At 69.3% G+C, this 57,147-nt stretch carries 52 protein-coding genes and 5 pseudogenes (1 of these 57 only partly in view); 17 read left to right on the forward strand and 40 right to left on the reverse strand.

Annotated elements, in window-relative coordinates; genetic code table 11:
- Positions 1 to 64: 64 nt before the first annotated feature.
- The 5 genes from ADL15_RS33455 to ADL15_RS33475 all read right to left on the reverse strand — a co-directional run bounded on the left by ADL15_RS33455 (position 65) and on the right by ADL15_RS33475 (position 4,881).
- On the reverse strand, positions 65 to 496 hold the full coding sequence (locus tag ADL15_RS33455) for an integrase (RefSeq protein WP_067699518.1): 432 nt from the start codon (positions 494 to 496) through the stop codon (positions 65 to 67).
- Complete coding sequence (locus ADL15_RS33460; protein ID WP_157441757.1) at positions 493 to 984, reverse strand: hypothetical protein; 492 nt, start codon at positions 982 to 984, stop codon at positions 493 to 495. The genes ADL15_RS33455 and ADL15_RS33460 overlap by 4 nt, the downstream gene beginning before the upstream one ends.
- A gap of 114 nt (positions 985 to 1,098) precedes the next feature.
- On the reverse strand, positions 1,099 to 2,733 hold the full coding sequence (locus ADL15_RS33465) for a recombinase family protein (RefSeq protein ID WP_157441781.1): 1,635 nt from the start codon (positions 2,731 to 2,733) through the stop codon (positions 1,099 to 1,101).
- Positions 2,734 to 3,101: 368 nt separating this feature from the next.
- Complete coding sequence (locus tag ADL15_RS33470) at positions 3,102 to 3,704, reverse strand: hypothetical protein (protein ID WP_198171120.1); 603 nt, start codon at positions 3,702 to 3,704, stop codon at positions 3,102 to 3,104.
- A gap of 772 nt (positions 3,705 to 4,476) precedes the next feature.
- Positions 4,477 to 4,881, reverse strand: coding sequence for a hypothetical protein (locus ADL15_RS33475; protein ID WP_157441759.1), 405 nt, complete (start codon positions 4,879 to 4,881; stop codon positions 4,477 to 4,479).
- Positions 4,882 to 5,138: 257 nt separating this feature from the next.
- Between ADL15_RS33475 and ADL15_RS33480 the strand changes: the two genes are divergently transcribed.
- Positions 5,139 to 5,921 (forward strand): transposase family protein, encoded by a 783-nt coding sequence (locus ADL15_RS33480; RefSeq protein WP_067699523.1) that lies wholly within the window; start codon positions 5,139 to 5,141, stop codon positions 5,919 to 5,921.
- 261 nt (positions 5,922 to 6,182) lie between these two features.
- Positions 6,183 to 6,386 carry a hypothetical protein gene (locus tag ADL15_RS54580; protein WP_198171121.1) on the forward strand — a complete coding sequence of 68 codons (204 nt, stop codon included), beginning with the start codon at positions 6,183 to 6,185 and terminating at the stop codon, positions 6,384 to 6,386.
- Positions 6,387 to 6,409: 23 nt separating this feature from the next.
- Here the strand turns inward: ADL15_RS54580 and ADL15_RS33490 are convergent, their stop codons facing one another.
- On the reverse strand, positions 6,410 to 6,727 hold the full coding sequence (locus ADL15_RS33490) for a hypothetical protein (RefSeq protein ID WP_067699528.1): 318 nt from the start codon (positions 6,725 to 6,727) through the stop codon (positions 6,410 to 6,412).
- A gap of 211 nt (positions 6,728 to 6,938) precedes the next feature.
- Here ADL15_RS33490 and ADL15_RS33495 point away from each other — a divergent pair, with 211 nt between their 5' ends.
- Positions 6,939 to 8,378, forward strand: a complete 1,440-nt coding sequence (locus ADL15_RS33495; protein WP_198171122.1) for an ATP-binding protein — start codon at positions 6,939 to 6,941, stop codon at positions 8,376 to 8,378.
- Positions 8,379 to 9,007: 629 nt separating this feature from the next.
- Entirely contained in the window at positions 9,008 to 9,529 is a 522-nt protein-coding gene (locus ADL15_RS33500; RefSeq protein WP_067699530.1) for a TetR/AcrR family transcriptional regulator, read from the forward strand.
- A 100-nt stretch (positions 9,530 to 9,629) separates the two neighbouring features.
- Here ADL15_RS33500 and ADL15_RS33505 read toward each other — a convergent pair whose 3' ends face one another.
- From ADL15_RS33505 to ADL15_RS53395, 5 genes are all read right to left on the reverse strand, one after another.
- Positions 9,630 to 11,366, reverse strand: a complete 1,737-nt coding sequence (locus ADL15_RS33505) for an ABC transporter ATP-binding protein (RefSeq protein ID WP_232344719.1) — start codon at positions 11,364 to 11,366, stop codon at positions 9,630 to 9,632.
- Positions 11,356 to 12,114 (reverse strand): sulfotransferase-like domain-containing protein, encoded by a 759-nt coding sequence (locus ADL15_RS33510; RefSeq protein ID WP_157441763.1) that lies wholly within the window; start codon positions 12,112 to 12,114, stop codon positions 11,356 to 11,358. The genes ADL15_RS33505 and ADL15_RS33510 overlap by 11 nt, the downstream gene beginning before the upstream one ends.
- Positions 12,072 to 12,278 carry an MbtH family protein gene (locus ADL15_RS33515; RefSeq protein ID WP_067699533.1) on the reverse strand — a complete coding sequence of 69 codons (207 nt, stop codon included), beginning with the start codon at positions 12,276 to 12,278 and terminating at the stop codon, positions 12,072 to 12,074. Before ADL15_RS33515 ends, ADL15_RS33510 begins: the two co-directional genes overlap by 43 nt.
- Positions 12,275 to 18,208, reverse strand: a complete 5,934-nt coding sequence (locus ADL15_RS33520; RefSeq protein ID WP_067699535.1) for a non-ribosomal peptide synthetase — start codon at positions 18,206 to 18,208, stop codon at positions 12,275 to 12,277. Before ADL15_RS33520 ends, ADL15_RS33515 begins: the two co-directional genes overlap by 4 nt.
- 258 nt (positions 18,209 to 18,466) lie before the next feature.
- On the reverse strand, positions 18,467 to 18,781 hold the full coding sequence (locus ADL15_RS53395; RefSeq protein ID WP_157441764.1) for a hypothetical protein: 315 nt from the start codon (positions 18,779 to 18,781) through the stop codon (positions 18,467 to 18,469).
- Positions 18,782 to 19,205: 424 nt separating this feature from the next.
- Between ADL15_RS53395 and ADL15_RS33525 the strand changes: the two are divergent.
- Positions 19,206 to 19,636: pseudogene (locus ADL15_RS33525) on the forward strand (transposase family protein); the annotation flags it as partial.
- A gap of 320 nt (positions 19,637 to 19,956) precedes the next feature.
- On the opposite strand, the gene ADL15_RS33530 reads toward ADL15_RS33525, so the two are convergent.
- The gene (locus tag ADL15_RS33530) at positions 19,957 to 21,117 is read right to left on the reverse strand and encodes an amidohydrolase family protein (protein ID WP_067699537.1); all 1,161 of its coding nucleotides are present in this window, start codon (positions 21,115 to 21,117) and stop codon (positions 19,957 to 19,959) included.
- Positions 21,118 to 22,036: 919 nt separating this feature from the next.
- Here ADL15_RS33530 and ADL15_RS33540 point away from each other — a divergent pair.
- Complete coding sequence (locus tag ADL15_RS33540; protein ID WP_067699543.1) at positions 22,037 to 24,190, forward strand: MMPL family transporter; 2,154 nt, start codon at positions 22,037 to 22,039, stop codon at positions 24,188 to 24,190.
- A 2-nt stretch (positions 24,191 to 24,192) separates the two neighbouring features.
- Here ADL15_RS33540 and ADL15_RS57405 read toward each other — a convergent pair.
- Positions 24,193 to 24,322, reverse strand: a pseudogene (locus ADL15_RS57405) (IS701 family transposase); the annotation flags it as partial.
- Between the two features lie 77 nt (positions 24,323 to 24,399).
- Positions 24,400 to 24,641 (reverse strand): annotated as a pseudogene (locus tag ADL15_RS57410) (transposase); the annotation flags it as partial.
- Positions 24,642 to 24,806: 165 nt separating this feature from the next.
- Between ADL15_RS57410 and ADL15_RS33545 the strand changes: the two are divergent.
- Positions 24,807 to 25,490 carry a response regulator transcription factor gene (locus tag ADL15_RS33545; RefSeq protein ID WP_203824810.1) on the forward strand — a complete coding sequence of 228 codons (684 nt, stop codon included), beginning with the start codon at positions 24,807 to 24,809 and terminating at the stop codon, positions 25,488 to 25,490.
- Positions 25,491 to 25,558: 68 nt separating this feature from the next.
- Positions 25,559 to 26,935: a HAMP domain-containing sensor histidine kinase gene (locus ADL15_RS33550; protein ID WP_232344720.1), complete on the forward strand. Its 1,377-nt coding sequence runs from the start codon at positions 25,559 to 25,561 to the stop codon at positions 26,933 to 26,935.
- A 70-nt stretch (positions 26,936 to 27,005) separates the two neighbouring features.
- Here the strand turns inward: ADL15_RS33550 and ADL15_RS56890 are convergent.
- The 7 genes and pseudogenes from ADL15_RS56890 to ADL15_RS33575 all read right to left on the reverse strand — a co-directional run.
- Positions 27,006 to 27,155 (reverse strand): annotated as a pseudogene (locus ADL15_RS56890) (IS5 family transposase); the annotation flags it as partial.
- A 47-nt stretch (positions 27,156 to 27,202) separates the two neighbouring features.
- Entirely contained in the window at positions 27,203 to 27,517 is a 315-nt protein-coding gene (locus ADL15_RS51985) for a sigma factor-like helix-turn-helix DNA-binding protein (RefSeq protein ID WP_083972096.1), read from the reverse strand.
- Positions 27,518 to 27,542: 25 nt separating this feature from the next.
- Positions 27,543 to 27,848: pseudogene (locus tag ADL15_RS57180) on the reverse strand (RNA polymerase sigma factor); the annotation flags it as partial.
- A 184-nt stretch (positions 27,849 to 28,032) separates the two neighbouring features.
- Positions 28,033 to 28,596, reverse strand: coding sequence for a hypothetical protein (locus tag ADL15_RS33560; protein ID WP_067699549.1), 564 nt, complete (start codon positions 28,594 to 28,596; stop codon positions 28,033 to 28,035).
- Positions 28,597 to 28,609: 13 nt separating this feature from the next.
- The gene (locus tag ADL15_RS33565; protein ID WP_067699551.1) at positions 28,610 to 29,788 is read right to left on the reverse strand and encodes an ABC transporter permease; all 1,179 of its coding nucleotides are present in this window, start codon (positions 29,786 to 29,788) and stop codon (positions 28,610 to 28,612) included.
- Positions 29,785 to 30,480, reverse strand: coding sequence for an ABC transporter ATP-binding protein (locus ADL15_RS33570; RefSeq protein WP_067699553.1), 696 nt, complete (start codon positions 30,478 to 30,480; stop codon positions 29,785 to 29,787). Before ADL15_RS33570 ends, ADL15_RS33565 begins: the two co-directional genes overlap by 4 nt.
- Complete coding sequence (locus ADL15_RS33575) at positions 30,477 to 31,568, reverse strand: efflux RND transporter periplasmic adaptor subunit (RefSeq protein WP_198171123.1); 1,092 nt, start codon at positions 31,566 to 31,568, stop codon at positions 30,477 to 30,479. Before ADL15_RS33575 ends, ADL15_RS33570 begins: the two co-directional genes overlap by 4 nt.
- Before the next feature lie 126 nt (positions 31,569 to 31,694).
- On the opposite strand from ADL15_RS33575, the gene ADL15_RS33580 reads away from it, so the two are divergent.
- From ADL15_RS33580 to ADL15_RS33595, 4 genes are all read left to right on the forward strand, one after another.
- Entirely contained in the window at positions 31,695 to 32,387 is a 693-nt protein-coding gene (locus ADL15_RS33580; protein WP_067699838.1) for a response regulator transcription factor, read from the forward strand.
- Positions 32,384 to 34,135 (forward strand): sensor histidine kinase, encoded by a 1,752-nt coding sequence (locus ADL15_RS33585; protein ID WP_067699555.1) that lies wholly within the window; start codon positions 32,384 to 32,386, stop codon positions 34,133 to 34,135. The genes ADL15_RS33580 and ADL15_RS33585 overlap by 4 nt, the downstream gene beginning before the upstream one ends.
- An 805-nt stretch (positions 34,136 to 34,940) precedes the next feature.
- Positions 34,941 to 35,525, forward strand: coding sequence for a hypothetical protein (locus ADL15_RS33590; protein WP_157441766.1), 585 nt, complete (start codon positions 34,941 to 34,943; stop codon positions 35,523 to 35,525).
- Between the two features lie 263 nt (positions 35,526 to 35,788).
- The gene (locus ADL15_RS33595; protein ID WP_198171125.1) at positions 35,789 to 36,364 is read left to right on the forward strand and encodes a single stranded DNA-binding domain-containing protein; all 576 of its coding nucleotides are present in this window, start codon (positions 35,789 to 35,791) and stop codon (positions 36,362 to 36,364) included.
- Positions 36,365 to 36,545: 181 nt separating this feature from the next.
- Here ADL15_RS33595 and ADL15_RS33600 read toward each other — a convergent pair whose 3' ends face one another.
- Both ADL15_RS33600 and ADL15_RS33605 read right to left on the reverse strand, forming a co-directional pair.
- The gene (locus ADL15_RS33600) at positions 36,546 to 37,139 is read right to left on the reverse strand and encodes a carboxypeptidase-like regulatory domain-containing protein (protein ID WP_067699561.1); all 594 of its coding nucleotides are present in this window, start codon (positions 37,137 to 37,139) and stop codon (positions 36,546 to 36,548) included.
- Between the two features lie 84 nt (positions 37,140 to 37,223).
- Positions 37,224 to 39,122, reverse strand: coding sequence for a hypothetical protein (locus ADL15_RS33605; RefSeq protein WP_067699563.1), 1,899 nt, complete (start codon positions 39,120 to 39,122; stop codon positions 37,224 to 37,226).
- A 535-nt stretch (positions 39,123 to 39,657) separates the two neighbouring features.
- On the opposite strand from ADL15_RS33605, the gene fucP reads away from it, so the two are divergent.
- Positions 39,658 to 40,917: an L-fucose:H+ symporter permease gene (fucP, locus tag ADL15_RS33610; protein ID WP_198171126.1), complete on the forward strand. Its 1,260-nt coding sequence runs from the start codon at positions 39,658 to 39,660 to the stop codon at positions 40,915 to 40,917.
- Complete coding sequence (locus ADL15_RS33615; protein ID WP_067699567.1) at positions 40,914 to 42,200, forward strand: ABC transporter substrate-binding protein; 1,287 nt, start codon at positions 40,914 to 40,916, stop codon at positions 42,198 to 42,200. Before fucP ends, ADL15_RS33615 begins: the two co-directional genes overlap by 4 nt.
- Positions 42,201 to 42,246: 46 nt before the next feature.
- Here ADL15_RS33615 and ADL15_RS33620 read toward each other — a convergent pair whose 3' ends face one another.
- From ADL15_RS33620 to ADL15_RS33650, 7 genes are all read right to left on the reverse strand, one after another.
- On the reverse strand, positions 42,247 to 42,783 hold the full coding sequence (locus ADL15_RS33620; protein WP_157441767.1) for a hypothetical protein: 537 nt from the start codon (positions 42,781 to 42,783) through the stop codon (positions 42,247 to 42,249).
- Positions 42,784 to 42,796: 13 nt separating this feature from the next.
- The gene (locus ADL15_RS33625) at positions 42,797 to 43,171 is read right to left on the reverse strand and encodes a hypothetical protein (RefSeq protein WP_067699571.1); all 375 of its coding nucleotides are present in this window, start codon (positions 43,169 to 43,171) and stop codon (positions 42,797 to 42,799) included.
- Positions 43,168 to 43,548 (reverse strand): hypothetical protein, encoded by a 381-nt coding sequence (locus ADL15_RS53400; RefSeq protein ID WP_157441768.1) that lies wholly within the window; start codon positions 43,546 to 43,548, stop codon positions 43,168 to 43,170. Before ADL15_RS53400 ends, ADL15_RS33625 begins: the two co-directional genes overlap by 4 nt.
- Positions 43,549 to 43,613: 65 nt before the next feature.
- A complete protein-coding gene (locus ADL15_RS33635; protein WP_067699578.1) occupies positions 43,614 to 44,405 on the reverse strand; it encodes a hypothetical protein in 792 nt (263 codons plus the stop codon).
- A gap of 15 nt (positions 44,406 to 44,420) precedes the next feature.
- Complete coding sequence (locus ADL15_RS33640) at positions 44,421 to 44,735, reverse strand: type VII secretion target (protein ID WP_067699580.1); 315 nt, start codon at positions 44,733 to 44,735, stop codon at positions 44,421 to 44,423.
- Entirely contained in the window at positions 44,732 to 45,451 is a 720-nt protein-coding gene (locus ADL15_RS33645; RefSeq protein ID WP_067699582.1) for a YbaB/EbfC family nucleoid-associated protein, read from the reverse strand. The genes ADL15_RS33640 and ADL15_RS33645 overlap by 4 nt, the downstream gene beginning before the upstream one ends.
- Positions 45,452 to 45,455: 4 nt before the next feature.
- Complete coding sequence (locus ADL15_RS33650) at positions 45,456 to 45,887, reverse strand: hypothetical protein (protein ID WP_157441769.1); 432 nt, start codon at positions 45,885 to 45,887, stop codon at positions 45,456 to 45,458.
- 232 nt (positions 45,888 to 46,119) lie between these two features.
- Between ADL15_RS33650 and ADL15_RS33655 the strand changes: the two genes are divergently transcribed.
- The gene (locus ADL15_RS33655) at positions 46,120 to 46,497 is read left to right on the forward strand and encodes a hypothetical protein (RefSeq protein WP_067699586.1); all 378 of its coding nucleotides are present in this window, start codon (positions 46,120 to 46,122) and stop codon (positions 46,495 to 46,497) included.
- Positions 46,498 to 46,533: 36 nt separating this feature from the next.
- Here the strand turns inward: ADL15_RS33655 and ADL15_RS33660 are convergent, their stop codons facing one another.
- Complete coding sequence (locus tag ADL15_RS33660) at positions 46,534 to 47,310, reverse strand: hypothetical protein (RefSeq protein WP_067699588.1); 777 nt, start codon at positions 47,308 to 47,310, stop codon at positions 46,534 to 46,536.
- A gap of 84 nt (positions 47,311 to 47,394) precedes the next feature.
- Complete coding sequence (locus ADL15_RS33665) at positions 47,395 to 47,625, reverse strand: hypothetical protein (protein WP_067699589.1); 231 nt, start codon at positions 47,623 to 47,625, stop codon at positions 47,395 to 47,397.
- A 194-nt stretch (positions 47,626 to 47,819) separates the two neighbouring features.
- Here ADL15_RS33665 and ADL15_RS33670 point away from each other — a divergent pair, with 194 nt between their 5' ends.
- Positions 47,820 to 48,377 carry a hypothetical protein gene (locus tag ADL15_RS33670; protein ID WP_067699590.1) on the forward strand — a complete coding sequence of 186 codons (558 nt, stop codon included), beginning with the start codon at positions 47,820 to 47,822 and terminating at the stop codon, positions 48,375 to 48,377.
- Between the two features lie 69 nt (positions 48,378 to 48,446).
- Here the strand turns inward: ADL15_RS33670 and ADL15_RS33675 are convergent, their stop codons facing one another.
- Together ADL15_RS33675 and ADL15_RS33680 are read right to left on the reverse strand one after the other, a co-directional pair.
- Complete coding sequence (locus ADL15_RS33675; RefSeq protein ID WP_067699591.1) at positions 48,447 to 49,055, reverse strand: response regulator transcription factor; 609 nt, start codon at positions 49,053 to 49,055, stop codon at positions 48,447 to 48,449.
- A gap of 75 nt (positions 49,056 to 49,130) precedes the next feature.
- Positions 49,131 to 50,303, reverse strand: a complete 1,173-nt coding sequence (locus ADL15_RS33680; RefSeq protein WP_157441770.1) for a hypothetical protein — start codon at positions 50,301 to 50,303, stop codon at positions 49,131 to 49,133.
- A 120-nt stretch (positions 50,304 to 50,423) separates the two neighbouring features.
- On the opposite strand from ADL15_RS33680, the gene ADL15_RS33685 reads away from it, so the two are divergent.
- Entirely contained in the window at positions 50,424 to 51,638 is a 1,215-nt protein-coding gene (locus tag ADL15_RS33685) for a WD40 repeat domain-containing protein (RefSeq protein WP_067699593.1), read from the forward strand.
- 93 nt (positions 51,639 to 51,731) lie between these two features.
- Here the strand turns inward: ADL15_RS33685 and ADL15_RS33690 are convergent, their stop codons facing one another.
- The 6 genes in view from ADL15_RS33690 to ADL15_RS33715 are tightly spaced (at most 59 nt apart) and all read right to left on the reverse strand, a layout consistent with a single transcriptional unit that may run on beyond the window.
- The gene (locus ADL15_RS33690; RefSeq protein WP_067699594.1) at positions 51,732 to 52,688 is read right to left on the reverse strand and encodes a hypothetical protein; all 957 of its coding nucleotides are present in this window, start codon (positions 52,686 to 52,688) and stop codon (positions 51,732 to 51,734) included.
- A gap of 59 nt (positions 52,689 to 52,747) precedes the next feature.
- On the reverse strand, positions 52,748 to 53,458 hold the full coding sequence (locus tag ADL15_RS33695) for a hypothetical protein (protein WP_067699595.1): 711 nt from the start codon (positions 53,456 to 53,458) through the stop codon (positions 52,748 to 52,750).
- Entirely contained in the window at positions 53,455 to 54,423 is a 969-nt protein-coding gene (locus tag ADL15_RS33700; RefSeq protein WP_067699596.1) for an NAD-dependent epimerase/dehydratase family protein, read from the reverse strand. The genes ADL15_RS33695 and ADL15_RS33700 overlap by 4 nt, the downstream gene beginning before the upstream one ends.
- Positions 54,420 to 55,733: a nucleotide sugar dehydrogenase gene (locus ADL15_RS33705; RefSeq protein WP_232344721.1), complete on the reverse strand. Its 1,314-nt coding sequence runs from the start codon at positions 55,731 to 55,733 to the stop codon at positions 54,420 to 54,422. The genes ADL15_RS33700 and ADL15_RS33705 overlap by 4 nt, the downstream gene beginning before the upstream one ends.
- Positions 55,734 to 55,771: 38 nt before the next feature.
- Positions 55,772 to 56,767, reverse strand: a complete 996-nt coding sequence (locus ADL15_RS33710) for an endo alpha-1,4 polygalactosaminidase (protein WP_232344722.1) — start codon at positions 56,765 to 56,767, stop codon at positions 55,772 to 55,774.
- On the reverse strand, positions 56,764 to 57,147 hold the end of the coding sequence (locus ADL15_RS33715) for an NAD-dependent epimerase/dehydratase family protein (protein ID WP_067699599.1). Its footprint extends 516 nt past the window's final position; 384 of the gene's 900 nt are visible here — the last part of the coding sequence; its start codon lies beyond the right edge, outside the window — the gene reads right to left on this strand; its stop codon occupies positions 56,764 to 56,766. The genes ADL15_RS33710 and ADL15_RS33715 overlap by 4 nt, the downstream gene beginning before the upstream one ends.

Consider the following 57,147-nt stretch of genomic DNA (forward strand, 5'->3'; position numbering starts at 1 on the left):
ACCGACGTGATCTCACCCGCCACCTTCGCCTCCACAGAGGCCACTCAAGCCACGAAACCCCAGTTCAGAGCCTTACCGTCGGACTACGCAATGGCCCTGGGTTACTGCCCTCCGCGATGTGCCCGTCAGCGACCGCCCGCTTGTAGAAGCAGCGCATCGCGGAAATGAAATGCTCCGCCGCGCTGCGCCCGCCCCGATTGTTCCGACGGCGTAAAGCGTTCGCCTGGATCTCGCGCATCGCGACCTCGATCTCGGACGGGATCACCGAATCGATCCGCCGATCCGCCCACCGCTCGACAGCCTTGGCCCAATACGTGCTGTACATGCGCTGGGAGCCGGGCGAGACCGCCGCGGCGACGATCGGCACGTACTCGGCGAACGTCGGCACCGGAACACCGGATACGGTCGTATTCAACAGATCCTCGGCCGTGATCCCCATCTGCTGCAACAACATCATGGCCGCCTTCATCACCTCGGGCTTGCCCACCGCAGTCATGCGCCACCACCCAGCACGGCCGCGTGCAGGTCCGCGGTGAGATGGCCGAGCAAAGCAGCCGGGTGCACGAGCAGCAACTGCAGGCCCGGCAGCCCGGCGAGGAGCACCCGCTCCGGGCCGTCGATACGGCACGCCTGCCGCACCCGCGCCGGAACGTTCACCTGACACAGTTGATCCAGCGTGCGCATGCGCTGCCCGGCGCCCGGGGCGATCACGATCACGCCTGCACGGATAGCGAAGCCGACCTGCAGTCCAGGCTTCCAACCGAGGCTGGCCATGACGAGCTTGTCATTGATCCGCCCAGCCCGGTCCATAGCCGACAGCCCGAAGACGACATCGCGGCGCGGCAACTCCGGAACCTTCGGCAGCGGCAACGGCTTACGCAACAGCTGGCCCCGACCAGCTTCACGACGCTGACCTTGCCGATCCGGCAGCGTCAGCCGAGGGACAAGCGGTGGCAGCGGAATCGATCTCACCACGGCCACCACCAGCCGAAACGTCGGATGGAACGGTGAAGCATCGACGCTACGGCCGAGTGTTCTAGTCCAGTTCGGTTACCAATGTCTGCTTTATAGCGCCCGGACACGTTAAACCCCTGTAGGTTATTCGCGTTTCACGCGATTCCTGCCGGGGTTTTCTGCTGTCCAGGCCTTCCGGATCGCCACGGCATCCGGCACTACCGGACCACGGCCTCGCCGCCTGCCGCCGACGGTGAACGGCAACGCCAGCTGTGCCGGACCGCGCTGCGCCGGCACCGGGCTCTGGTCGGCGACGGTCGCGGTGTAACCGTCGGCACCGGGATCAGCCGGTGTCACCGGATCAAACTCGTCTGCCGATTCGACGATGGCATCCTCAATTTCGAGGGTGCCCGACCCGCAGACCACTACCAGGTCATTCGCCCGCAGATACGCACCCAGATCCTCAGCATCCCCCAGATCCGCGAGCTCGGCGTCCAGAGCTTGCAGGGTGCTGAAAAGCCGTTCCTGCGGCCAGTACACCCACGGCGGCATTCCCTCAGCGGCCAGCTGGGCACTCGTGTGACCGTGCCGGCACCGGTAGCCCGGCTTCCGGTTCAACCAGTGCGCCGACATCCGTCGCCCGCACACCGCGCAGATCAGCAACCCGGTCAGCGCATACCGGCGCACCTGCCCACTGTCGGGCTCCGCAACAGCAGTGATCCCCTGAGCTGCCAGGTAGTCGGCAGCCGACACCAGCTCCGGGTGCGTCTGCTCCGCCGAGACCACCCAGTCCGACCGCGGATTCCAGACCCGCACCGGCCCCATGCTCGACCGTTTGTCCCCCGGCACCGCCTCACGATGATCGGTGAACTGTCGATTCCACACCTGCTGGCCGGTGTACCGCGGATTCGCCAGGATCGCCGCCACCGTCCGCAACGTCCACACCGTTCTACGCCTGTGCGGATTCCGCTCCGGATCATGCGCACTCGGGGACGGCACCCCGCGCTCGTTGAGCGCCCGGGCAATGCTCGACACGCTGCACCCCTGCAACCGGCACGCGAAGATCCACCGCACGTGCGGAGCCGCGACCGGATCGATGTCCAGGCGGTGCAGCCGCCGGCCCCACTTCGCGTGCACCTTGTTCGGATGCGGCCCTGCGTCCACCAGTAGATAGCCGTACGGTGGCCGGCCGCCCAGATTTCGGCCCTGCTCCCGCACCTGCGCGGCCATCGCCGCCGACGTCCGGAACCTGTTCCGCAACACCTCCCGCTGCGACTGATGCCCGAGCATCTTCAACATCGCCCGATGCTCCGGCTCGGCCAGATCCACCGGCCCCTCGAGCTCGGGCAGCCACAGCTGCACCCCGTACGCATTCAACTGCGCGATGACCGACTGCGCCTGACCCGCGGTGAACGCCCGCTCGAACTCCGCCACTACCACCGCGTCGAACTCACACGCAGGATTCGCGGCTGCTGCGAGCAGCGCCGCCGCCTGTGGACGCCGCGTCCACGGCAGACTCCGCGACCAGCCCTCGTCGAAGAACTCGGCCACCACCCGACCCCGGCCGGCGATCAGCCGTCCAGCAGACTCCAGCTGCCACGCCCGCGACGTGGCGGGATCCTGATAACCAACCGTCGAGAAACGACCGTAGAACGCGAACCGCAAAGGACCCGGACGCGGCGGACCAGTGCGACCCCGATGCCGCGACGACGTCACGGGCGCCTGCAGCCAAGAGTCAAGTGAGTAAGTCGCCGAATATGGCGGCGCAGATGATGGCATATCGATCACCGCAATCTCAGGTGATTAACCGCCATTTATCTCTAGCACCACAGTCTTTCCAGCAACCAGGCCCGAGCCCGACAAGTCACCCTGACCGCGCTCAGGATTCACGCAGGCATCCTCCGGCAGAAGTACACCAAAGAAGCTGTCGAGCCGACCGTGCACCTCATGGTCCAGGCCGCCTATCGTGACCCGGCCACCGCCGACTACCGCGGCTTGCGCCCCAGGACGATCCGATCCAGCGCTTCTTCGCCCGCGGCGCATTCTGCCGCCTAGTCGCCTCCATCGACGTCGGGGACGACCTGGCATGCAACTTGACTCTACTGCCGAATTGAGTGCGTTCCGCATATTCATAACAAGGCATTCGACTACAGGCTCCCCCAGTCGTCGGTAGGTGCGTCGCGTTCGACAAGCGAGGCGAACCGCTCCTCTTCCTCTTCTTCGGCGCTTTTGACACGGAAACCGGGTATCCCGAGTTCGCTTTCCCAGCTCAGATCGCGGGCGAGGCCGGTTAGCGATGCCGCTGCCCGTTCCCCAGCCAGTCGAGCCCTGTCCCGTAAGGCGATCCAACCTTCTGCCCCATCGGAGGAGCGGGCGATATCCATGACATCTTCGCCCTGTAGCCGCATCTCCTGCTTCGCGAAGTGATTTTCCTCGTAATTCACCGAATTGGACTCGCTGCAAAGTGAATCAATGTTTGACCACGCGTTGGAGATTGCGAAGGTTATTCCACGGGCGTTCAGCGGGCGGGACGGATCGTCACCGCCAACCATCAACGCAATCTCGATGGACTCGCTTTGATAATACTTGATCAGCGCGACGTCATCGCCGTAGAAGAACTTCCTGGAACGAATCAGAAGCCTGCGGTCATCAGCGCTCATATGTGATGGGTCGAACAATCCGTCAAGATAGCGATCAAGCGCCTCCTGATATTTGAAATCACCAAGTGCGCCTACCCTTGCCAGGCGCACTGCGCAGAGAGCTCCATACATCTGAAGCCCCCACGGACTTCGAATCTCTCCCAGCTCTGGCATTCTCATCGCAGTTTCACCATAGCTGCCGAAACGGCCGTATCGTCGGGGGCGACGAACACACTGATCTGCCGCCGATAACGCTCGATGGGCGGAGGGCGCCGCTACGCTACGTCGAGTGCCATCGTGAATGCAGGTCCGGGTCTACCCGGCTGCCAGTCGGCGGACAGCGCCTGACGGATGCCCGCAGCGACGATGGCCGGGCGAACAGGGTCCGCTCGGTAGGCCAAGCCAGTTCCTGGGGTGGGCGTATGGAAGCGTCACCACGAGCCGTGCACCCGAGTCATCGGCGAGTTCGACGACGAACGTCAACGGTGACCATCCGAGTGCCTGGCAATAGGTCGGCCTGCGTCTGACCAGCCAGCGAAATACGACACCATCGACGGCAATGCGCCTGGACCCTCGGCTGGCCAATGCCATGAAGCGCCTCCACGACCTCGGCCGCGCTCTGCTTGGGCAGGCTATCCGGATACGGCGGCGATTACTACCGTGTTCAGGTCACGAGGGTTGGTAAGGTGCCCGGATCTAGCCGCGATCCGGGCGTGGGTAGCGGCGCTCACCACGCCAGGAAGAGCCTCCAGCCAGCTTTCGTCAGGGTGCCTTCAGCAGTCGTCGATTGGGGCGTGTTGTGACGATTCCCCAGAATCCATCCTGCCCTGCTGGAGCCCAGTTCGTCCGTCATAACCATCCAGACCGGCACCGTCTGCGTAGGTCAGCCGATTGCGAGGAGGACGCACAGCACCGTCAGGCACGCAGTCAGCGCTCCCATGCCCCAGCGTTCCACCGGGTGTCGGCCGGCGACGTTTCCCACGGTGTTCACCGCGAAGAGCAAGGCGAACCCCCAGCACGTCCACGTCAGCGCCGAGTTCTCCGACGCGGAGCCGACCACTCCACCGCGAAGAAGGAGCAGACAACCGATCGCGATCAGAACCACGGCGGTGATCAGGCTGGCGGCCCGGTACCTGGTCGGCAGCCGTCCGTCGGGCAGCGTCGCGCGGCCGCCGTAGGCGGCGTCCGCCCACGGGGCACCGGCGCTGAGCCCCAGTTGAAAGGCGGCAACGAGCACGAGCAGGCCGCAGGCGGCGAGGGCCAAGCCCTCGATCATGGGGTGGGTCATCCTGCTCCTATCCGTCGGGGCCTTCACTGACCGTCTTGAAGCGCAAGGTGATCATCCCCGTAGAAACGCATTCGGGTCGGGCGGCCCGCCGGTTCAGGCCCCAACACTCTCTGCCGAGACCAGCCGTATCAGAGAGCCTTTTCCAACCTGATCTTGCAGGTCAGGGCGGGTAGGCCGGGGCGGTAGTCGAAGAGGGCGAGGCTCCAGGTAGGACAGCAAATCGACCAAAACCCGATGCCCCGACCGGGAGCCTCGCCATGCTGTCCTACCCTGCCACGATCTCGTTGTCCAGGCGCACCCTGAACCACCTGGCCGAGCGCATCCGCGGCCACCGCCAGCAGCGCAAATCCCGATGGCGCAAGCTGGACCCGGGCCGCCAGGCCCTGCTCACCCTGGCCCATCTGCGCAACGGCGACACCTACACCCGCCTCGCCGCAGGCTTCGAGATCGGGATCGCCACCGCCTGGCGCTACGTGCAGGAAGCGATTGCGCTGCTCAGCGCCGCCGCCGATGACCTCGCCAGCGCGATGCGGCGTATCCGGCAGCTGGCGTACGCGATCCTCGACGGCACGCTGATCCCGATCGACCGGGTCGCTGACCAGCGGCCGTACTACTCCGGCAAGCACAAGCGGCACGGCGTGAACGTGCAGGTCATCGCCGACGCGGCCGGGCGGCTTGTGTGGGCCTCGCCGGCGTTGCCGGGCTCGGCCCACGATCTGAGCGCCGCCCGGATCCACGGCATCATCGACGCGCTGACCAGTGCAGACGTGATGACGTTTGCCGACAAGGGCTATCAAGGGGCCCGCGGCAGCGTGCGCACCCCGTTCAAGCGGCGCCGCTTCCGGCCGAAGCTGTCACGCCGGCAGAAGGCGGTCAACCGGGCGCACGCGAAGGTCCGCGCCCGCGGCGAGCGAGCGATCGCCACGCTCAAGACCTGGAAAATCCTGGCCAAACTGCGTTGTTGCCCGCGGCGGGCCACCACGATCGTGCAGGCCATCCTCGTCTTGCAACACGTCGAAGCCAACCGCTACGCAGGATGAAATCGGCGGCGTCCGGGCGCTGTCCGCCTCGGCTGCTCTGCCCCTCGGCTTCACCGCGGCATGGACCGTCCAGGCCGCGGCCACCGACGAAACCGGCCTGTTCGGGGTCGGAGCACTCATGCTGCTGGGCGGACTCAGCGCGGCTTGCGCGATCGTCTGCGCCCTGCTGACCGGCCTGTGGCACCGCCGCACGGCACACCGGCTCCGACGGCCGATCCGCCGCTGTCCTTGCGCACCAGACTCTCCATGAAACCCGGGGCTTTGACACCCCTGATCACCCTGACCGTCGAGCTGCGCCGTCGCGGCTTCGGCTTCGGCTTCGGCTTCGGCTTCGGCTTCGGCTTCGGCTTCGGCTTCGGCTTCGGCTTCGGCTTCGGCCTCGGCTTCAAAGAGCCTGCACGAAGCCCCTCGACACCACCACCCCGGGCGGCCGGCTGGTCTTCCGCGTCTGCAGACGCCGTGTGATTGGCGCGGCGAAATCAGACTCGTCAAGGTCGTCGGCGCCGTACCAGAACTCGACCGACACCGCCGATTCCGGAACGGCCACTTGCGGGACGACTTCCGGTCGACGTCCAGGCGCAGGCCGGCGCCGTGCTCGTAGAGAGCAGGTCGACCGCGGCCAGGGCCTGTTTGATGGTCGACGGGGCCCGGCGCAGCTGCAGCAGGTCGCGGCGCCAGGCGGTGACGGCGGCTTCGGCGCCGACCAGGTCGGTGTAGGCGTCCGGGTGCACGCCGGCGTGCTCGCCCAGCCAGCTGGTGTACGCGCCGACCTGGCGCCGGTACGCGCGGTTGGTGTGCGCGGACAACTTGCACCGGTCAGGTATCCGCTTCTGGCTAACCCATGGCCCTCGACGTGATGGGTTGCCGTCCACCTTCAGCGTTGGACAGGATCCATGGCCACGGCCTGCCCATCGACTGCGGAGCCTCCTCGATGCACATGCCCTCACCTCAAGGAAGGTAGGCTGAATCTACGTAGATTGAATCTACGTGATGTCATTCGTCTAGCGGGGGTTGGCTTTGTTCATCGGCAGACGTACCGAGTTGTCACTGCTGACCAAGCGGATCGACCACATCAAGCGAGCCGGGACAGGTCTCTCCGTCGCGATCCGTGGCCGCCGCCAGGTGGGCAAGTCACGTCTGGTCCAAGAGCTCTGTGACCGCTCCGGCCTGCCGTACCTCTACTACACCGCCGTCAAAGGGGCGTCAGTCACCGAGTCGACGACCCAGTTCCTCACCGACCTGACCGAATCGGCCCTGCCGAACGACCCCGCGTTGCTACCCGGGACGCCGCCGGCCGGCGGCTGGGGTGACATGCTGCGCCTGCTGGCCGGCACGCTGCCGGACCAGCCCTGCATCGTCGTGCTCGACGAAGTGCCCTGGCTCACCGAGCAGGACGACACCTTCGACGGCCAACTGCAGGTCGTCTGGGACCGCCTGCTGTCACTCCGGCCCGTCCTGCTGCTGCTCCTCGGCAGCGACCTGCACATGATGCAACGCCTGACCGCATACGACCGGCCGTTCTACGGCCGCGCGGACAACCTCGTCCTCGGCCCGCTGAACCTCGCCGAGACCGCCACGGCGACCGGGCTGACCGGCTCCGATGCCATCGACGCGCACCTGATCACCGGGGGCCTACCCGGGATCCTGCTGCGCTGGCCGTCCGGAACCGGCGCCGACGACTACCTCCGCGACGAGTGCACCGACCCCGCGTCACCACTGTTCACTGTTCCCGAGCAGTCCCTCGCCTCGGAATTCCCCAACCCCGACACCGCCCGCCGCGTCCTGGAGACCATCGGCGGCGACGCCCGCACTTTCGCCAACATCGCCAGCACCGCTGGAAGCCGCGACGGAACGATCCCCTCGGGCACCCTGTCCCCGCTGATGCGGCAACTCACCGACGACAAACAGGCCTTGACCGCCGACCAGCCACTCTCGACCAAAAGCGGCAAACCCGCCCTCTACCGGGTCGCCGACAGTAACTTGCGCCTCTACCTCGCCATCCTCCGCGATGTGCACAACCTGACCCAGCGCGGCCGGCCCGACGCCGGCTACACCCTGTTCCAGAATCGATGGACCAGCTGGCGCGGCCGGGCCGTGGAACCGCTCATCCGCACCTCGCTCGAACAAGCCGCCATCAACGGATCCCTGCCCTGGCCCGAAGCCCACGCCGTCGGCGGCTGGTGGAACCGGCAGTTCAACCCGGAGATCGACCTCGTCGGCGCCGACCGGACACCTGTCGCCGCGCACATCTACTTCTGCGGGTCATTGAAGTGGCTGGGAACAGCGTTCGACACTCGCGACCTGCACACCCTCCAGGAGGGCGCTCGCCAGATTCCCGGCTTCGACGCGTCGCACACCGGCCTGATCGTTGTCACTCGCTCCGGGGCGGCGTTACCCACCGATGTAGTTGACGTCATCTGGGGCCCCGACGATGTCGTTGGCGCCTGGCGAACCTGACCTATTACCCCCATCGCCAAGACGGAGACGAAGGGATCAGAGAACGACCGCACAAACTTCCGCCGGGTCCAACTCAGTGCCTGCGCGAGCCACGAACAGCGCCCACCCATGTGATCCGTCGGTGCTGCCGCGGCCGGCCGGGCTCGCGCCAAGCCCGCTGTGGAGGTGCGCACTGCAGGTCAGGCAAGCGCCGTCCGAGAGGTTCCGCTCGGACGCGCTTGCGGCTGCCTACTGCAATACGATAAATGTCGACAGCTTGGCAGGAACAATGACTTGTACCCGATCTCCGGACACAAACGAAGACCCCATGCGCAGCAGAATCGGCGCATGGGGTCTTCCTTTGTGTTGACCATCGGACACGTAAAACCCTAAAAAATCACTCTGGGTTTCGCGCAGGAATCAACCTCGCCGTTAAGCGGCGAGGTTTACTTTTTGTAGCGCGAGCATATCTTTGCTGCCCAGAGCTCTGGTTTCCCGGCGAAAGTCCTCATGCGTTCTCGATCACACCGGCCCCATCGCCGGCGCTGTTCCCGAAGATGCCCGTGATGGCAGGCAGCGCTTTCCCCGGTACGTCACCCACCAGCGCCGTCATGTCTCGCGAGCAGCGCAGCCCCGAGGAGGGGTGCCCGATGGGACGTGCTCGAACGAACCCCGCACCCACGGCGCCGACCACCGCCCGGGGCCGCCTCACCCACGACGCGCTGATCGCCGCCGGCCGCGAGATCGTCGAGGAGTACGGGTGGGGCGGGTTCACGCCCGAAGCCGTCACCCAGGCGGCCAGCGTGTCGCACGGGACCTTCTACACCTACTTCGAGTCCAAGGACGACCTGCTGCGCCGGATCGTCAAGGCCGCAGCCGACGAGATGATCGCCGCGAGCCGGATCCCGGACCTCGACGACCCGTACGCCCGGATCGTCGAGGCGAACCGCCGCTACCTGGCCGCCACCGGCGAGCCCGCGAAGGTGCTGCGGATGGTCGAACACGGCGCCCACCAGGACGGTAACCTCCGCGGCCTGCTCCTGGAGATCCGCGAGTTCTACGTCCGCAGCAGCGAGGAGAGCATCCGCCGCCTGCAGACGGCCGGCCTGGCCAACCCCGACCTCGACCTGACAGCGATCGCCCTCGGCGGCATGGTCGAGCAGGCCGCGTGATCATCAACGAACTACGCGAACCCCTCGACCCTGAGAAGATGCTCGACCACCTCTCCCGCCTCCGGGCAGCGGCCATCGGTCTGCGGCAGAGCCCGGCTTCTCAGGACGTCAGCGTGGCGTAGTGGCCGCCGATCATCATCAGGCGGTCGTGGGTGCCGACCTCCAGGATCCGGCCGTCGCCCATGACGACGATCTGGTGGGCGTTGCGGATCGTGGACAGCCTGTGGGCGATGGTGACAGTGGTACGGCCGCGAGCGAGGGCGTCCAAGGCGGTCTGCACCGCCCGCTCCGTCGAGTTGTCCAGCGCGCTGGTCGCCTCGTCCAGCACCAGGATCGGCGGGTCGCGCAGCAGTGTCCGGGCGATCGCGATCCGCTGTTTCTCCCCGCCGGAGAACCGGTGACCACGCGAGCCCACCATCGTGTCGTAGCCCTTCGGCAGCGCCATGATCACGTCGTGCACCTGTGCCGTCCGGGCGGCCCACTCCACCTGCTCGTCGGTGGCGTCCGGCCGCGCGTACCGCAGATTCTCCCGGACCGAGGTGTGCAGCAGGTACGTCTCCTGCCCGACCATGCTGATCACCCCGACCAGTTCGTTGAGCCGCAGCGCCCGCAGGTCGAACCCGTCGACGGTGATCCGGCCCGCGGTCGGGTCGTAGAGCCGCATGATCAACGCGGCCACCGTGCTCTTACCCGAACCGGTCTCGCCGACCAGGGCCAGCGACGAACCGGGCGGCACGTCCAGGGTGATGTCACTGATCGCGGGCTTCTCGTTGTCCGGATAGGTGAAACCGACGTGCTCGAACCGCAGGTGGCCGCGCACCGGCAGGGGCAGGCTGACCGGCAGGATCGGGTCGTCGACCTCGACCGGCAGGTCCAGGTATTCGAAGATCCGCGCGAACAGCGCTGTCGAACTGCTCCAGGTGACACCGACGTCGAGCAGGCTGGTCATCGGCTGGAACAGCCGGCCCTGCAGGGCGGTGAAGGCCACCACCGTGCCGATGGTCAGGTCGGCGGCACTCGGCACGATCCCCGCGCTCAGGTAGATGAGCGCCGGAATGGTGGCGAACATGATGTTCATCGTGGCGCCCCGCCAGCGCCCGGCGAGCTGCGAACGCAGTTGCAGCTCGACGAGACGAGACGACGACCCGGCGAAGCGTTCGATCAGGGCCGGGCCGGTTCCCATGATCTTGCTGAGCTGCACGCCGCTGATCGACAGGCTCTCCTCGACGATCACGTTGAGGTCGGCGAGTTCCCGCTGGCGTTTGCCGGTGATCTCCTTGCGCAGCCGGGCCATCCGGCGGGCCAGCAGCAGCGCGGGCGGCAGCGCCAGCATCGACACCAGGAACAGCTGCCAGTTCAGGGCGAGCATCGCTATCGACGTGGCGACAGCGGTGGTCACGTTCGACGCGATCGAGGTGGCTGTCGAGGTGACCACCGCCTGCATGCCGCCGATGTCGTTGGTGATGCGTGACTGGATCTCACCGGCCCGGGTGCGGGTGAAGAACGCCACCGACTGGCGGTGCAGGTGGGTGAAGACGTCCACCCGCAGCGTGTGCATGACCCGCTGGCCGGTCCCGGTGGCGATCCAGGTCTGGGTGATGCCGAACACCGCCGTCAGGACGGCGACCATGATCAGGCCGCCGACCAGCCAGCCGAGCAGCCGCACGTTCCCGGTGGGCAACGCACGGTCGATGATCTCCCGTACCAGGAACGGGGTGGCCATGTTCGTCAGCGACGACGCGACGATGATGGCCATGACCGCACTCAGCCGCCGCCAGTGCGGTTTGAACAGCCGCGCGATACGGCGCGGCGAGACGTCGGTGGAGCTAGACGACACTGCGGGCCCACTTGCGCAGTACGTTGTAGTCCGGCCGATGATGCCAGTAGCAGTCGTACAGGAACCTGTCGTTCTCGGTGGTGGACCGGTAGGCACGCTCGGAACGGGTGAAGCCGGTGCTGCCGGCCGCGTCCCGGTGCCACTGCGAGGTACGGCTCCAGACCTTCTGATCGCCGGCCTGCCAGGACAGCGACGACGCCAGGAACGGGATACCGGCGCCCCGGCAGTACCGTTCGATCGCACCCGCGGCGTCGGTCAGCAACTCCTCGGCCTCCACCACGTACGGCTGTTCCCCGGTCACCTCCCGGACCCGCCGCGCCATCTCCACCTGATGTCCGTAACCGATCTCCTCGCAGACCATGTCCGCGTTCATCGCGTAGTGCGACGGGATGACCCGCCGCGGATCACGGATGATGAAGGTGTGCCGCCCCACCTGCGGGATCCGCTCCCCACCGTTGCCGAGATAGTCGTACTCGGTGGTCTCCTTGACGAACACCGGATGGTCCATGGCCCGGTCCTCGAGATGTTTCAGCAGCTCGTCGTGGCTGGTCACGGTGTGGTCGCCGACCTCGATCCGGCCCTGCACGACGATGCTGGAGAACGGTTCGTGGAAGACCTCGTGGTCACCGCGTTCCAGCATCATCCGCAGGAACGCCGTCGACATCGACCGCGGGGTACCCCAGAGGAACAGCAGGTCCGGGCCCGTCACGCCGTCCGCCCGATCAGGCTCGCCGGGCGGATGTCCCACCAGGACTCCTCGACGTAGGCCAGGCACTCGTCGCGGCTCTGCGGCCCGAAGACCTTGCGCCAGCCAGCCGGTACGTCGATCACCTCCGGCCACAGCGAGTGCTGTCCCTCATCGTTGACGAGCACGAAGAACTCGATGTCGGTACGTTCGAACGGATTGGTCATGCCGTCGGCCCTTCGGTAGGAGTGAGGCGCAGGTGCTCGGACACCCGCGCGCCGATGATCTGCAGCACCTCGGCCCGAGCGAGCTGCCGGTGCTTGTAGTCGAGGGCCATCACGTCGACCGCGCCGGAGACGTACGGGAGCCACATCGGTGCGAAGTGGTGCTCCTGCGGCCGGGCCGCGACCGCCTCGACGAACAGGATGTCGCCCTGGAAGACCGAGAACCGGTGACTGTCGGCGATCTTGATCAGGTTCTCGTAGAAGTCGACGGTGGCCCGGCCCTTCTGCCGCATCAGGAACGAATAGGGCCCCTGCCGCTCACGCAGGTGCTCGTACAGGATGTCGCCGGTCAGGTGCGGGCGCTCAGAAGCGGGAAGGTTGAGGTCGAAGTGGTGTGCGAGGGCGTTCAGCCGCTCGACCAGGGTCACCGGGCGATGCGGCGTCGGACGGGCGTCGAGCATCGCGACCAGGGCCACCTCGTGACCGGCACGCTGCAGCTGCACACCCATCTCGTGGGCGATCTCCCCGCCGGTGCTCAGGCCGAGCAGGTGGTAGGGCCCCTCCGGCTGGACGAGGCGGATCTGCTGGACGTAGTCGGCGGCCAGCGCGGCCATGGTCGCGGGCAGTTCCTCTCCCGGGTCCAGTCCGCGGGCTTGAACCCCGTACACGCCGAAGGTCTTCGGAATGGCGTTGACCAGCGGATAGTAGAGCCAGCTGAGCCCGCCCAGCGGGTGGACGCAGAACAGCGAGACGGGGCTCGACCCGGTGCGCAGCGGCACCACCACGTCGAGGGTCGCCTCCTCGGGCTCGTCGGCGAGCCACGTCGCCAGGTCCTTCGCGGTCGGCACCGCGGAGACCACCAGCGGGTTGACGGCCACCCCGAACTCGACCTCGATCGCCCTGGTGAGCGCCTCGACGGTCTCCCGGCCGCCGCCGAGGTCGAAGAGGTTGTCCTCGGCGGCCACCGAGTCGACGCCCAGGGCCTGCGCGACCAGGGCACGCATCCGGTCCTCGGCCGAGGTCCGTTCCGGAGACACGTCCGGCAACGGGGGCAGCTCACCGACACGGTCGGCCAGATCGGCGAGTGTCAGGCTCTCGAAGACGTACCGGAAGGGCAGTTCCACCCGCATCAGCGTCCGGACCTCGTTGACCACCTGCATCGCCAGCAGCGAGTGGCCGCCGAGTGCGAAGAAGTTGTCGTCACGGCCCACCCGGTCGACGCCGAGCAGGCTGCGCCACACCTCGGCCAGGGACTCCTCGACCGGGCCGGCCGGCGGCACGTGGGCCCGTTCGCGGTCGGCCGTGCCGGGGTCGGGCAGCCGGCGGCGGTCGACCTTGCCGTTGACGGTGACCGGGAAGGCGTCCATGGCCACGAACGCCGACGGCACCAGGTGTGCGGGCACGACCGCGGGCATCTGCCGCCGCAGCCGGACCGGGTCGGGGTCGAAGCCGGTGACATACGCGACGAGGCGTTTGTCCACACCGTCACCGTGCACCATCGCGACCGCCTGCTCGACACCGTGCAGTCCGAGCAGCGCGGCCTCCACCTCGCCTAGTTCGACCCGTACGCCACGGATCTTGACCTGTTCGTCGTCGCGGCCGAGGAACTCGATCGCCCCGTCGGACCGGCGGCGGGCCCGGTCACCGGTGCGGTACATCCGCTCGCCTGGCGTGAACGGGTCGGCGACGAACCGCTGCGCGGTCAGGGCCGGTCGGTTCAGGTAGCCGCGGGCCAGCGGGCGCCCGGCGATGTAGATCTCGCCGGGCATGCCGAGCGGCACATGGTCCAGGTCCGGGCCGAGCAGGTAGACCCGTGCGTTGGCGATCGGGACGCCGATCGGCGCGCTGCGGCCCTCGTCGTCGTCACCGCACAGCCAGCTGGTCACCCCGATGGCAGCCTCGGTCGGCCCGTACAGGTTGTGGATCAGCGTCTCGGGCAGCGCCTCGGCGAAGCGGCGGCGCAGGCTGTGGGTCAGGGTCTCGCCACCGGCGATGATGTGGCGCAGGCTGGTGCAGCCGACGGCGCCGGGTTCGCGCAGGAACATCTCCAGCATCGACGGGACGAAGTCGACGAAGGTGACCTGTTCGCGCTGGATGAGGTCGACCAGGTAGCGGGGGTCGCGGTGCCCGTCGGGCCGGGCCATCACCAGGGTCGCCCCGTTGGTCAGCGCCCAGAGCAGCTCCCACACCGAGGTGTCGAAGGTGACAGGCGACTTCTGCAGCACCCGGCCCTCGGCGCCGAGGGTGAACCTGTCGTCCATCCAGGCGATCCGGTTGCTGACCGCCGCGTGGACGTTCACCACGCCCTTCGGGGTGCCCGTCGACCCGGAGGTGTAGATCGCGTACATCGCGTCCTCGCCGTCCACCGCCACACCGGGGTCGTACACCGGCTCGTTCGCGGCATCGCCGACGTCGAGCAGCAGGTGGTCGTGACCGGACAGCCGGTCCCGGGTGGCAGCGTGTGTCACGACGACCTGGACGCCGGTGTCGGCGATCATCGAGGTCAGACGGGCGGGCGGCAGGTCCGGGTCGAGCGGGACGAACGCACCACCCGACTTACCGATCGCGAGGACCGCCACGACCAGGTCGAAACTCCGCTCCACGCTCACACCGACCAGCACGTCACGGCCCACGCCCAGCGCGATCAGGCGATGCGCCAGCCGGTTGGCGCGGCGGTTCAGTTCCCGGTACGACAGGCCGGCGCCCTCGAAACGTACCGCTGTCGCGTACGGTTTCCGGCGGGCCTGTTCCCGGATCAGCTCGTGCGGCCAGCGCCGGTCGCCCCGGTCGCGGACCTCTCCGGCGCTCATCGCCTCGACGGCGAGCCGTTCCGGCCCGCTCATCAACGGCAGGACACTGATCGGTACGCCGGGTCGCGCCACCGCCTCGGTCAGCAGCCGGCCGAGCATGGCGACCATCCGCTCGGCGGTGTCGTGGTCGAACAGGTCACCGGCGTACATCACCTCACCGCCGATACCGACCGGCCGACCGGCCTCATCGAGGAACTCGACGAACTGGATGCTCAGGTCGAACTTCGCCGACCCGGATCCCACACCGACCCGCTCCGAACGCACCCCGTCCAGACCGAATCGCGCCGACTTGCCGACCTGCGAGGCGACCATCACCTGGAACAGCGGATGCCGACCCGGTACACGGGGCGGGTTCAGCTCCTCGACGACACTCTCGAAGGGCACGTCCTGGTTGCTGAACGCCAGCAGATCCTGCTCCCGTACCCGGTCGATGAGCTGGTCGAACGACGGATCCCCGGACAGGTCGGCCCGCAGCACCAGGGTGTTGACGAAGAAGCCGACCAGATCCTCCAGGGCCTCGTCGACCCGGCCGGACACCGGCCACCCGAGCGGGATGTCGGTACCGGCACCGAGACGGAACAGCACCGCGGCCACCGCCGACTGCAACACCATGAAAGTGGTGGCACCGTGCTGCCGCGCCGCCTCGGCTACCCGCTCGTGCGTCTCAGCGGGCAGCGACACCGGCACCGACCGGCCGCGATACGTCGGTTCGGCAGGCCTGCCCCGGTCGACGGGCAACGCGATCTCGTCGGGAACACCGCCGAGCAGCTCCTGCCAGTACGCGATCTGCGGCCGCGCCAGCCGAACCAGGTCACGCTGCCAGACCGCGAAGTCGGCGTACTGCACCGGCAGCTCGGTCCACCGCGGTGGATGCCCGGCCCGGCGTTGCTCGTACGCCTCGGACAGGTCACGCATCAGCGGTTTCATCGACCCACCGTCAGCGGCGACGTGGTGCACGACCAGAACCAGGACGAAGTCCTCCGGCCCGACCTCCAGCAGTCGCACCCGCAGCGGGATCCGCGCCGTCAGGTCGAAGCTCTCGCGGACCATGCGCTTGACGGTGTCCTGCCAGCCGGTCTCCGCGATCGACTCGCGAACCAGCAGCTCACCCAGCTCGGCCATCGGCACCACCTGCTGGTACGGCTGCCCGTCCAGCACCGGGAACCGGGTACGCAACGGCTCGTGCCGCCGGACCACATCGGTCACCGCAGCCCGCAGAGCAGCCTCGTCCAGACCGTCGGCGAGCCGGACCACCACCGGGATGTGATACGCCCCGTCGCCACCACGCAACTGCGCGGTCAACCACATCCGCTGCTGCGGGTACGACAGCGGCACCCGTTCCGAACGCACCTGACGCCGCAGCACCGGCCGGACACCGGTCTTCAACACCGACACCCGCCGGGCCAGGTCAGCCAGCGTCGACGTCTCGAACAGGTCCCGGACCGGCAACTCCACGTTCATCACCGACCGGACCCGGTTCACCAGCTGCGTCGCCAGCAGCGAATGACCGCCGAGCCGGTAGAACTCGTCGGTACGGCCGACCCGGGTCACCCCGAGGATCTCCTCCCACAACCGGGCCAGGCTCTGCTCCACCGCGCCGACCGGAGCGACGTAGTCGCGCTGCCCCGACTCGGCCCCCGGATCCGGCAGCGCCTTCCGGTCGACCTTGCCGTTCACCGTCACCGGCAGCACGTCGAGTTTCACCAGCACCGACGGCACCAGATGCTCCGGCACCAGCCCGGCCAGATCCCGGCGCAGTGCGGCCGGTTCCGGACCGCCGTCGTCGGTCACCACGTAGGCGACCAGCCTGCGGTCCGCGCCGTCGCCGTGCGGCACGACCACCGCCTGGTCCACTCCCGGCAGGCTCATCAGCGCCGACTCGATCTCACCCGGTTCCACCCGGACACCCCGGATCTTGACCTGGTCGTCGGCGCGGCCCCGGTACTCCAGCTGCCCGTCGGGCCGCCGCATCACCACGTCACCGGTGCGGTACATCCGCTCACCGGGCGCCCCGAACGGGTCCGCGACGAAACGATGGGCGGTCAGCCCGGTCTGCCCGGCATACCCACGGGCCACCCCGGCCCCCGCCAGGTACAGCTCACCAGTTGTCTGTTCCCGCAGCAGGTCGTCCAGCACGTACGCCCGCACGTTGGGCAACGGCCGCCCGATCGGCGGCACACCGTCACCGGCCAGCGGGTCACTCACGGTCGCCGCCACGGTGCCCTCGGTCGGCCCGTACGCGTTGAACATGCGCCGTTTGCGACTCCAGCGAGCCGCCACCGCCGGCGGGCACGCCTCCCCCGCCACGATCAGCGTCACCGACTCCGGCAGTCCTCCGGCATCCTCCACCACGGACAGCAGCGACGGCGGCAGCGTCACGTGGGTGACCCCACGGCTGCGTACCAGCTCCACCAGTTCCGGGCCGGGCACCAGCCGGGACCGGTCCGTCACCACCAGGGCCGCACCGGACAACAGCGTCGTCCACACCTCGGACACCGAAGCGTCGAAACTGACCGACGCGAACTGCAGCCGCCGGCAGCCCGGCCCCAGCCCGAAGATCTCCGTCTGCGACCGCACCAGGTTCCGAGCACTCGCATGGGTCACTACGACGCCTTTCGGTACGCCCGTCGACCCTGACGTGTAAATCAGGTAGGCGGCGTGGTCCGGCAGCAGCGCCTCATGCCGGTCGGCGTCCGTCACGGCGCCACCGTCCAACCCGGAAAGCTCGCCCGCGGTCTTCGGGTCGTCGAGCACCACCTCGGTGATCGCGGAAGAAGCTTCCAGGCGTGCGCCGGCGGTCGTGACCACGCATCGGGCCCGCGCGTCGGCCATCATGAACTCGGCCCGCACTGCCGGGTAGGCCACGTCCACCGGCACGTACGCCCCGCCGGCCTTCGACACCGCGAGGGCGGCCACCACGAACTCGACTCCGCGGGGCATCCGCAGCGCCACCACCACCTCGGGGCCGACCCCCTGGTCGATCAGCAGCCGGGCTAATCGGTTGGATCGCTCGTCCAGCTCCGCGAACGAGACCATCGCGTCGTCACACACCACGGCGGTCTCTTCGGCGCCGCGCTCCACCTGCGCGGCGAACATCTCCGGCAACGTCCACGGATCGCTCACAACGGCCTCCTCGGATGGGCGCCCGGGACCCCGGCGCCGTTGACAAGTACGACGATCTTCAAGGCCGCGAACAGACCGCCACTGTGGAGGAGAGCCACAGAAGCAGCAAGATGACGAATGTCATCACCATCGCGGTACACAAAATGGACCTCAGCCGCGTCGCCCTCTTCGAGAGGCAGACGCTGGCGCACATCATCAAGGAGGCTTCGGCCTACGAAACCGATAGGTATTGCGTAATACCGTCTCGACTGACGAAGGTCAGGAGATACCGAACGGCGCGGACCCTTCGATGCCGAGGTCCTTGCGGTCGTAGCCGCTACCTTCGCCGCGATACATCCAGCCCTTGCCAATGAACTGAAACAGGCACCAGCCGTCACCAACGGTGGTGGTTGTGCCCACCGGGGAGGCCGCCGCCCACCCCTCGGCACACTCCACCGAACCGAGCGACCAGCCCTTGGGCAGGTCAACCAGCCCTTCGAGGTCCTTCGGCTCAGGGCAGGCGGCTATCCCGGCAACGTCAGTCGACGGCGCGGGAGCAGCCGCTCCGGGGCGGACGAAGCCGGGGTGGCGCAAGCGGAAAGCGCGAACAGAACAACGGCAACGGGCAGCACCTGACGGTGACGTACAAACATTTCAGGCTCCTCAGAATCGCGACAGGCGCGCGGCGGCGAGATGAATCCTCGGCCACCGGCACAGTCCGCGATATCCCGCTTCTGTGCCATCATCCACAGTGCCTGCCGATTGGTAGCCAATTACCTCGGTCTATCATTTGGGTGCCAGACAGCCGCGCCCGCTCAGGATCACCTGAATGGCGGATCCGAGTCCGCCGAGAATCCCTCCGGGCAGGGCGATTGCGTAGTCGGTTGAGGGGTGCTTGAGCTGGGGTTTCGTGCGGGAGCTGACGGGAGCCGGGGTCCATGCAGGACGGATGCGGCCTGCTGGTGATCATGGAGCCCTTTTCATCGTGACGGTGCAGGTCAGGGCAGGGGCAGAGCCCCGAATTCGACACCGGAAGCCCTACTACGGCGTGAACGTGCAGGTCATAGCCGATGCGGCAGGCCGGCTCGTCTGGGTATCAGCAGCGTTGCCCGGTGCCGTCCACGACCTCACGGCGGCCCGCACCCGCGCCATCATCGAGGCCTCGACCAGCGCGAAGGTGATGACATTCGCCGACAAGGCCTACCAAGGTGCCCGCGGCAGCATCCGGACTTCGTTCACACGGCACCGCTACCGGCCGAAACTCTCCGCCTGGTAGGAGAAGGTCAACCGGGCTCACGCCCGGATCCGCGCCATCGGCGAACGCGTCAACGCCACCCTCAAGACGTGGAGGATCCTGACGAAACTCCGCTGCAGCCCGCACCGGGCAACCCCGATCGTCCAGGCATCCTCGTCCTGCACCACGTCGAGAACCCCGCCTACTCAGGATGAAAAACGCTCACTGCTATTCGGCACGATTCCTCCAGAGGGGTTGTGTCCATGGCTTCGGACACCGTTCGACGTCGCTCCGCGCTGTCGTGACCGGGTCGAGCACCCGGGCCGGCGAACTCGTGCTTGTCGGAGTCACCCCGCACGGAGGTATCGCGCCGACACGGGCAAACTGCCATCGATCGGTGGCACGCCGAGGGCGTTGTGGCCAGCTCCCGGCCAGGGATCCGCGACAGGCCCTCGTGAATCGCGCTGTCGATGACCGAGCGGGTCGGCGCGCTGGAGATCTCAGGAGAGTCGCTACTGCTGCCGATGCCGGCGCATCACTTCACGGGTACTTTCAATTTGAATAGTTTCTCCGCGTTTCGGAAAGCAATCTTTTCCTTGTCTTCGCGTGGCAGATCGACTCCGCGGAACCAGTCGGTCTGCTCCTTTATGTCCGCGAACGGATAGTCGGTTGCGAACATCACTCGATCCACGCTTATGTGCTTCAGCAGGAGAGTGAGCAGATGAGTCTGGGGGAATGCGCTGGTGGTGATCCAGAAGTTGTCCTGGAAGTATTGCGCGAAGGGCTTCTTGAGCGAGCTTTCGGTCGGCTCGCCCATGTCATTGACGATCCGCTCGTAGTAGAAGGGAAGACCTTCGCCCATGTGGCCGATGATGATCTTCAGTTTGGGGAATCTGTCGAAGACCCCGTACGTGATCATCCGAATGCACTGGGTCAGCACCTCCTGGTGCCAGCCATATCCGGATCCACTGAAAATGTAGGGTTGGAACTCTTTCGTGTACTGAGAGCGCGTGGTGTCGTAAAGGATCTTGAATATCTCGTCAGCTGGATAGCCGGGGTGCAGGTAGATCGGCACATCGAGAGCAACGGCACGTGCCAACACCGGCTCGAAATCGGGATGATCGAGATACTTCTTCGTGATGTGTCCGTTGGTCAGTGCGCCCAAGAAGCCATCTTCCTTAACCGAGCGTTCCAGTTCGTCCGCCGCCGCCTCCGGGCTCTGCAAGGGCAGGGTGGCGAAAGCCTTGAAGCGGCCCGGATGTTTGGCGATCGGCCCTTCTACAAGTAGCCGGTTGAGACGATAGGCAAAGTCGACGCCCTTCTTCCCCGGGACATTTTGCACTGACGGTGTATGGGCAGAGAGGATTTGAACGTTGAGTCCCCCCGTGTCCATGTCGTCGATGCGGCGTTGCCCTAGATCCGCAAGACCAATCTCCGTAAGGAACGCGATATGATCCGCATTGATGGAGTTCAGCTTCAACAACTCGGGAGTTGAAAATGTCTCCTCCGCGCCGATGAAGGGCAGGTCCCGGTCTCGCTGGTAGATGTCCGCGGTACTGTCCGCGTTCTGGTCCGGAGCCTTTTTCGGATTCTTGTCGTCGCTCACTGCCGAGGCGATGGCATGCGTGGACACGCCGGCGCCGATACCGAGTGCTGTGGCTGCGGCCAGGAAGCTACGGCGTCCCATGGAGTTCATGTCAGTCTCTCTTCCGGTTTTTGTGTGGTGCGGTGTCCGTACGGCATCCGTCGGCGAGATGCGTCAGATCGAGCCTTCGTCGCCCAGGTCTCCACCCGAGCCGTGCCCCACGACGACCTCGGCGCCCGGTCACACTGAAGCGGTGCCGGCCGGGACCCACAGGCGGCGACCGGGTACGCCGTCGCCAGAGCCACGGTGAACGCTCCGAATCTGGATAGACCGGGCGGCGTTTTCCCTGACGCCGCTGCATCCACTGTCATCACCAGCGTCTTGTCGACGGATCACCTCGCCCGTCTGACGCCGAATTCGTACCTGGTGAATCTGAGACGAACTTTAGAAGTGCTCAGGTCGGTCGTCCGAGCCGGCCGGGGCGCCCCGGCGCATGCGTCCGCGTGTTGGACTTCTGCGCCTGCCCGACCGCGCGAGTACGGGCCGTTGCGTTCTCGCTCTGCGAACCGGTGAGTCGCGATGGTGCGCGGTGATCGGCCCAGATGGCTGTTCGAGCTCACCGATGGGGTGGGCTGCCGCTACCGCGGCGCGCGGGCGGCTGGTCCTGACCGTGGACGTCAGTGCCCGGCTGCGCCTGGACGCCAACGACACGCAGTCGCGGCGCGCCTGCTGCGGCCCACTCGGGACCACGTCGCCCTGATGCTGTCCGACCCGGACGTCGTGACTGCGGCCACCCGGTCGGCGGACCTGCTGCGGAAGGTGCGCGCACTCCTGCTGGGCCTCGTCGACCACGCGCCCGCGCCGACCGCACGGGTCAACACGGTCACCGCCCGCACGGACCGGTTGACGTCTTCCTCATCCGACCCAACGGCTGCCAACCGGTCCGACCAGCACATTAATGATCGTCTCAGACTCACTCGGTACGAAGTCGGCGTCGGACAAGCGATGTAACGCTGGCGTAGGAGGAAAGATGGCAGTCAACGTAGCGCCGACCAAGGAAACGCCGCCCGGCCCGGTGCCGAGCCGGTGGGTACCGTGGCTGGTGATCGGCTTGTGGGTGGCGCTGGCGGCGGTCATGGTGCCGCTGAGCGGGAAGCTGAGCTCGGTGACCAAAGACAGGGCCGTGGACGCCCTGCCCGCCAGTGCCGACTCCACCAAGGTGGCGGCACTGGAGGACAAGCTGCCCGGTGGTGAGGAAAACACGTTCGTCTTCGTGTACCACCGTGCCGGCGGTGTCACCGCCGACGACCGTGCGTCGGTCGAGCGTCATTACAACACCATGGCCACGCGGTACCCGCCGAAGGTGACGCCGCCGGCTGGCGAGAACGACGAGGGCCCGCCGACGCAAATCTCCAACGACGGCAAGGCGATGATGTTCACCCTCAACGTGAGCACGAGCTACGGCGAACCGGCGGTCCTCACCGGCCCGATGCGTGACATCGCGAAGGACCGCCCCGCCGGGCTGGACCTCGACGTGACCGGACCGGCAGGGATCGACGCCGATATGGACGCTGTCTTCGACGGCATCGACGTGCAGGTCTTCCTTACCACCGTCATCGTCGTCACCATCCTGCTCATCCTCACCTACCGCAGCCCGGTGTTGTGGTTCATTCCGCTGGTGGCGGTGGGTGTGGCCGCGCTGACCTCGATGGCGACCGTCTACCTGCTCGTCAAGGGCTTCGGCCTCGTGATCAACAGCCAGAACTCGGCGCTGCTGACGATTCTGGTGTTCGGCGTCGGCACGGACTACGCGCTGTTGCTCATCGCCCGATATCGGGAGGCACTGCACCAGCACGAAAACGTCCGAGTCGCGATGCTCCACGCACTACGCGGCGCGGCACCGGCCATCGTCGCATCTGCGGCCACCGTCATCGGCGGCCTGCTCTGCCTGCTCGCCGCGGACCTGAACGAAACCCGCGGGCTGGGCCCGATCGGTGCGGCCGGCATCCTGTGCGCCCTGGTGGCCATGCTGACCCTGTTCCCGGCGGTGCTCGTGGTGCTCGGCCGGCGGATCTTCTGGCCAGCCATCCCACGGTTCGGCACGGCCATGCAGCAGAAGCCCGGGCTGTGGGGACGCCTCGGCGCCGCCATCAGCCGCCGCCGTTGGGTGGCGACGCTCGCTTCGCTGGGAGTCCTCGGCGTGCTCACCATCGGGCTGACGGGCAACACCAGCATCCTGCGGGAGCAGGATCAGTTCCTGTCCACGCCGGAATCGGTCACCGGCTTCACCGTTCTGCGCGAGCACTTCCCGGAGCTCGGGGGCCAGCCGATGACGGTCTTCACGCGGGCGGCATACCAGGAGCAGGTTCTCGACGTCGTCAAGCACACCCCCGGTGTGGCACAGGTCGAAACGGGTGAGACCAAGGAGGGCTGGGTCGACATCTCCGTGTTCCCGAAGGACGCGCCGGACACCACTGCGGAGTACGACACGATCAGGCGGGTGCGCGCCGCCGTGCACACGGTGAACGGGGCGGAAGCGCTCGTTGGCGGGCCGAGCGCAGAGCACCTCGACACTGACGTGACCACCAGGCGCGATCAGAAGGTGGTGATCCCGCTGGTCCTCGCCGTCGTCCTGATCATCCTCGGGCTACTACTGCGCGCAATCGTGGCCCCGCTGATGCTGATGGCCACCGTGATCGTCTCCTTCGCCGCAGCCTTCGGCGGCAGCGTGTTCATCTTCGAGATGATCCTCGGGTTCAAGGGCATCGACTACTCGGTGCCTCTGCTGGCCTTCATGTTCCTAGTGGCGCTCGGCGTCGACTACAACATCTTCCTGACCCACCGGGCCCGGGAGGAGACCGTGCGCCTTGGCACCAGAGACGGCATCCTCAAGGCACTCTCCGCCACCGGCGGCGTCATCACCTCGGCCGGCCTGGTCCTGGCGGCCACGTTCGCGGTCCTCGTCTCACTTCCGCTGGTGATGCTGGTCGAGCTCGGATTCCTGGTCGCCTTCGGTGTGCTGCTCGACGCCCTGCTGGTGCGGTCGGTCCTGGTGCCCGCCCTCACCCTGCTGATCGGCCGCCGGATCTGGTGGCCCAGCCGGCTGTCCCGGCCAGCGGCGGAGACGCCGCCGACAGCACGGCACTCGCTCGCCGACGACCAGGAGCCCGTACTGCAACGGTGAACGCGCCGGGCGAGCAGACAGTGCCCACGGCCGGGCCGCCAGAGAGACCCGCGCCCACCAATACTCGCGTGGTCCGTGAGCATCTGGATCGACCGAAATCCGCGACCAGGCCCGACCTGGCAAACCGGCGATCAGCTCGGCCACACGGACGCGGCCCCTGCTGGTGGTGACCACGTCGTCGTTGCAACGCGTCGCCCGCGCAGCCGGCACTCCGCGGCGAAAGCCCGGGCCAGCGTCTGCAGGGCCATCTCGGTCTTCGTGGCGAAGCCCACCTCGTCGGGATCCCAGCAGCCCGGCAGCGCTCGCGGTCATCGGTCCAGGCCGCGGGCAGATACAACCGCCGGTCGATCAACGCGAGTCCCCGCATGGAGCGGCAGGCCAGAAAGACGCCGATCTGGCAGTTCTCGATCCGCCCCGCGGCACCGGAATACTGCCGGGCCACCCCAGCGGGGTGCATCCCGTCTGGTGACAGGTCGCCGGCCCGCTCGGCCAAGGTCCAGCCGTCGTGCATCCGTGAGCACGGCAAAGCGGCGGCATCTTTAATACTGACCTCAGGTTGGTCGGGGAGGATGAGCGTCGAAGACATCGATCAGAGGGGTGGGCGGGCGTGCGGATCATGATCGCGGATGATGAGGCGGCCATCCGTGAGTCGCTGGAGCGCGTGCTCCAGGTCGAGGGGTATGACACCAGCACCGTCGCCAACGGTCTCGCCGTACTCGACGGGGTCGCCGGGGCCGGCGGCGACACGCTGGATCTGCTGATCCTGGACGTGATGATGCCCCGCCTCGGCGGGTTGGAGACCTGCCGGCGGTTGCGGGCGGCGGGCCGGGATCTGCCCGTGTTGATGCTGACTGCCCGGGATCAGGTCTCCGACCGGGTCGCGGGCCTGGACGCGGGCGCGGACGACTATCTGCCCAAGCCGTTCGCCACCGAGGAGTTGCTGGCCCGGGTGCGGGCCCTGCTGCGCCGGCGCGCGCCGGCCGGCGGGGAGTCGCCGGTCCTGTCGTTCGCCGACGTGCGGCTCGATCCCGACCGGTTCGAGGCGTGGCGTGGCGGGCGGTCGCTGCGCCTGACCCGGACCGAGTTCTCCCTCCTGGAGGTCCTGGTGCGCAACGCGACCCGGGTGCTGAGCCGCGACGCGCTGTTCGAGGCGATCTGGGGTTTCGACATGAGCACCACCGCCAACAACCTCCAGGTGTACGTGAGCTATCTGCGCCGCAAGATGGAGGCCGAGGGTGAGCCCCGATTGATCTACACGCTGCGCGGACTGGGATACACGTTGCGGGAGACTCCTCCGTGACCAGGTCCGGGGGCCGGGGGCCGCGTCGGTGGATCCGGTGGTGGCGCCGACAGTCCTTGCGAACCAGGATGACGGTGATCGCAGCGACCGCCATCGCGGTCAGCGTGTTCGTGTCCTTCCAAGTGGCCAGCGAGCTGATGGACCGCAAGCTACGGGCCACCGCCGCAGATCAGCTGCACGCCGACTCCCGCGTCCTGGCAGCCAACGCGGAGCGCGCCGGTCTGGCGCAGGTCCCGCTGCCGCCGTACCCGGGATCCGGCAGGTTGGTGCGGGTCATCCTGCCCGACGGTTCGACCCGGACGCCGGTCGGCCAGCCGGCGCTGCCCCCGGTCAGCGAGGACGCCCGGCGCGTGGCGCAAGGCGCGGCTACCGACCTGCTGGAGTCGACCGACTGGAACGACGGCTACCGCGTCTACACGCTGCGGTCGGGCGACGGCGCGGTTCAGGTGGCCGACCTTGCCGACGACAGCCCGATAAACGAGTTCGGGTTCGGCATGCTGTTGATCGGGCTGTTCTGCGTGGCCGGTGGCGCCCTGGTCGGGCGGGCCGTGGCCCGGACCGGGCTGGCACCGATCGACCGGCTGACCGCCGCCGCGGTACATGTCGCGCAGACCCGGGATCTCGACGCCGACATCCCGGACGAGGGCGGCGGGGAGATCCGGCGGCTGACCCAGTCGATCAACAACATGCTCACCGCGCTGCGGGACTCCCGGCAGGCCCAGCGGCTGCTCGCCGAGGACGCCGCGCACGAGCTCAGGACCCCGCTCACCAGCCTGCGCCTCAACGTCGAGCTGCTGATCCGGCTCGATCGGCGCGGTACCCTGGACAGCGCGCTGCCGGCGGAGAGCCGGACCCGGCTGCTCCACGATCTCGGCGCCCAGCTGGCCGAGCTGAGCACCCTCGCCGCCGAGTTGACCGAGGTGGCCCGCGGCGATGTCAGCGACGAGAGCACCGAGCTGATCGACCTCGCCGACGTGGTGGTGGCCGCCGCGACCCGGGCCCGTTCGCGCATGCCCGACATCGAGGTCGCGCTCGACGTGAGCTCCGTGTGGGTGAGTGGGCGGCCCGCGGCGCTGCAGCGGGCTGTGCTCAACCTCATCGACAACGCCGGCAAGTGGTCCCCCGCGGACCAGCCGGTCCAGGTCCGGCTCTTCACCGAGGGCGCGTGGGCGGTGCTCGAGGTCGACGACGCCGGCCCGGGTATCGACGCCGCCGACGTACCGCGGGTTTTCGACCGGTTCTACCGTGCCGACAGCGCCCGGGCGTTGCCGGGATCTGGTCTCGGACTGTCGATCGTGCAGCGGGTCGTCGATGCCCACGGCGGCCGGGCCGGCGTCGCCCGCTCCGCACGCGGTGGCGCGCTGCTTCAGGTCGGCCTTCCGGCCGCCTCCCCGCCCACCACAAGCGAGTGGTTGACCGCCGGGGAGGACACCGCGGTGCGCTGATGCGCCTCTGGGTGCGGCCGCCGACCGGCCGCGGAGGTCGGCGCCGGTGTCCTGCGGGTCGCTGCCGGCCTGGACCATGATTTGCCGCCCGGAGCGACTGGATGTCGATCGCGACTGCGGACGGGTCCACGGCCCGGCCGGCCTTCTCCCGTGTCTGGCAGCGCAGCAGATCGTGAATCACCTGGTCGGTGCCGTTGTCACACCACAACGCGAAATAGAAAGCTGCGAATGCAGGCCGGGGCCTCGCGACGGCGGCGAGGTCACCGGTCATGCTTCGCTCCATGAGTCTTGCCTTCCCCGTACGTCGTCGATAGGTGCCGGGCCTCGTCCCGCGTCGAGGGCGGCTCGCCGCCGCCGGGCGCGGGTGAGGCGCATCGTGAACGTGGACCGGCGGCATCCGAGCACGACCGCCGCCTGCGCGGGGGCCAGTCCGTCGAACGCAACCAGCGCCAGCACCTCCCGGTCGGCGGCGGTCAGCGTCCACCAGGCGCGGACCAGGTCGATGCGGGTGGCGGTACCGGCCGTCAGCGTCGGGCTGCCACGACTCTGCGGCGGTGACCATGCGGACGTCGACGACGCCATGACGCAGCCGTACCCGCGCCTGGTTGGCCATGACATTGCGGGCGACGGCGAACAGCCACGGCCGTGCGTCGGCGGGCACATCGCCGAGGCGTCGCCACACGGTCATGAACACCGTCGCAACGATGTCCTCGACGTCGTCAGCCGGCACCCGCCGGCGGACGAACCGCACCAGGTCGTCGTACGCCTCGGCGTGCAAGGCCCGGAAGCGCCGCTCGTCGGAACTCATCAGTCGTTTTCCTCGCTCACACCCTTTACCTGTCGGCCCCACCCTGATCGACACACCCAGCACCGCAGTTTCCTGAAATGCCAGCGGACGTGACCCGCTGTTCATCGCGTACTCGCCCGGACCAACTGGCAGAAAATCGCTGACGGACGGCCCGCACAGGATGTGCAATCCGAGGCGATAGCCGACGCCGATCAAGCCTTCGTACGACTGCGCCGCGGCGCGGGCGGCTCCTATGAGTTCCCCCGCTTTGACGGAGCGGTGGTGGCAAGCCCCGGGGTTTGATGGAGAGTCAGCCCCGCTTTCCGTCGAACGCTGCGGCCTGGCAGGCGAGTCCCATGGCCTCGTCGGGAGTCCAATCGTTCCAGCCGGGTCCGGGCTGCCACTTGCCGTCCTTCTTGATCAGCGGTTCGCCGTGCGCGACGAGGCACTTGTGGTAGTTGTCGTCGTCGTCGGCGTAGTACGGGTTCTTCTCCTCGTCCAGCTCCGGGGCGAGAACCGGCCGGAGCTTCCCGCAGGCCTTCTCGTTCTCCGGTTTCCTCGCGATGAGGCGCCCGTTGGTCTCTTCCGAGTTCCCGGAACCGCCGAGGTCCAGCAGTCCGTCCTCGGTCGTCCGCATCGGCACGCCCCGACTCTTCAGACACTGCATCCAGGGCTGCTGCATCCGAGCCTCCTCCGCGAACGTGGTGTCGGGCCGGATCACCGGTGCGGCCTGCGTCGCGGCCGAGGACACGGTCACCGGGCCGCCCGGGGATTGCAGCGACACCACTTCCGGTGCCGAATCCGGCGCGTTGCCGGAACAACCGGAGAGGAGACCGAGGGCCAAGGCGCAGGCGAGCGTGAACTTCTTGGGCATGGCGGACCTTTCGTCAGGTGGTGGCAAGGGCTTCGGTCGGGGTGAGACGAGCAGCACGCACTGAGGGGTAGACACCCGCGATCACCCCGATGAGCAGGGCGCCGCCGGTACCGGCACCGAGCGCGGACATGGGGATCACCGGCGGCCAGTGCTGGTGCACCGCATAGCCGACGGTCGCGGCCGCGCCCAGCACGCTCCCGGCGACGCCGCCGAGGACGGACAGGGCTACCGACTCGACGAGGAACTGGGTGCGGATCTGGCCGCGGTGTGCACCAAGGGCGCGGCGCAGCCCGATCTCCCGGCGGCGTTCCAGCACCGAGATGACCATCGTGTTGGCCACCCCGATGCCCCCGACGAGCAGGGCCACTGCGGCCAGGCCGAGGAAGAGTGCGCTGAAGGTGGTTTCGGTGGTGCGTTTGGCCGCGAGCGCGTCCGACGGGCGGGTGACCCGCACCATGCCGGGCGCGCCGGGCAGCACGGTGGCCGGCAACACGTCGCGGACCGCCTCGACGGCGGGCTCGGCACTGCGGACGTAGACCACGGTCGGACGGCCGTCGAAGCCCAGTTCGCGGCGGGCGGCGGGCCAGCCGACCAGCGCCGACCGGTCGATCTCGGGTGCGAGCGGGATCGGGTCGAGGATGCCGGTGACGGTGAACCAGCGGCCGCCGATGAACAGCTGCGGGCCGCCGGCCGTGTCCTGGATGCCGAGCCGGCCGGCCGCCTCCGAACCCAGGACGACGGTGGGAAAGTTCGCGGTGACGGGGTCGAACCAGCGGCCGGCGTGGACCGTGCCGTCGAGCAGCGCGAGGATGCCCGGCTGGGCGGCGAGCACCGTGGTGGCCGCAGCGTTGTCGGCACGTTCGTTGCGGGCGATGATGCTGTGCGTGTTCGCCACGGCGGCGGCGGCGGTGACCGGGGCTATCCGGGTGGCCATCGCGGCGGCGTGCTCGTCGAGTGCTACCGGCGGTTGCTGGTCGGGCAGGGCACTGGCCTGCAACAAGTTGGTGCCGAGCCCGGCCAGGTCACGCATCAGGGCCCGCTGGCTGGAGGCCGGGATGCCCATCACCACGACCATGGTGGCGATGCCGATGGCGATGCCGAGTGCGGAGAGGACCGCGCGCATCCGGCGTACCCTCAGGCCGATCAGCCCGAGCGAGACGACGTCGAGCGGCGACAGCCGGGCGGTTCTCACGACTGCCTCAGATCAGCGACGATCCGGCCGTCACGCAGTTCGACGCGGCGCGGCAGCATGGCGGCGATGTCCCGGTCGTGGGTGATCACCGCGATGGTGGTCCCCTCCGCGTTGAGCCGGCTCAGCAGGTCGAGCACGGCGTGGCCGGTGGCGGTGTCCAGGGCGCCGGTCGGCTCGTCGGCCAGCACCAGGGCGGGCCGGGTGGCCAGGGCGCGGGCGATCGCCACCCGCTGCTTCTCCCCGCCGGAGAGCTGGTGCGGCAGGTGTTCCAGCCGGTGGCCGAGACCGACCCGGTCGAGGGCCTCGCGGGCGGTGGCGCGTCGCTTCCGGCGGGGCACCCCGGCGTAGAGCAGGCCGGTGCCCACGTTCTCGGTGGCGGTGAACCCGTCGGTGAGGTGGAATTGCTGGAAGACGAAGCCGATGGCGCGCCCGCGCAGCGCGGACAGCCGTCGGTCGGACAGCTCACCCACGTCGTGCCCCAGCACGGTGACGGTGCCGCGGGTGGGCCGGTCGAGCGTGCCCATGAGGTTGAGCAGGGTCGACTTGCCGGATCCGGACGCGCCGACGATGGCCAGCAGCTCCCCGGCGGCCACGGTGAGCGAGACCCGGTCCAGGGCGGTGACGGCGCCGCCGTAGACCATGCTGACGTCGTGCACGGCCAGGACGGCGGGTGTCGCCAGGGTGGGTGTCATGAGACGGTGACCACCCGGGTGCCCTCGGCCAGGCCGTCGCCGCTGACCTCGACCAGGCCCATCGCGAACATTCCGGTCTCGACCGCGACCAGCCGCCCGCCGGCCACCTGGACGGCGTGCCCGCCCTCGCGCAACGCCAGCAGCGCCGCCACCGGCACCGCGAGGATGTCCTTACGCGACTCCCCCGCGAAGGACACCTGGACGGGCGCGGAGTCGAGGTTCTTGACCGCCTTGGCGTCCTGGACGGTGACCGTGACATCGACCTCGGCCGCAGTGGCATCCTGCCCGTCCGCCTCGGCGGGGCGGGCGTTCCGGTCGATCCGGGAGACCTTGCCGGGCGTCGTACTGCCTCCCGGCAGTTCCACCTGTACCGCGACGCCGGTCTTGATCGAGCCGAGTTCGCTCACCCGGACCGGAACGGTGACCGCTTTCTTGCTGCCGGTGACGGCGAGGATCTCGCCGGACGCCGGGTCGCCGACCTGCGCGGTGACCCGGCTGACCCGGGTGGGGCCGGGCAGCACGACGACGTCCGCCGGTTTGATCACGCCGGTCACCGGCAGTCCGGCGTCGAGCTGCCACGCCTTGATCGCCAGGATCGCCTGCGGGGTGAGAACGCCGTCGCCCGGGCGTACCGGAGGTTTCGGAGGTTTCGGCTTGGTCTGCTGCGGCTGGTCGCTGACCGGGTAGCCGAGGGCGCGCAGGTTGTCCAGCACCACCCGGACGTCACGGCCGGTCAGATCGGGGCCATTGAGCTCGCGGAACAACGGTGTCGTCCCGTAGAGCACGACGACCGGATGGTCGTCGTTGCGATAGAGCACCCCACCGCGCTTGACGGCTGCTCCGACCGACGGCAACCAGGTCACTGTTCCGCTGGTCGCCTTGACCGCCCGCGGTACGCCGTAACCGAGATTGCCGGGCATCGTCTTGGCCGTCGACAGGTCGGTACGCTCGACGGCCACGGTCGCCACCTCAACGGTGGCCCGCGGGACCGGCGCCGGCGGGCCGGCAGTGGCGTACCACTTGACTCCCGCAATCACGCCTGCCGCAGCGGCCACCGCGGCGGCGAACGATCCCACCTGCCGCCTCATCCGTCATCCTGTTCCGTCGATCGCATGTCGATCACCGTGCCGGAGGTTCGTCGCCGCCCGGTCAGCGATTTGTCGAGCGATTGTCAGATTTCCGGCGGCCGTGGCTGGTTGGCCTACAGTCGGGCCGTGCTCGCCAGAATCCTGATCGCGGAGGACGACCCCCGGCAGGCCGAGATCATCCGGCGCTACCTGCAAGCGGCCGGCTGGGACCCGGTGGTCGTCGGCGACGGCCGCGCCGCGATCACCGCGATCCGTCGACGGGTGCCCGACCTGCTCATCCTCGATGTGCTGATGCCCGAGATCGACGGCCGGGACGTGTGCCGGGTCCTGCGGGTCGACCACGACCTGCCGATCCTGATGCTCACCGCCCGCTCCAGCGCCGACGACCGGGTACTCGGCCTCGAACTCGGCGCGGACGACTACCTGGCCAAGCCATACGACCCCCGCGAGCTGGTCGCCCGGGTCCGCGCCCTGCTGCGCCGGGCGGCACCGAGGCCCACGGCCGACACGACGCTGCGGGTCGGCGCGCTCACCGTCGACACGGCCGGTCATGTCGTCCGCGCCGGCGAGCGCGACGTGCCCTGCACCCGTGGTGAGTTCGCCGTGCTCGCGGTCCTGGCCGCCGAGCCGGGACGGGTGTTCACCCGCCGCCAGCTCGTCGACCGGATCAGCGGCCTGGACCGCAACGCCACCGACCGGGGCATCGACATGCACGTGGTGAACCTGCGCCGCAAACTGGAACGCGACCCGCGCAACCCGGCGTACCTGCTGACCGTCCACGGCGTCGGATACAAACTCACCGACGGCTCCGCCGGATGAGCCGCCCCGTCCCGCCGCACCGCAGCCTCGTCGTGCGGCTGCTGGGCACCTCGGTCCTGATCGTCGTCCTGTCGGTCGGCACCGCCGCCTGGCTGGCCGCAAAGACTGCGACCCGCGCGGTCCAGGAGGAACGCAGCCAGTCGCTGGCAGGCGACTCCCAGATCTACGACACGCTGCTCGGCTTCGCGGCGACGCACCCCGGCTGGGACGGCGTCGAGCTGACCGTCCGGCACCTCGGCGAGGAGACCGGCCGGCAGATCACCCTGACCACCATGCAGGGTGAGCCGATCGCCACCACCCACCCGGGCGGCACGCTTCCCGGCCGGCCCGCCGCGATTCTCGACCCGCTCGACACCACCACCGGCATCATCGACCCCCGCGCGGTCGGCCCGTACCGACTGAGCCCGCAGGACCAGGCCCTACAACGGGCCCGGGCCGAGAAGCGCATGGACTGCCTGCTCAAACAGGGCACTCCGGCGACACTCGTCGAGCAGCCGAGCGGGCGCTCGGTCGTCCGGCTGGCCGCACGGATCCCCCGGCTGCGCATGGACTGCACGTCCGGGGAGAACGAACCCACCACGGTCGAGGCGTTCGCGCTCAAGGCCCTCTGGCGCAAAACGGCCGACTGTCTGTCTTACCGGCACCTGAACCCGGTGGAGATCAACGTCGACTTCTCCTGGTGGTACAAAGACACTGAACAGCGCGGCAGCAGCCAGGACATCCAGGACTGCGTCAGCGCAGCCCGGCGTGACCAGCTCCGCCCGTACGTCGCACCGCCGGCCCACTTGTATCTGAGTAGCTCCGTCCGGCCGCCGACACCGGTGTTCGAACTGTCCGCCGCGAGCACCCTGCGCATCGCCGGGGCCACGGCCTTCGTCCTGCTCGCCGCCGTCACCGCGACCCTGGTCGTGGGCATGCGCCTGGTCCGGCCGCTGCGCACCCTCACCGCCGCCGCCGATGGGGCCGCCCTTCGCCCGGCCCCGGTGACGATCGCCCGCAACGACGAGATCGGCCGCCTGGCCGGCGCCTTCAACGACCTTGCCGCACGCAGCGAACGCAGCGAGGTCCAGCGACGCACCATGGTCAACGACATCGCCCACGAACTCCGCAGCCCGCTGACGAACATCCGCAACTGGCTGACCGCCGGCCAGGACGGACTGGCAGACCTCGACCAGGATCTGGTCACCCTGCTGCTCGAGGAGTCCGGCCTGCTCCAGCACATCGTCGCCGACCTCGCCGACCTCGCCGAGGCCGACGCCGGCACGCTCGCCCTGCACCCGGACCGTTACTTCGTCGCCGGCCTGCTGGTGCAGGTGATCGAGGCGCATCGGGGCGCTGCCGAGCGCTGCGGCGTCACGCTGCACCACACCGTCACCGCCGACCCGGAGGCGGTCGTCGACTCTGCTCGCTTCCGGCAGATCGTGGGGAACCTGCTCGCCAATGCGATCCGGCACACCCCCGGCGGCGGCCACGTCAGCGTCCGGGCCCGCGTCGAGGCCGGCCACCTGGTCGTCGAGGTCGCCGACACCGGCGAAGGCATCGCCGTGGCGGACCTGCCCCACGTCTTCGACCGCTTCTGGCGGGCTGACAAGGCCCGCACCCGAGCCACCGGCGGCAGCGGGCTGGGCCTGTCGATCGCCCGCAAGCTGGCCCAGGCACACGGCGGCGACATCACCGCCGTCAGCGCCCTGGGCGTGGGCAGCACGTTCGCCGTGCGGGTACCCGTACCGGCCCGGCTGGGGAGCTGACGTCGGGTGTCTCGAAGATCGCTCGCTCCGAACCTGTGGTGTTGCCACCGAAGTGGCGAAGCCGTTCGACCTCACCTCAACAACCGCTTCCTCGGCGGACGTTGCACCATGCGAGCCACCCGGCGACCGTCGCCGGCAACCCGCCTCTTGGTCGTTTTACCAGTTCACGAGCCAGTGGCAGCAGCGAGACGCGACAGCCGCAGATGCCTCAGCCGTCAAGGTCACACTCGGGCGCACGACCTGTCTACCTAGCGGAGGTTGACCAAGCGGATCGACCACATCACCCGCACCGGGACGGGGCTCGCCGTCGCGATCCGCGGCCGGCGGCAGGTCGCGCCTGGTCCAGGAACTCTGCGACCGCTCCGGCTTGCCCTACCTCTACCTCACCGCGGTCGAAGGCGCATCCGTCGCCGACGGATCCGCGCGTGTCCAAAGAGGCGAGTTACTCAGGCAGGCCGCGTACGGATGGGGTGACGTATGCCGATGCCGGCCCGAATTCGCGTCTGGGGCATAGCCGCGCACCACTCGTGCCGCAAACTCAGGCGTCCGGACACGCGACCCGTCAGCGCCGACGACAGAGTGCCGGGGGTGAGTAACGGGCCTGTCGGACACTCGACTGTGCACGGTGATGTGGTGCCCTACCCTTTCTCGCCAAACCCATCAGCGCGATTCGTACCTGGAGTGGCCATGCCGAGAATCGAACAGAAATACATAGAATCGGGTAGTGCCATGGAACGAGCCCTGACCGGGGTGAGAGAGGTTCGTCGCGAACTTGGGGTCGGCGAGTGACTGCACTTTCGACAAATTGACACAGTGGCTGCAGGCCTATGTCGATACCGGCGGCCAGCTTCTTGGCAAGTGCCTCGTGCGGGCCGAGGCATTGGCGCCCATGCTGACCAAAGCCGAGCAGAAGTCCGGCTGGCTCAAAACCATGATGAAGGCGCCGACGAAGACCATTCCTCAGAGATGGGAAGGGGTCGAGGCTGCCTTGAACAAGGGACAGGCACTCGTCATCGAAGGCAGAGGCACCGAGATCAGCGGAGACCAGAGCAAGTTCGCGAAAAGCACGGGATTTCACGCCTTCGTTCTGCTGCAGGTGATCGAGGACGGAGACGGGAAAAAATGGTTCATCGGATTCGATCCGGATGTCAGCGCCACGGCCGAGACCCAGAAGCTGTGGAATAACACGATCAGGGCCACCTTCGATACCAAGGACAAGGACGAAGACCTCGGCAAATGGAACGACAAGGTCAAGGATCTGAAAGCCGATACGTTGTATGAAATCTTGACGACAATGGTTCTTGGCATGACGACTACCGGGTTCGGCCCGCTGGTCAGGAGATACGCAATCGACACGACAAAAGAGCTGGAGGGAGCTTGGCGCGGCTGAATTTCCGGAGCCGCTGCCCTCTTCGCCTTCTCCCCCAGCGCCAGCCGATGCGCTGCTGCCGGGGCGCATCCGGTTCGCTGCCACGCCATCGGATGCATAGGCGTCGCCAAAGACCGCTGTATTACCGGGCCGGTCAGCCTCGGCCCTGACGGAAGTGAGCGATCATGTCCGTACTCCAGCGCTGCACCTTGATGCTTGTCTTGATGCTCGGCTCCGTGGGCGTCGCCGCACCCGGATCCGCGGCTACCGTCCGGCCCCGCCCGATGTCCATCGCCCACGCGCGGACGCTGCCGCTGGGTAGTGTCGTCACGGTCAGCGGAACGGCGACAACCCCCTCGGGCTGGCTCGAGTCCAGCTCCTTCGACAAAGGTTTCGGGCTGCAGGACCACAGCGCCGGAATTTACGTCAGCACCGCGGTGGATCCGAACATCGTTCCCCGAGACAGAGTCCGGGTGACCGGACAACTGCGGGAAAGCTACGGCCTGCTCATCCTCGTCCCGGCCGATCCTACTCAGGTCAAGGTCGGCGGAACCGGCCCCGCGATCCGCCCGGTGCGGCTGGCTACCGGCGCCGTCGGCGAAGCCAGCGAGGGACGCCTCGTCTACGTGGTCGCCACCATCACCCAGGCACCGGCATCAGACCTGCCGTACGGCTACAAGTTCCTCGTCGACGACGGCACCGGCGAACTCACCATCTTCGTCAGCATCCAGCCCGACATCGACCTGTCCCAGCTCACGGTGGGCAAGACCGTCAAGATCACCGGGTTCGGCAGCCAGTTCGACACGCACTACGAGATCATTCCGAGGTTCCCGTCCGACATCGCCATCCTCGCGAGCTGAAAAGCCCCCTTGTCTGCGGCGGAGCGAGCAGGCATGGCGTGGTCGCTCCGCCATGGTGCCGGCCGGGGGTCGATCGTCGCAGCCGCAGTGTCGTGACTCGCCGGGTTCCCGGTGTATCAGGCGGAATTCGTTGCCCTCCGGGTCGCGCATCACGACCAGCGATTGATCGTCAAGGCCGCCGTCAGCCGGCGCTCGGTCCGTGCGGCTCTGGCATCGGCGTGGCCGGCGCCGAGCCGCCACGCAGGCCGGTGATGAGCCTGATGGTGACCGTCGCGTGGTGCCCGGCCGAGACCGTGACCCGCCGGATCGTCGCGTGCCGCGCCGTAACGCCGTCGATCGGGGTCGCTCGGATCACGTAGCTGCCCGGCGCCAACGCGACCGTGAACCAGCCGTCGGTGTCGGTCTCGACGGCGGTGAGGGTGGTCTGGCCGGTCCGGTCCAGGATGACGACGCGGGCCCGGACCGGAGTGCCGGGGCAGGGCGGGTCGGCGCGGTCGACCGGGCAGTTCACCACGACAGTGTGGCCACGCAGGCCGCCACCCGCCGGCGGTCGGCTGCTTGCCGAGGCGGACCGGGTGGCCGAGGAGGACGGGGTGGCCCAGGTGGACGGGGTCGCCGAGGTAGACGGGGTGGCGGAGGCGGACGGGACCGGCCGCTGCGACGGGCCGCGGGTGGGCGGGCCAGCCGAGGGCGCGCCGGACCCGCAGGCGGCCGGCGCCATGGCGAGGACTGCGGCGAGCGCCGCGGCGAAGGCACGGAGCGATGTGTGTGGCATTCCGGTTGGATGGTTCCGGACGGATGGCCGGTTCCGGCGGGTCCGGGCCGCCCAGGTTGGCGGGGCGGCCCGGACCTCATCGGTTCACGGCTTGATCTGGCTGATCCGGGTGGCCCAGTTGGCCAGTGCGGTACGGGTGCCACCGCAACTGCCGAAAGGAGCGGCCTCGTACTCCATCAGGGTGCAGCTCTGCGCGACGTACTCGGCGGCGACCCAGATGGTCGCCCCGTCCACCGCGGTGGCGCCGTAATCGCCCCAGCGAGGGCGCGGCGGATTGCCGAACGCCTTGTAGCCACTGAAGCCGTCCTGCGGCCCGACGCCGGCCTTGGCCAGATAGATGGCTCCCGCCCCGGTGCGCCCGTCGAACGCCGAGTACGCCGCGGACGGGTGGTACCCGGTGCCGACCAAGGTGAACGACATGACGCCGTCGCCGGCCGCGTTGATGCCGATCGCCGGATAGATCAGGTTGTTTCCGGCGAGGCCGAGTTGGCCCTGCGCGACCAGGTCGGCCCGGAGCGTTTCGTGCTGGATCCGTGGCCGCACGATGTACCAGCCGATGCCCGCCTTGGTCGCGCCGCCGACGGTGACCGCCGTGTCCAGCGCGCCGTACAGCTTGCCGTTCACGTACGTCACCTGCTGCATGCGGGTGTCGTTGCTGTCCAGCGGCGACTCGACCTCCGGCTTGGCCGGGTCGGGCTCACCCAGGAGCACCGTGGCGCAGGGGTCGTCGTTGAGGCACTCGGCCAGCGGGACGGGGCCGGGCTTCTGGTCGGAGAGCGGCGGCAGCGAATAGCGGCGTACGCCGACCCGGGTGTTCTGCAGCTGAACGTCCGGCCGGGCCGTGTCGAGAGATCTCGTGTTCGTCAGCGACCAGGTGACGATGCTGGTGGAGACGTACTCCTGGGTGCCGGTGGCCTCCTCGGCGGCGTTGGACGACAGGAAGTACGCCGTACCGTGGCGGGCCTCGTCGTAATCGCGGGTCGAGGGCGACTGCGCCGGCCAGATCGTGAAGCCGTTGCGGCCCTGGTCGGCCGCGGTCGTGTCGAGCTGGGTGACCAGCACGTCGGCGTCCCCGCGGGCCAGCGCCCGCTTGCTGAACGCGTAGATCTGCGCGCTGTTGTACTCGGTACCGAAGAACGAGTACTCGTTGGTCGTGATGTAGAACCCGTGCGCGTCCACGCCGATGTGCGGGTAGTCGCCGATGCACGGGCAGTTCGGGTGCACGGGGCTGCCGTTGCTGCCGTCGTCGGTCACGTCGAGCCGGTAGATGTCCCAGGTGCCGGCCGGGTCCGGGGTCACCGCGATGTCGAGGTGGTTGGCGCCGGTCAGGTCGCCCTCCGCCGTCGCCTCGAGAGTGAGCACGACCAGGAAGAAGTGCCGCGTGGTGGGATCGTAGAGGCAGGTCGGATCGGTGATCTCCGGTCCGAAGACGCCGGTGGTGCGGTTGATCGCCGGCGGGTACCCGTAGAACGTGTTGAGGTCGACCACACCGGTACGCCCGCTGCCGTCCGGGTTGTACACCCGGAAGGCGTCGTTGACGGCCTCGACGACGTAGCCGTTGCCCACACACAGCGCCTGGTCCGGCGGCTCCAGGCTGAACTGGTTGCCGTTGTTGGCGGTGCGCTGGTCACGGTGGTTGAGCCCGTCGAAGCTGCGCAACAGCCGTGGATTGGTGTGTACCGGGCCGGCCGCGCCCTTCGCCGTGCCCGGTGCACGGCGAAGCGGCGCCAGGCTGCGATGCGCGCCGGACGGCCCCGTGGCGGCGGTAAGACCGGCATCCGGTTCCGCGTCGCGGCGAATCTCGGTGTCGAGCGATGCGGGCAGTCCGCTGCCGGTACCGGTCACCTGGTATGAGCCGGTGCCGACCTTCTGCACGTGGCGCGTGTCCGCCGCGGGAGCCGCTGAAGCGTTCCCGGGGACTGCGAGCCAGGCGAGCGCGGTGGCGAGCGCGGTGGCGGCCACCAGGAGGCGAGTCCTGAACATGGGTCTCCTTCACCGATGAAGGCATACACCCACGTGCGGAAATAGTCACGTAGGTTGATGTGTCGATGCCAGTCTTGCCAGGTTGTGGGCAGTTGGGAAGACCGGACGAGAAGGCCGTCACTTTGATGAGCACAAATACGCTCCGGCGGGTTACGCCGGGAACCTCTACATCCAAGTGCACTTGCCCGAAGCGCCGAGGTGCCCGTTTCCACGAACCGGCCGATGTGGACTGCGACCCGCAGATGAGGCGGCATGGCGGCACGGCGGCACGGCGGCACGGTCGCAGCGACGTAGCCGGCTCGCGGCAACGGCTACGCCGCCGCTACGGCCGGTCGACTCGGTGATGTGGTGACGATGCGGGTGCTTTTGTCGTTGATGGCCTGAATGTATTTCGTGCCGTTGTGGGCGAAAGCGCCCGCTCCGTACTTCCAGAAGACGTGACGGGCTTACCGTCTGGGGTATGGCCGGAATCACACCTGCGCCCCCGAGGGACGACGTCGAGCGGCCGCGGGCCGAGCCCCTGGTGGGCAGGGGGATGATCCCCCTCTTCATTGCCCTGATCGGCTGTTTCACGGCTTGGGGCATCGCGCAGGACCTCACCACGCCGATGGTGGCCGGCTTCCAGCGGATCTTCGACATGAGCACGTTCCAGGCGTCGCTCGTCCAGCTCGCCTATTTCGGGGCGTACTTCCTGCTGGCGCTGCCCGCTGCGCTGATCAACCAGCGGTTCGGTTACAAGACCGGGATTCTTACCGGCCTCGGACTGGCGGCGCTCGGCGCCTTCCTCTTCTACCCGGCCAGCAAGATCATGACGTACGAGGCCTTCCTCGTCGCGTTGTTCGCGATGGCCGCCGGCTGCTCGATCCTGGAGACGTCCGCCAATCCGTACGTGATGTCGCTCGGACCGGAGGGGACCGCGACCCGGCGGCTGAACCTCGCACAGGCCTTCAACCCGCTGGGGACGGTCATCGGCGTTCTGCTCGCCTCCACGCTGATCCTGCCCAAGCTGGTCGACCCCGTGGACGTTGCGACGCTGACACCGGAACAGGTGCACACCATCCGCGCGGGTGAGCTGGGCGCCGTGATGGGGCCGTACCTCGGTCTCGCCTTCCTGTTGTTGATCATTGCCGTCACCATCGCCGTCCAGAAGGCGCCGACGATCATCGAGGAGTTCCCCGACGCCGGGTCGCACACCGGCGGCACCGGGCATCTCTTTCGCGTCCTGTGGCGCACCAAGCGGTACCGCTTCGGGGTGATCGCCCAGTTCGCGAACGTCGCGGCGCAGGTGTGCACCTGGACCTATCTGATCCAGTACACGCAGCAGGCCCTCGGCGGGAGCTTGCAGAAGGGCGGGTTCTACCTGCTGATCAGTCTCCTGGTGTTCCTCGGCTCGCGCTTCCTGATGACCTGGGTGATCGGCCGGGTCCGGGCCACCAAGGTGCTGGCCGCACTCGCCGCGCTGGCCGTGCTGCTGTGCTTCTTCGCCATGGCCAGTCCCAACATGGCGGGCGTCATCGCCGTTGTCTCGCTCTCCTTCTGTCTGTCGCTGATGTTCCCGACCATCTACGGCGTCGCCCTGAGCGGACTGGGACCGGCGACCAAGTTCGGTGCCGCCGGCCTGGTCATGGCCATCGTCGGCGGCGCGATCATGCCACTCGTGCAGGGCCGTCTCGTGGACAGCACCAGCGCTGCCTTCTCGTTCATCGTCCCGGCCGCCTGCTTCGCGGTGGTCGGCCTCTACGCCGTCTACGACCTGCGGGCGGCGCCGAGCGAGCACATCGGGAGCCTGACATGAGAGCCGCGCGCCGCGCGGTGGCGGCCGTTGTGGTGCTGACCCTGGCCGTGAGCGCCTGCGGCGGGCCGGACCCGTCGGATGCCACCAAGGACACCGGTGACCTCGAGGTGGTGTCGTGGTGGACCTCCGGTTCGGAGGCGGTCGCCCTGGACACGCTCCTGGCCGGCTTCCGCCAGGCGCATCCGGGAGTCGAGGCGGTCAACGCCGCGGTCGCCGGTGGGGCCGGCTCCGAGGCGATCGTCGAGCTGGCGGACCGGCTGCGGCGCCGCGACCCGCCGGACGTGTGGCAGACCTTCGCCGGCGAGTCGGTGCAGGGATACGCGGAGCGTGGCGTGGTCCGCGAGGTCTCGTCCGTGTTCAGCACCGGCGACCTGGACGCCCGGATGCATCCGACGATCCTCCGGTCGCTGAGGCACGACGGCAAACCGTACGGCGTCCCGACCGGATCGCATCGCGGCAACGTCTTGTGGTTCAACGCTCCGCTGCTCGCCCGCGCCGGGGTGACGGCGCCCTCCGGGGTCTACTCGCCCGCCCAGTTCCTGGCCGATCTGCGCAAGGTCGAGGAGTCCGGGGCCACGCCGCTCTGCCTGGGCGCCGGGGATCCGTTCACCACCGTCGAGCTCTTCGAGAACGTGCTGCTGGGCACGATCGGTGCGGCCGGCTGGCACGACATGGTCGACGACCGGCTCGACTGGCGGGGCGACGCGGTGCACACCGCGCTGCGCTCGTTCGGCGACCTGCTGGCCTACGCCGACCCCCAGGCCGACGGCATGACCTGGGACGCGGCCACGAAGAAGCTGGCCGGGGGTGGGTGCGCGTTCGAATCCATGAACGACTCGGCGTACGGCGAGCTGCTCGCGGACGGGGCCCGGGAGGGCGCCGACTTCGGGGCCGTGCCGTTCCCCGGCACCCGCGACAACTACCTCGCGGTCATCGACGTCTTCGTGGCGGCGACCGAGGCGGACAACGCCAAGAACGCCCTGGCGTTCCTCGACGGGATCAGCGACCCGGCGACCCAGCTGGCGTTCAGCCGGGCCAAGGGATCCGTGCCGGTGGTCCGCGACGTCGATGTCGCGGCCCTTCCCCCGTACCAGCGGGAGGCGTCGCGGAGCCTGTGGAACTCGCCGGTGCTGCTGTCCGTCACTCACGGCGAGGCGATGGATCCGCAGTTCCAGGAGGGTTTCTACGACGCGGTGTCGACGTATGTGCGCACCCGTGATCCCGACGCCTTCGCCGACACCCTGGAGGACGCCGTGTCCCGGGACCGGCGGCTGCCCCGCTGATCCGACTCTCCGAGAAATCATTGGCGGCGCTGGGCGGGGTGGCGGCTCAACCTGGGGTCAAGGTCGCGGTGGAGACGCCTCGATGGACCACGGACGCCTGACAGCGGAGTGTTTTCATCTCCCCCGTGGTGACCTCCACCCGCGCCGTCGCGGTCGCCGGGGCGGTCAGGTCGATGTCGTGCGGCCCGGGTGACAGCGGATACCAGCAGCGGCCCCAGCCGGCCGCGACCGTGCGCCCGTCGATGCGGACCTGCGGCGCCGCCACCCACCCGTCGTAGTCGAAGTCCACAGCGCCTTCAGCATCCACGGCGGAACCGGTGAAGCGGAGCTCCAGCAGCACCGCACCCCGGTCAGCCGGTGGCGTCGGGACCGGGGCGTCGTCGCTGATCCGCAGCGGACCGCGGCCGGGACCCGAGCGCAGACCCCGGTTCTGATTCCAGACCGGGGTGTACATGGCCTCGTGCCGACGGTTGAGATCGAAAAGGAGCCAGCAGAGCCCGGCCAGATACAGTGCGGTGCCGGGCACCATGACCAGCGGTAGCGGCGCCCCCGACCGGGTCGGGAAGACAACGATTGCCCCCACAGGGTAGTCAGCGTCACCAGCCCGACCGCCAGGCGCGGAGCGATCCGCAGCAACGGAGGCGCCTCCGAGCCGGCGGGGTGTCCTCGGTACGGAAAATCAGGCGCTCGTAGACCAGCCGGGCCACCTCACCGGCCCGGACCGTCAGCGCGAACGAACCCTCCTGGCCGCCCAGCTTCTGCGCCTCGACCACGTGCCGGCCCGGCGCGACCGGGATCAGCGCCCGCCCGAACCCGTAGATCGCCGGTTCCCCGTCGACACCGATCTGCGCGGCGAACTCCTTGCGGCTGGTCTCGCGCACGTCGACGAGGATCCCGGCGCTGCCGTCCGGCAGGGCCGCCCCCTCACCGAGCACGGTCACGGTCGCTTGCGGGTGCTCGATATCCGTCATCGGTTCGGGTCCAGGTTCCGTCGGGTCTCCTCGGGGTCGTCGCCCCCGCGAGCGTCGTACACCCGCTTTCCTTCTTGGATCGCGGTGGTGATGCCTTTGACCGCAGCGCCGGCGTAGGGACGCCAGTCCTGCAACGATGTACTCATCGCCGTGCCGGGCGTGATGAATCCGCCGGCGAACTGGCCGCCCGGACCACGCACCTGAAAAGCGGCCTGGAGCCGCCGTTCGAGGTTCGGGTGCAGTTCGGCGAGAAAGTCGGTGCCGCCGTGTCCGCGTCGGCGCCCTCTGGTAGCTCCAGTCGGCGCAGCTGCTGCGGTTCCGGGGACAGACGCTCGGTCGTCATCGCGCTCCTTCTGTATGTGGCGGAGATAGGCCATATCCAGACGCTCAACCGATGAACGACGGAGGCCGTGCCCAGAGGCCCTGATCGTCCAACCCGCCGCTAGTCCCTCTTGAGAGACCAGTCGGCGTCGCCGTCCTTGACGGTTGCGTCGTTGTACTGGGAGCTGTTCGCCAGCGGCCAGGCGCCGTTCGGGAAACTCGTCGGGTCGACGGCGTCGCCGTGCAGCGCGATCATGGCCCCCGCCTGCGCGGTGAGGAACGTGGCGAGAGTCGCGGCAGCACCGGCCAGCACGGCCGTGGTGAAGCCGGCCTCTTCCAGGACGATCGCCGCACCGACCCACGAGAAGACTGCCGAGCCGAAAGCCGCGATGGCCGCAGTCATCGCGACGATCAGCTTGGCCAGCACGGCAGCCACCGCGATGTAGAAGAGCAGCCCGGCACCTGCACACGCCGCGAGCGTGATCGACGTGGCCCCGGCAACCGATCCCACCCGGGCAGCGGCACTGGCCTGAGCACCGGCAGCGGCCAGGTACGCGTCACGCGCCTTGCCGGACCAGTCCGAGTCGTCGATGACGAGGTTCTGCGTGGCGAGGTCGGTCGAGACGGCGTTCGCCGCGCCCTTGATCTCCATCCAATTGTACGCGTCGACGAACATCCAGATCGGGGCGGTCGCGCCCTTGAGTACGTCGATGAACCAGTCGAACATCGCGATACCGAACTCAACGGTCTTGTCCGCGACGTAGTTGATCGCTTCAGCAGAGAGCGGGTCGACCCACCAGTGATTCGTGGCCTTCTGAGCCGCTGGTTTCACCTCAGCGAGCTGCGCCTGAAGCCTCTGGGTCCCGGTTTCGATCTCCTTGATGGTGGCTTCAAACTGCGCCTGGCTGAACACCCGACAGACTCCCCGTTAGTAGATGTTCTTCATCCGATGCGCCCCGGCCTCGTCTTCGGACTGGTAGGTCTGAACAGCCGTGCGGAGGGTTTGGGCCATTTCCGTCATGGCAGTCGCGCCCTCGGCACAACGCGCGGAGACACCGTGCAGGACGTCGTTGTAAGGGGTCACCATCATCTGGAACAGGCCGGCTTCCAGACGGCCGAACTCCATGCCGGACGACGTGCCGCTCAACGCGCTGAGCCTGCCGGACTGGGTGTCCCACTGATTCGCCTCGCGCCGCAGCGCGTCCGTCGCGACCCTCACCTCATCCGGGCTCGGCAGACTCAACGCTCGCCACCTCGTGTCATGTACTGGTCGGTGAAGGATGCGAGTGTGGCCAGCGCGTCGCTCAGGAGGGCGTCAAGGTCGCCGCGATGCTCGTCGCCCGGAGCGGCTGCGGTGCGCTTCGCCCGCTCGAGTGCTGCGGCGAGTGCCGTCGTGATCGTCGCGCTGCTCCGGTCACGCGCCCATCGCGGCTCGATCTCGCAACTGGTCAGGCCACCCGCGCCGAGCCGGACGACGACGTGGCGTCCGTCGTCTGCTCCCTGAAGCGACCGAGGGTGCTCGTCCACCTGGCGCTGTGCGTTCTGCAGGGCCTTCAGAATGTGCTCGCCGTACTCGACGTCGTTGTGCGCTCGGCCCGGAAGCGGGGGTCGCGCAGCATCCGGCGGAATCGGCTCGCCAGGGAACGGTTCGTCCGCGTCGCGCTGCCGCCACCAGTCGCCGTCGTCGAGTCGCTCCGCGAAAGCCCGCGTTGCCTGTCGAACAGCGTCATGGTGGGCTTCCATCACGGCTGAGCCGAGCTGTTCCGGCTCCAGACGGTGCTGCCACCCGTCCCGGACCCGCAACTCCACAGGCAACCCGTCGTGGGCGAGGACAACGATCACCCGACCCGTCGCATCGCTACCCTCGGACCGCTGCGGAGTGGCATTCGCCAATCCGCTCGCCAGTTGCCCGAGGTGTGTCGCGCGCTGCTGTAGCTCTCGCATGGATTCCGGCTGCATCTTCTCAGTGCCCCCCTCGTGCCGGCACCGGCCGGAGAACCTCGCGACCGATCACGCAGACCGCGATCGCCGTATGGATCATCAGCACGCCGAGAACGAAAACGACCGTGCCGCTGACCAGGAAGGCGAAGGCCATCAGCGCCACGAGTGCGGCGACGATCCCGAGCAGGATCGCGGTCGCTGCCCGGAACGGCCCGGAAACACCCCGCCAGGCGACGATCGCTCCAACCGCCGCTGCCACCGCTGCCACTACGCCCACGATGACGGTGCCCTCCCGCCCGAACGGCGAGGCATCCGCGACTTCCGGGAAGCCCGTGGCCGCGAAGGCGACCACGGCCGGCTCGATCACACCGGGCAGGCCGAACAACAAGAGGGCCAGTCCGTTCATCGGCGGCCTGTTGGCCGAACGCTCAGCCACGCCGCTACCCCCGGTCATCGATGAGCACCAGCGTGTCTGATTTTGGTAAGCCCGTGCAACCCCGCTCGGCAATAGGGACAATCGCACCCTGCCAGCAGGCCGCTGGCACCGACTCGTCATTCTGGAGGGGCAACACCGGCCACCGACTCCCCCGCCAGGCCCCGACCAGGAGAAGGCCGCCTCGCGGATCAGGGTGACCACCGGGGCAGCTACGCTGTGTCACCGACGTATCGAGGAAAAGAAGTTGCAGATGATCAATGTGCAGGAGTTCGCCCGCCGGCTCGGCACTCTCGGATCCACGACAGTGACCAGCGACGACATCGAGGACCTGGCGGATGCCGCGGGTGTCCGGGTCGACCCGGCGCGGGGTATCGACGCGGGTCAGGCGCAGCAGATGCTGAACCATCTCTCGCCGCCGGTGTCGGTCACCGGGAATGAGATCGTGGCGTCGACCTGGCCGCCGCCGACCGCATCGCGCCCGGTGGCGCCTCCGGTGCTGTTCTCCAGCCCGGGCGCCGTGGACGCACCGGCCGAGCTGCCGTCCCGGGCGTCGCGCAAATCCGGCCCGTCCCGCAACAACGGACGCCCCGACTCCCGCCGGTCCGACTCCCGGCGCTCCGGCCGATAGGAAGACTCACGGCCGAGGGACAAGGCAAGGCCGATCTCAGGCCAGCTGATGGCCCCAGGTCAGGCGCAGCGCCGGGAGGGTCCAGTGCTCGTGGATCGGGCGCAGCCGGTGCTGGGCGGCTCGGTGCGCGGCGGCGACGGCCTCCGCCCGCGTCCGGTCGCGGACCACGACGGCACGCTGGATGTCGTCCCAGGCGGTCCCCTCGGCGGCGGTGGCCTGCTGGTGACACCACCGCCGGTGCTCCGCGACGGCTCGGAGCACAACGAGTTCCTGCTCGAGCGGGTGCAACTGCGGGTCCCAGCCGTCCCGGCCCGCCAGCGCGGCGGCCAACGCGGCGGTCGGCAGGTCGCCGCGGTGCACGGCGTCCCGGACACTCCGGTGCAGGAACCGCTTCCGCTCCGCGTACTCGGCCGGGGTCCGCACGGCCCAGGGCGCGGTGAACGCCGCCGCGGCCCGCCCGCGCACCACCTGCTCCTCGGCCGCCTGCCAGGTCAGCCAGGTGTCACCGGCGTGCTGCCCGGACTCACGCCAGAGGTCCTGACGGAATCGGACAGCTTCGTCCGCTCGTACCGATGACGCTTTGACCTCAGCAGCGAACCTTGCCGCCGCCGCGGCCTCGCGCCGGGCCTGCTCCCGGGCCTCGAGGTGGCAACGCAGCACGTCCACGACCGCCATCACCAGCTGGCCCGGCCGGTGCACCGCCTGCGGGCTCGCCAGCAGCATCACCGCCGGGAACGCCGCCACCAGCAGCAACATCCAGGTCATCAGCAGGGTCATCGGTTCGCTCAGCAGTGTCTGCGGCAGAAAGTTCACCGGCGGAATCCTCACGGGAGACGAGAAAAGGGGGGCGGCCGACTCACGGCCGACAAAAAAGCTTTTTCGGTACGACGGAAGCGCTCAGGCGGCGGTGACGGGCGGCGCACGAGAGGCACCGGCCGCAGCGGTGTTCTGCGCCGTCAAGACCCGCGTGCGATCGGCGACCACCGATGCGGTCACCGCGTCGCCGACCAGGGTCCCGCTCACCCGCTCAGCGGGGAGACCGCGCCACAACCCGGCGACAGCCAGCAGAACCACCACGAGAACGGGCAGGCAGCGGCTGAACACACCGCGCGCCACGTTCCCGATCATGTAGGACACGGTACGCAGCGGCGATCGCCGGGAAGGACCGACGCGCGCGGCTCCACCGGGTGACGTCGGCGCGGCAAACATGACGATTGTCAGCGGTCCCGATGACAGCGATCACTGGGTCGGACCCGCGCCGGCAACGAGGCTTGTCGATGACAGGTCCCACCGGAACGGATCCCTATCGGCAGGAGCGAACCATGATGACTCGGCAACGGCTCTCGATGATCGCAGCAACACTCGTCGCGGCACTCGCACTCAGTTTCACCGGCATGGGTACGGCCAGTGCCGCACCGAGCGCCCCGACCGCGCCGCGACCGGTGGCCGCCCTCGCCACCCCGGTCACCGGGACGGCGGAGAACGGCGGCGCCTTCGCCGGCACCTTCACCCCCGCGGCGTTCTCGACGCAGGACGGCACCCTGCTGGCCACCGGGGTGCTGGCCGGTACGGTCACCGACGCGTCCGGCGCCACGCTCGGCTCGGTCTCCCGTACCGTCAGCATGCCCGTGACCGTCGCGGCAGCGACGTGTCAGGTGTTGAACCTGGTCCTCGGACCCCTGCACCTCGACCTGCTCGGCCTGGTGGTCGACCTGAACCAGGTGCACCTGCTGATCACCGCGGTGCAGGCGCCCGGCAACCTGCTCGGCAACCTGCTGTGCGCGATCGTCCACCTGCTCGACGGCACCCCGACCGCGGGCGGGCTGGCCGCGCTGCTCAACGCGATCCTGGCCCTGCTCGGCCAGCTCGGCGGGCTCTGACCTGACCGGACCGACCGGCGCAGCCGCACCCCGCCAGGTGCGGCTGCGCCCTCGTCGCGGCCAGGCCGGTCACGGCAGCCAGCCGGCGCTCTCGGCGAGGCGGACCGCCTCCAGACGGTTGCGGGCACCGGTCTTGTGGAGGATCGCCGAGATGTAGTTGCGGACGGTGCCGGCGCTCAGGTGCAGCTCGGCAGCGATCTCGGCGGACGGCACCCCGGACGCGGCCACGCTCAGCACGGTCATCTCACGCGGGGACAGCGGGCTGCGCGGGGCCGCCACCATCGCCACGGCCAGGCCCGCGTCGATGGACCGTTCGCCACGGACCAGCCGGCGAATGCCACTGACCAGCTCACACGGGGCGGCCCGGGTGCTGGCGACGCCGTCGACGAGCCGGCCGACCGCGCGGTTGAGCAGCACCGACTCGTCCGGGCCGGCCAGCGCCAGGGTGGCACACCCGGGTTGCCCGGCGGTGAGCCGCGCGAGGGTCTCCAGGCCGTCGCCGGCCAGCAGCGCGATGTTGACCACGACCACGTCGGGCTTCACCGCGCGGGCCATGTCCGGCGCCGGGCCGAGGGCGCCCAGGTCGGCGACCACGTCGAGGTCGTCCTCCCGGGACAACGTCACGGCCAGGGCGCCGCGGAGCAGGGACAAGGGTTCGACGAGCAGAATGCGGATCACGATGGCCTCCCAGCCAGGAACAGAGCTTCGGGGCGGCCGGAGACGATGCCGGCCGGTTTCCTGCGGGAGGGTCGGTCAGCGGGGAGGCCCCGCGTGGCGGACGGTGCGTCCGCACGCGAGGAGATCGATGGCCGCGCGGCGGCCGGCGGCCGCGAGCTCGGGCCACCAGGTGGAGGCGAGGGTGCCCATCACGGGCGCGGTGCCGCCGCCGGAGTCACGCGCCTGCCCGCCGGGGGTCGTGTGGCCGGCGGGCTGCACCGGGAGCGGGGTCGCCGGGGGCGGCGATGTCCGCAGTGGAGGGTGCGAAGCCGGCGGCTCGGTCACTGGCGTTCGCCGTGCCGGCGGCTCGGTCACTGGCGCTTGCCGTCCCGGCGGTTCGGTCACGCCAGGCGGCCCGGAAGCCGGCGCCTGCGCAAGCAGGTGCAACTGTGCGGGCACGGGCGGCCGGGGCGGCGCCGGGCCCGGCAGCGGCGGCAGGGCAGAGCGCTGCGGCAAGGTGGTGAGCTCGACCTGCGGCAGATCGGGCAGCGCGGGGACTTCGACCCGCGGCAGCGCGGGGAGTTCGATCGGCGCGAGGTCGCGCAGCACGGTCAGGTCGGGCAAGGGAAGCAGCGGGGCGAGGGTCGGCAGCGGCTGCCGGGATACCAGCGTTCGCGCCGGGGTCACCGCGCCTCGGACCGCCTCCTGGACCGTATCGGACAGAGTCTGGCGGAGCTGCGATGTCCCGGCCTGCACTCGCCGGACCGTCTCACCGGTCCGGGCATCCGCCGTCGGGATCGTCACCGGCGCGCGGACCTTCGGGGTGTGGATCTTCGGGGTGTGGATCTTCTTGGCGGCCGGGGCTTTCGGTGCGTGAACCTCGGGCGTGGTGATCCTCGGCCGGTGGGTGCTCTGCGAGTGGACCTTCGGAGCGGACGGCTTCGGAACAGCCGCCTTCGGCACGGACCGCGTCGGCGCGGTTTGCTTCGACGCGGTTTGCTGCGGTGCGGTTTGCTTCGGGACGGACCGTTTCGGCTCGCGGATGACCTTGGTGACGTCGGCGGTCGCGGCCTTGACCGCATCGGCCGGAACCGCTGTGCCGGGCAGCCGATCGGCCGGCCCCTCGTCGGCCCGCGCCGCGTGATCAAAAAGGGTCAGCACGAGATATGCCGCCACCGCCAAGCCGAGCACCACGAGCAGGCGGACACCGCGCCGGGTCACCCCGGGCGCACCGCGCTCTCCTCTCGCCACTCCGCACAGCATCACCATCTCGGGTACCCACTCCGGATGCGCTGACACACATCGATGGAACGGACCTGCCGCACCCGGCCGGATGAACCGCACCCCAGGCGTCGAACAATCGGACTAAAGGGTCTATACGGTGCGGAAATGACCAGAAGAAAGAACGTGACGACTACCGGCCGGGCCCTCGCCACGGCCACGATCGGGCTGCTCGCGCTCGCCGGCACCACCGTCGCGCACACCGGCCCGGCGTCGGCAGCCGCACCGAGCACCGGGCTCGTCGCGCACAGCCCGGCCACGGAGGCCGCCGCCGGGCCACACGGAGTCGCGGGCGTCCGCGCCCGCGCCGTGGTGGCCGGCGCCGCCGGGATGATCACCGTGCGCCCGGACGGGAAGGTGTTCGCCACGATGAGCCGCGGCACGGTGCGGCAGTGGAGCATGGCGACCGGGCACCGGGCCGGGCCGCGGCTCGCCGCCCGTACCGGGACCATCCGCTCGATCGAGTTCAGCCCGGACGGGGCGCTGATCGCGGTCGCCGGCGACCGCGAGGTGTCGCTGTGGAACGCCACCTCCGGCAAGCGGTCCGTGCCGCCGCTGACCGGGCACACCGGGCCGGTGCGCTCGGTGGTGTTCAGCCCCAGCGGGCGGCAGGTGGCCACCGCCGGCAGCGACGGCACCGTGCGGCTGTGGGACACCGGCACCGGCGACCTGCTGCACGTCATGACCGGGCACACCGGCGCGGTCAGCAAGGTCGTCTTCAGTACGGACGGCCGGTTCCTCGCGACCGCCGGTGCCGACGACACGGTACGACTGTGGCGCGCGAGCACCGCCCGGCCGATCGGCGAGCCGTTGACCGCGCGCCGGGGCCCGGTGTACGCGATGACGTTCAGCCGCGCCGGTGATCTCCTGGCCACCTCGGACGCCGGCAACGCCGTACGACTGTGGGATCCGGCCACCGGCGAACCCGCCGGCACACCGCTGACCGTGAGCCCCGGGCCCGCGTACGCGATCACGTTCAACCCCGGCGGGACGCTGCTGGCCACCTCCTCCGGTGACGACGCCTCCGTGCGGCTGTGGGACACCGCGACGCACCGGCCGGCCGAGGAGCCGCTCACCGGCCACACCGGACCGGTACGCGCCATGCGGTTCAGCCCGAACGGGAAGCTGCTGGCCACCGGGAGCGACGACGGGACCGTCCGGCTGTGGAACCCGGCGACCGGACGCCCGGTGGGCGCGCCGCTGACCGGGCACAAGGGGCCGGTCTGGGCCCTGCGGATCAGCCCGGACGACAAGCGCCTGATCACCGCGGGCGCGGACGGCAAGGTCCGGCTGTGGCGCCTCCCCGCCAAGGCCGCGCGCTGACCGTCGGGATGACGACCTCGCACCGTGCCCGTCCGGTGACGGGTACGGTGCGAGCCGCGTGCGGATGCTCGACGCCGGCCGGGGCTCAGGCCGTCACTTGCCGGGCCGGCCGCGGTAGCCGATGGCGCCCTCGCCGACCCGCTGGTAGGTGCCGAGGAAGCCGGCGTCGGTGAACGCCACCGTGGCGGTGTTGCCGCGCTTGTCACGCCAGCTCGCCCGGGTCAGCGGCGCCGGGCCGGCCCCGATCGCCACGGTGATGCCGTTGGAGTCGTGCCAGCCGCCGCCCCAGCCTTCCTCCGTGGCGAACCGGCGCGCCGCGCCGGACTCCCGCCGGCGCTCGGTCAGCGAGCCGCGGAACTCGTGCGGTGCCCCGGCGCCGGCCGGCCGGCACCAGCCGTAGAACGCGTCCAGCTCGGCGGTGAGGGTGACCGCGTACTCCGCGCCGGTGGTGTCCGCCCAGGCCAGGTGCTCGAGCGAACTCTGCTCGCCGCGGTCCACGTACGCGATGACCTCCGGACCGGGCAGCCACGCCTCGTCGTCGTCGACGTCGGCCGGCAGCAGGTGGGTCTCGAACAGCAGCACCGGCGCCTCGGCCTCGCGCCGGTCGATGGCCCGCGCGGACCGGCCGCGGTCGAACACCGCGTCGACGGTGATCCGGTAGAGCCACAGCATGCTCGCGGCCTCGGGCGCGGTGGCCAGCCGGAGCTTGTTGGCCCCCGGCCGCAACCGGCCGGCCGGGACGGCGAAGTCCATGTGCTGGGGCAGGTCACCCCCGCCCGGGATGCGCCAGTCGTGCACCAGGCACCGGTCGTTGACCGTGATGTCCAGCGGCGCGAACCCGGGCGAGCCACCCAGCTTCGACACCAGCGCCACGATCCCCAGGGTGACCTCACCGCCCGCGTCCGCCGCCGGGACGTCGAACGTCATCTCCACCGACCCGTCGGCGCCCAGCGCGAGATGCCCGCCGCGAACGCCGCCCCGCTCGATGCGCAGGACGGCGTTCGCGGCCGGCGGCGGCTGCGCGGCAAAAGTCACATAGGTCGATTGCATCGCGCGATGCTATCCGCCGGGTACGACAGCCGATGGCGAACCACAGTGGAGCGTGTCGGTCAGACCCGGGACAGTGCCCGGTCGCTGACCGCGCAGTGCATGCCGAACTGCCGGGCCCGCCGGACGGCGAAGTCGGTCAGGCCGGGGCTGTCGGCGTAGTCGAGCGCGTACAGGTCGAGTTGCAGCTGCAACAGCTGCTCGGCGATCTGCGCGTGGAACTCCAGCACGTCCGGGGGCCACGGCGCGTAGCCGTCGTCGGTCCAGCGGGCCGAGAACGACTCGAAGAGCACCCCGTCGACCAGCTCGGCGAGCCGCGGCAGCATGCCGAACCCGCGGTTGGCCAGCAGGTAACCCGGCTTCACCTCGTTGCGGATCGCCGCGATCAGGGTGAGCAGGTGCGGCACGTCCTCCGGGAAGGTCAGCTCGACGTTGAGCTGGTCCAGGAACAGCCCGGAGAACCCGGCATCCACAGTGGCCTTGGCCTGCTCGACCACGTGCGCCACCCACTGCGGGTGACCGACGTGCACGAACGCGCCGCCCCAGTCCTGGTTGCGTTCCGGGCGCTGCCACGGCGCGGGCGGGCCCTGGTCCTCGGAGAGCGAGAGGTAGCCGAGGGTCTGCACCCCCTTCTCGGCGAGGTAGGCGAGCTCGGCCGAGTTGTAGAACTCCGGCTGCAGCACCACCTTCGGGTACTCGGCCAGGTCGGTGAGCCGGCCGGCGCCGTAGTAGAACCAGATCGGCGGACGTCCGCTGCGCTCCGGCGACGTCATGACGGCCGCCCGTGCGCGCGGTACCAGGCGAACGTCGACCGGACGCCCTCCTCCAGGGTGACGGCCGGTTCGTAGCCGGTCAGCTCGCGCAGCCGGGTCAGGTCCGGGCAGCGCCGGTGCACCGAGCCGGGCGGGGCCGGCAACGCCTCGATCGCGGCGTTGCCGTCCGCCACCCGCAGGACCAGCTTGGCGAGGTCGCCGATGTTGGTCTCGTCCCGGTCGTTGCCGATGTGCACGATCTGGCCGGCCGCCGCGGGCGTCGCCATCAGCCGCACCATCGCCTGCACCGCGTCGTCGACGTGGCAGAACGCCCGGTACTGGTCGGCGCCCGGCACCCGGAACGGGTCCTCGCCGCCGGCCGCGCGCAGGGCCATCTCCGGGATGACGTGGTCGGCGCCCATCCGGGGTCCGTAGACGTTGTGGAACCGGCCGACGACCACGTCGAAGCCGCGGGCCCGCGCGGTGTGCAGGAAGGCGGCCTCGCCGAGCAGTTTGCTGACCGCGTACGCGAACCGGGGCGCGGTGATGTCCGAGATCATCGCCGGGACGTCCTCGGCGGTGGGCACCCCGACCACGCCGGCGTCCACCCCGCCGGCGTAGACCTCGCTGGTGGAGGCGAAGAAGACCCGCTCACCGGGTGCCACCCAGTCCAGCAGGTGCATCGCCACCAGCGTGTTCACCCGGACCACCCGGGCCGGGTCCTGTTCGACGTTGCGGACACCCACGACGGCGGCGAGCAGGTAGATCTGGTCCCAGCCGTGCGGCAGGACCGCGTACGTCTGCGGATCGGTCAGATCCGCGGAGACCACCCGGACCGACGGATGGTCCCGCAGCGCGTCCAGGTCGGCGTCCTGCCGGCCACGGGAGAAGTCGTCGACGATGGTGACCTCGTGCCCGTCGGCGACCAGCCGCCGGGCCAGGTGCAGGCCGATGAAGCCGGCGCCACCGAGCAGCAGGGCGGTCACGCGGCCACCTCCTCGTCGCGCGGCAGATAGCCGAGACCGGCGTAGCGGATGCCGGACGCGCGGACCGCGGCACCGTCCAGGATCCGCCACGAGTCGAAGATCAGCGCCGGGCGGGCGCCGCCGAGCGCCTCGGTCACGTCGATGGCCCGGTAGTCGGGATGGTCGTTGATCACCAGGATCGCGTCGCTGTCGGTGAACGCCTTGTCCAGGCTGACCGGCTCGCCGCCGTACTGGCGGATGACGTCCGGGGTGACCATCGGGTCGTGGCCGGTCACGGTGATACCGGCGGCCGAGAAGATCGGCATCATGGTGGCGATCGGGGTGCCGCGCATGTCGTCGGTGGGCGGCCACCCCTTGTACGCCCACCCGAGCACCGCCAGCCGGGTCCCGCGCGTCTCGCCCCGGGCCTCGCGGAGCAGCCGGACGACCGTCTCGGCCACGTGCACCGGCAGGAACTCGTTGAGCTCCCGGGCCCGCCCGACCAGGTACGGCCGGTAGTCCCCGGCGCTCTCCAGCATGATGTACGGGTCCTTGGAGAGGCAGCCGCCGCCGACGTACCCGGGCTTGGACAGGTCGGGCCGCGGATAGTCCAGGTTCGTCGCGCGCAGCACCTCGAGCGGGTCCAGCCCGTGCTGCTCGGCGATCAGCGCCACCTCGTTGCCGAACGAGTAGATCAGGTCGGTGTGGCAGTTGTTGGAGAGCTTCACCAGCTCGGCGGCCTCCAGAGTGGACACCTCGACGATGCTCTGCGCCAGCCCGGCGAAGAACTCCACGCCGAGCCGCAGCGACGCCTCGTCCAGCCCGCCGATCACCTGCGGCAGCTCGACCAGCTCGCGCAGCGCCTGGCCCTGGATGGTGCGCTCGGGCGCCATCACCAGCCGGACCTCGTCGCCCCACGCGGCGCGCAGTTCGGGCAGCACCACGGCGCGGCTGGTGCCGACCGGCACGGTGCTGCGCACCACCACGAGCGTGCCGGGCCGGCAGGTGGCCGCGACGGCCCGGGCCGCCGCCGCCAGGTTGGCCAGGTTCGGCCGGTGGGTGGCCTCGTCGACCGGTGTGGACACGCTGATCACGGCGACGTCGACGGTGTCGCGGGGCAGCTCCGCGGCGACGTGGACGCGGCGGCCCACCTCGGTCCGGAAGATCTCCTCGACGCCGGGTTCGAAGATGTGCGAGCGGCCCTGCGCCAGGGTCTCGATGACCTTCGGTGACACGTCGGCGCCGTACACCGTGAAGCCCTTGCCGGCCAGCGCGGCGGTGAGCGTGAGCCCGACGTAGCCGAGGCCGACGACCCCGATCGTCATAGGCATGTGGTCCCCCTTCGGATGGTGGTGCGGTGCCGTGACGGTCACGGGCACGGCGGGGCGGTGCGGTCGAGGTCGACCACGGTGACCGTCCCGGTGAAGTTCTCGGCCCGGTACCGCGCGCAGGCGGCGCGGACGTCGGCGGGCCGGGTGGCGTAGTCGACGCTGAGCACGAACTTGCCGGCGTCGCGCAGCGCCCTGGTCTCGGCCAGGTTCTCGGCGCAGTAGTCCTCGGTGCACCGCTGGTCGGTGGCCTGGAAGAACAGCTCCTCCATGGCGATGCCGTCGATCGCGGCGGTGTAGCCCGGCTGGTGGCGCAGCTCCGGGGAGTTCTGCGGGACGATCAGGAAGTCCGGGCTCCGGTCCTTGGCGTACCGGCTGATCCGGGTGATCAGCCCGGCCATCGCCCGGGCCAGGGCGTCCCGGTCGCGGCCCTGCGCCGCCGCCAGGTCGATCTCCTCGTACGCCAGCGGGGTGTCCAGGTAGACCCCGTCGAACCCGGCGCGCAACGCCTGATCCACCCGGGGCCGGACCACCCGGTCCCACCAGCGCTGATCCCAGTAGCGGACGAAGTACTCGCCCGGCCAGTCGGCCCACTCGTTGGCGATCAGGTCGGCGGCGTCGCGCCGCAGCACCGGGTACTCCGGCCGGAAGTCCTCGATGCTGCCGATCTCGAAGTACGCCAGGACCCGTTTGCCGTTGGCGCGCACCCGGTCGATCTCGGCGGCCGAGAAGTAACCGGTGTCCGCGTCCCGGGCCAGGTCGATCACGACGAGGCCGGCCGGGCCGGCGGCGAGCTGGTCGAGCCGGCCGCGGGGATAGTCCTGCAGCTGGTACGCCCAGGAGCCCCCTTGCGGCGACAGCGACGGTGACGGTGACGGTGACGGTGACCGGGATGGCACGGCGGACGGGGCGGTGGACGCCGCCACCGGTGCCGCCGACCTACCGACCGGCCGGGTGGCCTGCACGATACCGAGCACGACCACCGCCACCACCGCGACCGCCGTGACGACCAGCAAGGACACCCGGGCCGGACTCACACCGGCGTCCCGGTCGACCAGATGTCCTTGATCGAGGTGGCCAGGTCGACGGCCGGCACCCAGCCCAGCTCGTCCTCGGCCCGCCCGATGTCGGCCCGGATCCAGTCCACCGCCGCGGAGCGTTGCGCCCCGCTGCCGTGCTCGCGGATCTCCCCGGTGAACCCGGCCTGCTCGGCCAGCAGCTGCACCGCCGAACGCACGGTCACCGCCTGCCCGCTGCCGGCGTTGTAGATCCGGCTCGGCAGCGCGGACGCCAGCACCACGGAGCGCAGCACGGCGGCCAGGTCCCGCACGTCGACGAAGTCCCGGTACGCGCCGAGCGGCCCGAGCACGATCTCCGAGGAGCCCAGCTGCGCCGCCTCGCGCAACCGCAGCTGCGC

This window comes from Actinoplanes awajinensis subsp. mycoplanecinus (assembly GCF_001509495.1).
Lineage (GTDB): Bacteria > Actinomycetota > Actinomycetes > Mycobacteriales > Micromonosporaceae > Actinoplanes > Actinoplanes palleronii.

Bases quoted from the DNA above. Each gene is read 5' to 3' on its own strand.
- ADL15_RS53400 (WP_157441768.1), bottom strand. From the start codon at position 43,548: ATGGCCTATCTCCGCCACATACAGAAGGAGCGCGATGACGACCGAGCG.
- fucP (WP_198171126.1), top strand. From the start codon at position 39,658: ATGATCCCCCTCTTCATTGCCCTGATCGGCTGTTTCACGGCTTGGGGC.
- ADL15_RS33600 (WP_067699561.1), bottom strand. From the start codon at position 37,139: ATGCCACACACATCGCTCCGTGCCTTCGCCGCGGCGCTCGCCGCAGTC.
- ADL15_RS51985 (WP_083972096.1), bottom strand. From the start codon at position 27,517: ATGGCGTCGTCGACGTCCGCATGGTCACCGCCGCAGAGTCGTGGCAGC.
- ADL15_RS33680 (WP_157441770.1), bottom strand. From the start codon at position 50,303: ATGGTGATGCTGTGCGGAGTGGCGAGAGGAGAGCGCGGTGCGCCCGGG.
- ADL15_RS33695 (WP_067699595.1), bottom strand. From the start codon at position 53,458: ATGACGTCGCCGGAGCGCAGCGGACGTCCGCCGATCTGGTTCTACTAC.
- ADL15_RS33650 (WP_157441769.1), bottom strand. From the start codon at position 45,887: ATGACCGGGGGTAGCGGCGTGGCTGAGCGTTCGGCCAACAGGCCGCCG.
- ADL15_RS33615 (WP_067699567.1), top strand. From the start codon at position 40,914: ATGAGAGCCGCGCGCCGCGCGGTGGCGGCCGTTGTGGTGCTGACCCTG.
- ADL15_RS33585 (WP_067699555.1), top strand. From the start codon at position 32,384: ATGAGCCGCCCCGTCCCGCCGCACCGCAGCCTCGTCGTGCGGCTGCTG.
- ADL15_RS33705 (WP_232344721.1), bottom strand. From the start codon at position 55,733: ATGCCTATGACGATCGGGGTCGTCGGCCTCGGCTACGTCGGGCTCACG.
- ADL15_RS33645 (WP_067699582.1), bottom strand. From the start codon at position 45,451: ATGCAGCCGGAATCCATGCGAGAGCTACAGCAGCGCGCGACACACCTC.
- ADL15_RS33545 (WP_203824810.1), top strand. From the start codon at position 24,807: ATGATCGCGGATGATGAGGCGGCCATCCGTGAGTCGCTGGAGCGCGTG.
- ADL15_RS33515 (WP_067699533.1), bottom strand. From the start codon at position 12,278: ATGACCAATCCGTTCGAACGTACCGACATCGAGTTCTTCGTGCTCGTC.
- ADL15_RS33665 (WP_067699589.1), bottom strand. From the start codon at position 47,625: ATGATCGGGAACGTGGCGCGCGGTGTGTTCAGCCGCTGCCTGCCCGTT.
- ADL15_RS33605 (WP_067699563.1), bottom strand. From the start codon at position 39,122: ATGTTCAGGACTCGCCTCCTGGTGGCCGCCACCGCGCTCGCCACCGCG.
- ADL15_RS33575 (WP_198171123.1), bottom strand. From the start codon at position 31,568: ATGAGGCGGCAGGTGGGATCGTTCGCCGCCGCGGTGGCCGCTGCGGCA.
- ADL15_RS33685 (WP_067699593.1), top strand. From the start codon at position 50,424: ATGACCAGAAGAAAGAACGTGACGACTACCGGCCGGGCCCTCGCCACG.
- ADL15_RS33655 (WP_067699586.1), top strand. From the start codon at position 46,120: ATGATCAATGTGCAGGAGTTCGCCCGCCGGCTCGGCACTCTCGGATCC.
- ADL15_RS33465 (WP_157441781.1), bottom strand. From the start codon at position 2,733: ATGCCATCATCTGCGCCGCCATATTCGGCGACTTACTCACTTGACTCT.
- ADL15_RS33550 (WP_232344720.1), top strand. From the start codon at position 25,559: ATGACGGTGATCGCAGCGACCGCCATCGCGGTCAGCGTGTTCGTGTCC.
- ADL15_RS33560 (WP_067699549.1), bottom strand. From the start codon at position 28,596: ATGCCCAAGAAGTTCACGCTCGCCTGCGCCTTGGCCCTCGGTCTCCTC.
- ADL15_RS33670 (WP_067699590.1), top strand. From the start codon at position 47,820: ATGATGACTCGGCAACGGCTCTCGATGATCGCAGCAACACTCGTCGCG.
- ADL15_RS33625 (WP_067699571.1), bottom strand. From the start codon at position 43,171: ATGACGGATATCGAGCACCCGCAAGCGACCGTGACCGTGCTCGGTGAG.
- ADL15_RS33595 (WP_198171125.1), top strand. From the start codon at position 35,789: ATGTCCATCGCCCACGCGCGGACGCTGCCGCTGGGTAGTGTCGTCACG.
- ADL15_RS33500 (WP_067699530.1), top strand. From the start codon at position 9,008: ATGGGACGTGCTCGAACGAACCCCGCACCCACGGCGCCGACCACCGCC.
- ADL15_RS33570 (WP_067699553.1), bottom strand. From the start codon at position 30,480: ATGACACCCACCCTGGCGACACCCGCCGTCCTGGCCGTGCACGACGTC.
- ADL15_RS33455 (WP_067699518.1), bottom strand. From the start codon at position 496: ATGACTGCGGTGGGCAAGCCCGAGGTGATGAAGGCGGCCATGATGTTG.
- ADL15_RS33530 (WP_067699537.1), bottom strand. From the start codon at position 21,117: ATGAACTCCATGGGACGCCGTAGCTTCCTGGCCGCAGCCACAGCACTC.
- ADL15_RS33540 (WP_067699543.1), top strand. From the start codon at position 22,037: ATGGCAGTCAACGTAGCGCCGACCAAGGAAACGCCGCCCGGCCCGGTG.
- ADL15_RS33690 (WP_067699594.1), bottom strand. From the start codon at position 52,688: ATGCAATCGACCTATGTGACTTTTGCCGCGCAGCCGCCGCCGGCCGCG.
- ADL15_RS33475 (WP_157441759.1), bottom strand. From the start codon at position 4,881: ATGACCCACCCCATGATCGAGGGCTTGGCCCTCGCCGCCTGCGGCCTG.
- ADL15_RS33480 (WP_067699523.1), top strand. From the start codon at position 5,139: ATGCTGTCCTACCCTGCCACGATCTCGTTGTCCAGGCGCACCCTGAAC.